This is a genomic window from Hymenobacter busanensis, from assembly GCF_008727865.1.
In the GTDB taxonomy this organism is placed as follows: Bacteria; Bacteroidota; Bacteroidia; order Cytophagales; family Hymenobacteraceae; genus Solirubrum; species Solirubrum busanense.
Map to the genome: position 1 here is coordinate 1 of NZ_VTWU01000011.1, position 55592 is coordinate 55592.

57 protein-coding genes (1 of these 57 running past the window's edge) are annotated in these 55592 nt (G+C 63.4%); 42 read left to right on the top strand and 15 right to left on the bottom strand.

All coding sequences use genetic code 11. From position 1 onward, the window contains the following. Positions 1–38: 38 nt before the first annotated feature. On the bottom strand, positions 39–1034 hold the full coding sequence (locus F0P96_RS20405) for an ArdC family protein (RefSeq protein WP_151080856.1): 996 nt from the start codon (positions 1032–1034) through the stop codon (positions 39–41). A 376-nt stretch (positions 1035–1410) separates the two neighbouring features. Between F0P96_RS20405 and F0P96_RS20410 the strand changes: the two genes are divergently transcribed. The 10 genes from F0P96_RS20410 to F0P96_RS20455 all read left to right on the top strand — a co-directional run bounded on the left by F0P96_RS20410 (position 1411) and on the right by F0P96_RS20455 (position 13908). Continuing rightward, a complete protein-coding gene (locus F0P96_RS20410) occupies positions 1411–1878 on the top strand; it encodes a LexA family protein (protein WP_151080857.1) in 468 nt (155 codons plus the stop codon). 2 nt (positions 1879–1880) lie between these two features. Further along, on the top strand, positions 1881–3179 hold the full coding sequence (locus F0P96_RS20415) for a Y-family DNA polymerase (protein WP_151080858.1): 1299 nt from the start codon (positions 1881–1883) through the stop codon (positions 3177–3179). Between the two features lie 403 nt (positions 3180–3582). Beyond that, positions 3583–3912, top strand: a complete 330-nt coding sequence (locus tag F0P96_RS20420; protein WP_151080859.1) for a DUF6660 family protein — start codon at positions 3583–3585, stop codon at positions 3910–3912. 184 nt (positions 3913–4096) lie between these two features. Next, the gene (locus F0P96_RS20425; protein WP_151080937.1) at positions 4097–8500 is read left to right on the top strand and encodes a CusA/CzcA family heavy metal efflux RND transporter; all 4404 of its coding nucleotides are present in this window, start codon (positions 4097–4099) and stop codon (positions 8498–8500) included. A 168-nt stretch (positions 8501–8668) separates the two neighbouring features. Further along, a complete protein-coding gene (locus tag F0P96_RS20430) occupies positions 8669–9700 on the top strand; it encodes an efflux RND transporter periplasmic adaptor subunit (protein ID WP_151080860.1) in 1032 nt (343 codons plus the stop codon). 19 nt (positions 9701–9719) lie between these two features. After that, complete coding sequence (locus tag F0P96_RS20435) at positions 9720–10139, top strand: Fur family transcriptional regulator (protein WP_151080861.1); 420 nt, start codon at positions 9720–9722, stop codon at positions 10137–10139. A gap of 79 nt (positions 10140–10218) precedes the next feature. After that, complete coding sequence (locus F0P96_RS20440) at positions 10219–10830, top strand: hypothetical protein (protein ID WP_151080862.1); 612 nt, start codon at positions 10219–10221, stop codon at positions 10828–10830. 52 nt (positions 10831–10882) lie between these two features. Then, the gene (locus tag F0P96_RS20445; protein ID WP_151080863.1) at positions 10883–13024 is read left to right on the top strand and encodes a heavy metal translocating P-type ATPase; all 2142 of its coding nucleotides are present in this window, start codon (positions 10883–10885) and stop codon (positions 13022–13024) included. Between the two features lie 3 nt (positions 13025–13027). Next, a complete protein-coding gene (locus F0P96_RS20450) occupies positions 13028–13393 on the top strand; it encodes a DUF3703 domain-containing protein (protein ID WP_151080864.1) in 366 nt (121 codons plus the stop codon). Between the two features lie 137 nt (positions 13394–13530). Further along, positions 13531–13908 (top strand): hypothetical protein, encoded by a 378-nt coding sequence (locus F0P96_RS20455; RefSeq protein ID WP_151080865.1) that lies wholly within the window; start codon positions 13531–13533, stop codon positions 13906–13908. Here the strand turns inward: F0P96_RS20455 and F0P96_RS20460 are convergent. Then, positions 13905–14660, bottom strand: coding sequence for a DUF3626 domain-containing protein (locus tag F0P96_RS20460; RefSeq protein ID WP_151080866.1), 756 nt, complete (start codon positions 14658–14660; stop codon positions 13905–13907). The two genes, F0P96_RS20455 and F0P96_RS20460, sit on opposite strands and share 4 nt — an antisense overlap. A 785-nt stretch (positions 14661–15445) precedes the next feature. On the opposite strand from F0P96_RS20460, the gene F0P96_RS20465 reads away from it, so the two are divergent. From F0P96_RS20465 to arsB, 5 genes are all read left to right on the top strand, one after another. Then, complete coding sequence (locus F0P96_RS20465) at positions 15446–15790, top strand: ArsR/SmtB family transcription factor (RefSeq protein WP_151080867.1); 345 nt, start codon at positions 15446–15448, stop codon at positions 15788–15790. A gap of 31 nt (positions 15791–15821) precedes the next feature. Continuing rightward, on the top strand, positions 15822–16280 hold the full coding sequence (locus F0P96_RS20470; protein ID WP_151080868.1) for a DUF6428 family protein: 459 nt from the start codon (positions 15822–15824) through the stop codon (positions 16278–16280). Positions 16281–16361: 81 nt separating this feature from the next. Then, positions 16362–17135 carry a metallophosphoesterase family protein gene (locus F0P96_RS20475; protein WP_151080869.1) on the top strand — a complete coding sequence of 258 codons (774 nt, stop codon included), beginning with the start codon at positions 16362–16364 and terminating at the stop codon, positions 17133–17135. A gap of 12 nt (positions 17136–17147) precedes the next feature. Then, positions 17148–17642, top strand: coding sequence for a GNAT family N-acetyltransferase (locus tag F0P96_RS20480; protein ID WP_151080870.1), 495 nt, complete (start codon positions 17148–17150; stop codon positions 17640–17642). Between the two features lie 15 nt (positions 17643–17657). Further along, positions 17658–18743 (top strand): ACR3 family arsenite efflux transporter, encoded by a 1086-nt coding sequence (arsB, locus tag F0P96_RS20485; protein WP_151080871.1) that lies wholly within the window; start codon positions 17658–17660, stop codon positions 18741–18743. Positions 18744–18782: 39 nt separating this feature from the next. Here arsB and F0P96_RS20490 read toward each other — a convergent pair whose 3' ends face one another. Beyond that, positions 18783–19061 (bottom strand): hypothetical protein, encoded by a 279-nt coding sequence (locus F0P96_RS20490; protein ID WP_151080872.1) that lies wholly within the window; start codon positions 19059–19061, stop codon positions 18783–18785. Positions 19062–19366: 305 nt separating this feature from the next. Between F0P96_RS20490 and F0P96_RS20495 the strand changes: the two genes are divergently transcribed. Then, positions 19367–20311, top strand: a complete 945-nt coding sequence (locus F0P96_RS20495; RefSeq protein WP_151080873.1) for a hypothetical protein — start codon at positions 19367–19369, stop codon at positions 20309–20311. A 58-nt stretch (positions 20312–20369) separates the two neighbouring features. Here F0P96_RS20495 and F0P96_RS20500 read toward each other — a convergent pair whose 3' ends face one another. Together F0P96_RS20500 and F0P96_RS20505 are read right to left on the bottom strand one after the other, a co-directional pair. Further along, positions 20370–22958 carry a toprim domain-containing protein gene (locus tag F0P96_RS20500; RefSeq protein ID WP_151080874.1) on the bottom strand — a complete coding sequence of 863 codons (2589 nt, stop codon included), beginning with the start codon at positions 22956–22958 and terminating at the stop codon, positions 20370–20372. A 77-nt stretch (positions 22959–23035) separates the two neighbouring features. Beyond that, positions 23036–23437 carry a hypothetical protein gene (locus tag F0P96_RS20505; protein WP_151080875.1) on the bottom strand — a complete coding sequence of 134 codons (402 nt, stop codon included), beginning with the start codon at positions 23435–23437 and terminating at the stop codon, positions 23036–23038. A 233-nt stretch (positions 23438–23670) separates the two neighbouring features. On the opposite strand from F0P96_RS20505, the gene F0P96_RS20510 reads away from it, so the two are divergent. Genes F0P96_RS20510 through F0P96_RS20565 form a run of 12 tightly spaced genes read left to right on the top strand, consistent with a single transcriptional unit; the run spans position 23671 to position 34546 of the window. After that, positions 23671–24345, top strand: a complete 675-nt coding sequence (locus tag F0P96_RS20510) for a hypothetical protein (RefSeq protein WP_151080876.1) — start codon at positions 23671–23673, stop codon at positions 24343–24345. Positions 24346–24402: 57 nt separating this feature from the next. After that, complete coding sequence (locus F0P96_RS20515; RefSeq protein ID WP_151080877.1) at positions 24403–24822, top strand: hypothetical protein; 420 nt, start codon at positions 24403–24405, stop codon at positions 24820–24822. A 6-nt stretch (positions 24823–24828) separates the two neighbouring features. Further along, positions 24829–25155 (top strand): hypothetical protein, encoded by a 327-nt coding sequence (locus F0P96_RS20520; RefSeq protein ID WP_126696235.1) that lies wholly within the window; start codon positions 24829–24831, stop codon positions 25153–25155. Next, the gene (locus F0P96_RS20525) at positions 25124–27739 is read left to right on the top strand and encodes a TraG/VirB4 family ATPase (protein WP_151080878.1); all 2616 of its coding nucleotides are present in this window, start codon (positions 25124–25126) and stop codon (positions 27737–27739) included. Before F0P96_RS20520 ends, F0P96_RS20525 begins: the two co-directional genes overlap by 32 nt. A 2-nt stretch (positions 27740–27741) precedes the next feature. Then, positions 27742–28872: a conjugal transfer protein TraG N-terminal domain-containing protein gene (locus F0P96_RS20530; protein ID WP_167291269.1), complete on the top strand. Its 1131-nt coding sequence runs from the start codon at positions 27742–27744 to the stop codon at positions 28870–28872. Positions 28873–28895: 23 nt separating this feature from the next. Continuing rightward, positions 28896–29540: a hypothetical protein gene (locus F0P96_RS20535; protein ID WP_151080880.1), complete on the top strand. Its 645-nt coding sequence runs from the start codon at positions 28896–28898 to the stop codon at positions 29538–29540. A 53-nt stretch (positions 29541–29593) separates the two neighbouring features. Further along, on the top strand, positions 29594–30349 hold the full coding sequence (locus tag F0P96_RS20540; RefSeq protein ID WP_151080881.1) for a conjugal transfer protein TraK: 756 nt from the start codon (positions 29594–29596) through the stop codon (positions 30347–30349). 19 nt (positions 30350–30368) lie between these two features. Further along, complete coding sequence (locus F0P96_RS20545) at positions 30369–31268, top strand: DUF4138 domain-containing protein (protein ID WP_151080882.1); 900 nt, start codon at positions 30369–30371, stop codon at positions 31266–31268. Between the two features lie 17 nt (positions 31269–31285). Then, the gene (gene traM, locus F0P96_RS20550) at positions 31286–32680 is read left to right on the top strand and encodes a conjugative transposon protein TraM (protein ID WP_151080883.1); all 1395 of its coding nucleotides are present in this window, start codon (positions 31286–31288) and stop codon (positions 32678–32680) included. A 24-nt stretch (positions 32681–32704) separates the two neighbouring features. Next, on the top strand, positions 32705–33595 hold the full coding sequence (locus tag F0P96_RS20555) for a hypothetical protein (protein ID WP_126696154.1): 891 nt from the start codon (positions 32705–32707) through the stop codon (positions 33593–33595). Positions 33596–33601: 6 nt separating this feature from the next. Then, positions 33602–34141: a hypothetical protein gene (locus tag F0P96_RS20560; protein WP_151080884.1), complete on the top strand. Its 540-nt coding sequence runs from the start codon at positions 33602–33604 to the stop codon at positions 34139–34141. A 15-nt stretch (positions 34142–34156) separates the two neighbouring features. After that, a complete protein-coding gene (locus tag F0P96_RS20565; protein ID WP_151080885.1) occupies positions 34157–34546 on the top strand; it encodes a hypothetical protein in 390 nt (129 codons plus the stop codon). A gap of 56 nt (positions 34547–34602) precedes the next feature. Here F0P96_RS20565 and qatD read toward each other — a convergent pair whose 3' ends face one another. Genes qatD through qatA form a run of 4 tightly spaced genes read right to left on the bottom strand, consistent with a single transcriptional unit; the run spans position 34603 to position 39572 of the window. Next, the gene (qatD, locus tag F0P96_RS20570) at positions 34603–35352 is read right to left on the bottom strand and encodes a Qat anti-phage system TatD family nuclease QatD (RefSeq protein ID WP_151080886.1); all 750 of its coding nucleotides are present in this window, start codon (positions 35350–35352) and stop codon (positions 34603–34605) included. A 3-nt stretch (positions 35353–35355) separates the two neighbouring features. After that, complete coding sequence (gene qatC, locus F0P96_RS20575; RefSeq protein ID WP_151080887.1) at positions 35356–36753, bottom strand: Qat anti-phage system QueC-like protein QatC; 1398 nt, start codon at positions 36751–36753, stop codon at positions 35356–35358. A gap of 8 nt (positions 36754–36761) precedes the next feature. Further along, positions 36762–37664: a Qat anti-phage system associated protein QatB gene (gene qatB / locus F0P96_RS20580; RefSeq protein ID WP_151080888.1), complete on the bottom strand. Its 903-nt coding sequence runs from the start codon at positions 37662–37664 to the stop codon at positions 36762–36764. Between the two features lie 3 nt (positions 37665–37667). After that, positions 37668–39572: a Qat anti-phage system ATPase QatA gene (qatA, locus tag F0P96_RS20585; protein ID WP_151080889.1), complete on the bottom strand. Its 1905-nt coding sequence runs from the start codon at positions 39570–39572 to the stop codon at positions 37668–37670. Between the two features lie 45 nt (positions 39573–39617). Here qatA and F0P96_RS20590 point away from each other — a divergent pair, with 45 nt between their 5' ends. Beyond that, on the top strand, positions 39618–39941 hold the full coding sequence (locus F0P96_RS20590; RefSeq protein WP_151080890.1) for a hypothetical protein: 324 nt from the start codon (positions 39618–39620) through the stop codon (positions 39939–39941). Positions 39942–40083: 142 nt separating this feature from the next. Here F0P96_RS20590 and F0P96_RS20595 read toward each other — a convergent pair whose 3' ends face one another. Next, entirely contained in the window at positions 40084–40344 is a 261-nt protein-coding gene (locus F0P96_RS20595) for a hypothetical protein (protein ID WP_151080891.1), read from the bottom strand. Between the two features lie 544 nt (positions 40345–40888). Here F0P96_RS20595 and F0P96_RS20600 point away from each other — a divergent pair. Genes F0P96_RS20600 through F0P96_RS20610 form a run of 3 tightly spaced genes read left to right on the top strand, consistent with a single transcriptional unit; the run spans position 40889 to position 42093 of the window. Further along, entirely contained in the window at positions 40889–41332 is a 444-nt protein-coding gene (locus F0P96_RS20600; protein WP_151080892.1) for a hypothetical protein, read from the top strand. Between the two features lie 10 nt (positions 41333–41342). Continuing rightward, the gene (locus tag F0P96_RS20605; RefSeq protein ID WP_151080893.1) at positions 41343–41714 is read left to right on the top strand and encodes a hypothetical protein; all 372 of its coding nucleotides are present in this window, start codon (positions 41343–41345) and stop codon (positions 41712–41714) included. Between the two features lies 1 nt (position 41715). Continuing rightward, a complete protein-coding gene (locus F0P96_RS20610) occupies positions 41716–42093 on the top strand; it encodes a hypothetical protein (RefSeq protein WP_126696160.1) in 378 nt (125 codons plus the stop codon). A gap of 205 nt (positions 42094–42298) precedes the next feature. On the opposite strand, the gene F0P96_RS20615 is transcribed toward F0P96_RS20610, so the two are convergent. Further along, positions 42299–43627, bottom strand: coding sequence for an ATP-binding protein (locus F0P96_RS20615; RefSeq protein WP_151080894.1), 1329 nt, complete (start codon positions 43625–43627; stop codon positions 42299–42301). A 338-nt stretch (positions 43628–43965) separates the two neighbouring features. On the opposite strand from F0P96_RS20615, the gene F0P96_RS20620 reads away from it, so the two are divergent. Then, positions 43966–44397 (top strand): DUF2141 domain-containing protein, encoded by a 432-nt coding sequence (locus tag F0P96_RS20620; RefSeq protein ID WP_151080895.1) that lies wholly within the window; start codon positions 43966–43968, stop codon positions 44395–44397. 85 nt (positions 44398–44482) lie between these two features. Here F0P96_RS20620 and F0P96_RS20625 read toward each other — a convergent pair whose 3' ends face one another. The 4 genes from F0P96_RS20625 to F0P96_RS20640 all read right to left on the bottom strand — a co-directional run bounded on the left by F0P96_RS20625 (position 44483) and on the right by F0P96_RS20640 (position 48839). Then, positions 44483–45106, bottom strand: a complete 624-nt coding sequence (locus F0P96_RS20625; protein ID WP_151080896.1) for an AraC family transcriptional regulator — start codon at positions 45104–45106, stop codon at positions 44483–44485. Positions 45107–45124: 18 nt separating this feature from the next. Then, positions 45125–45502 (bottom strand): cupredoxin domain-containing protein, encoded by a 378-nt coding sequence (locus F0P96_RS20630; protein WP_151080897.1) that lies wholly within the window; start codon positions 45500–45502, stop codon positions 45125–45127. A 6-nt stretch (positions 45503–45508) separates the two neighbouring features. Then, positions 45509–47782, bottom strand: a complete 2274-nt coding sequence (locus F0P96_RS20635; RefSeq protein ID WP_151080898.1) for a heavy metal translocating P-type ATPase — start codon at positions 47780–47782, stop codon at positions 45509–45511. A 142-nt stretch (positions 47783–47924) separates the two neighbouring features. Next, entirely contained in the window at positions 47925–48839 is a 915-nt protein-coding gene (locus F0P96_RS20640) for a serine protease family protein (RefSeq protein WP_151080899.1), read from the bottom strand. Between the two features lie 389 nt (positions 48840–49228). Between F0P96_RS20640 and F0P96_RS20645 the strand changes: the two genes are divergently transcribed. The 9 genes from F0P96_RS20645 to F0P96_RS20680 form a co-directional block, all read left to right on the top strand. After that, complete coding sequence (locus F0P96_RS20645; protein WP_151080900.1) at positions 49229–49711, top strand: hypothetical protein; 483 nt, start codon at positions 49229–49231, stop codon at positions 49709–49711. A gap of 131 nt (positions 49712–49842) precedes the next feature. After that, the gene (locus F0P96_RS21345; RefSeq protein WP_262714379.1) at positions 49843–49974 is read left to right on the top strand and encodes a hypothetical protein; all 132 of its coding nucleotides are present in this window, start codon (positions 49843–49845) and stop codon (positions 49972–49974) included. Positions 49975–50031: 57 nt separating this feature from the next. Further along, positions 50032–50991 carry a heavy metal-binding domain-containing protein gene (locus F0P96_RS20650; protein WP_151080901.1) on the top strand — a complete coding sequence of 320 codons (960 nt, stop codon included), beginning with the start codon at positions 50032–50034 and terminating at the stop codon, positions 50989–50991. A gap of 50 nt (positions 50992–51041) precedes the next feature. Further along, positions 51042–51764, top strand: a complete 723-nt coding sequence (locus F0P96_RS20655) for a DUF305 domain-containing protein (protein ID WP_151080902.1) — start codon at positions 51042–51044, stop codon at positions 51762–51764. 27 nt (positions 51765–51791) lie between these two features. Then, positions 51792–52322 (top strand): heavy metal-binding domain-containing protein, encoded by a 531-nt coding sequence (locus F0P96_RS20660; RefSeq protein WP_151080903.1) that lies wholly within the window; start codon positions 51792–51794, stop codon positions 52320–52322. A gap of 102 nt (positions 52323–52424) precedes the next feature. Next, the gene (locus F0P96_RS20665; protein WP_151080904.1) at positions 52425–53678 is read left to right on the top strand and encodes a TolC family protein; all 1254 of its coding nucleotides are present in this window, start codon (positions 52425–52427) and stop codon (positions 53676–53678) included. 1 nt (position 53679) lies between these two features. Then, positions 53680–54294 carry a hypothetical protein gene (locus F0P96_RS20670; protein WP_151080905.1) on the top strand — a complete coding sequence of 205 codons (615 nt, stop codon included), beginning with the start codon at positions 53680–53682 and terminating at the stop codon, positions 54292–54294. Continuing rightward, entirely contained in the window at positions 54278–55423 is a 1146-nt protein-coding gene (locus F0P96_RS20675; RefSeq protein WP_151080906.1) for an efflux RND transporter periplasmic adaptor subunit, read from the top strand. The genes F0P96_RS20670 and F0P96_RS20675 overlap by 17 nt, the downstream gene beginning before the upstream one ends. 10 nt (positions 55424–55433) lie before the next feature. Then, positions 55434–55592: the 5' end (the start) of a YybH family protein gene (locus F0P96_RS20680; RefSeq protein WP_235917545.1), read on the top strand. It continues 336 nt past the right edge of the window; only the first 159 of its 495 coding nucleotides appear in the window; it begins with the start codon at positions 55434–55436; its stop codon lies off the right edge, out of view.

The window sequence follows — 55592 nt, forward strand, 5'->3', positions numbered from 1 at the left end:
GGTGGGCAGCCGCCGGCCGCGGCTGCCCGGGCCGGGGCTTATGCGGCAGCTAGCCAGCTGAGCTCCGCCGCGCGGTACTGCTGGCTCACTTCGTCTTCTTCGGGCACCAGCTCCACCACCCGGGCCGGCGCGGGAGCGGCCACCGGCTCGCCTTCCTCGACCACGCCCAAAATCAGCTTGGCGGCGCGCTGGGCCTTGCTGGCCGCCTGCAGCACCAGCTTTTTATCGTTTTTCAGACGCTCCAGCCAGGACTGGATGTAGGCCACGGCATTGGTCTCGGTCTGGGCCGTGTCGAGCCCGGCCGCGGCGCAGAGAAAGGAAGCGCCCATCTCGGCCGTCAGCTCCTCGCGGGCGTAGCTGGCCGAGCGCTTGCCTTCGCCGGCGGTCAGGTCAGGCCGGTCGAGCCGGGAAGCGTGGCCCGTGCTGTGGGTCAGCTCGTGAAACAGGGTCGCGTAGTAGCCTTCGGCGGTAGTGAAGGTGGCCCGCTCCGGCATGTTTACCAGGTCGAGTGCCGGGGAGTAGTAGGCCCGCTGGTGCAGGTGCTCGATGGCCGGTCGCCCGTCCCAGTTGCGCACAATGGCCTCGGCCGCCTCAATGGGCGTGTGCGCGTGGCGTTCCACCGCGGGCAGCACAAAGTCAATGTTTTCGATGTCTTCTACCGAAAACACGGTGTAGTACTTCAGGAAGGGCGTTTTTTCTTCCTTGCCGGTTTGCTCGTTCTCGCGTACCGACACGTTGTAGTACACCACCGGGTGCCCCTTTGCGCCCTTGCGCACGTTGCCGCCCAAGGCCAGGGCCTGCTTGAATGTTAAAAAGAAGGGCAGCGCGCTGCTGAAGTGCAGCAGAAAGGCGTTGATGCCCGTGTAAGCTGCGCCGGTCGCGTAGTTGCGGGGCAAACCATACACCGCGTTCCAGGGCTTGCGCCACGGAATGATGCCGCCTTCCAGCGCGGCCACAATGCGGTCGGTCACAATCTGGTACACATCGGGGCGAGGAGTGGCGGTACGGGCGGCGGGCTTTCGGGTCTTTTTCATGATAAAGCGCTGTTTCCGTGGGCGTTCATTAGACTTATTAAACGAAAATTACACCCGTAAAATTTTCTTTTTGCTCTATATTTTATATCTTTTTGCTCCTTTTTAAACAACCTTCTTTCCCCAACTGCCCCTTTGTGGCTGCGTTAAAATACGGGGGTGACAACAGGTTAAAAACCACTTTTTATAAGCGGTAGCGTTGTTTAATGAGCCGCCGGTCAGTCAGCTTACCTGGTCGGTTTAAGGAGGTGCGTGAACGGGTAACACCCGCGGTATTGCCGGTAACCTTCCTCAACTTCTGGCTACAATTTTTAGCCTTGTTTCTACTAATTTTATTAGCAGCACGTATTATTGTGGCCACGCCTATGCTACACCACCCATGCGCAACGTCGAATTAATCCCGGTCCACGACTCCCAAACCCCGTTTTTGCTTCCCCTTTTCAGCTGCAGAGTGTCCGCCGGCTTTCCCTCGCCGGCGTCCGATTACACCGATGAGCTATTTGACCTGAACCGCCTGCTCCTGCGCCACCCCGACGCTACGTACCTGGTGCGGGTAAGCGGGGAGAGCATGAAAAACGCTGAGATTCACGAGGGCGACCTGCTGGCCGTGGACAAGCAGATGGAAGCCGATCACAACCACATCGTGGTGGCCGTGGTGGACGGGGAGTGCACCGTCAAGCGCTTGGTGTGCGAGCATGGCACGTGGTGGCTCAAGCCAGAGAACCCCGACTACCAACCCTGGGAGATTCACGATGCGGGCGCCGTGCGCATCTGGGGCGTGGTGACCCACGTGCTGCACGAGCTGGTTCCCGGCAAACTCGCGGCCTTGCTGCGCACCCGCGACTAGCCATGTACGCCCTGGTCGACTGCAACAACTTCTACGTTTCCTGCGAGCGGGTCTTTCAGCCCCGGCTCGACGGCCGGCCCGTCGTGGTCCTGTCGAATAACGACGGGTGCATCATTTCCCGCAGCGCCGAAGCCAAGGCCCTGGGCCTGCAGATGGGCGAGCCCTACTTTCAGGTCAAACCCCTGCTGGAGCAGCATCACGTGGCCGTGTTTTCCAGTAACTACGCCCTCTACGGGGACATGTCGCGCCGGGTGATGTGGTACCTGAGCCAGGTGGCGCCGGCGGTGGAAATCTACTCCATCGACGAGGCGTTCCTGGATTTGCACGGCCTGGAACGCTTCGTGGTCCGCAGCCTGGACACCTTTGCCCGCACCGTGCGCGCCAACGTGCTGGCCCGTACCGGCATCCCGACCTGCGTGGGCATCGCCCCTACCAAGACGCTGGCCAAGCTGGCCAACCGCCTGGCCAAGAAAAACCCGGAGATGGGCGGGGTGTGTTACCTCGACACCGCGGAGCGCCGCCGCTGGGCCCTGGAACAGGTGGCCGTCGAAGACGTCTGGGGCATCGGCCGGCAGTACGCCCAAAAGCTGTATGCCGCCGGCATCAGCACGGCGGCGGGGCTGGCGGCCTGCTCCGAGGCCTACGCCCGCAAGCACCTGGGCGGGGTGGTAGGCGCCCGGCTGGTGCGCGAGCTGCAGGGCTACCCCTGCCAGGGGTTGGCCCCGAGCGAAGACGGGACCTTGTCGCGCCGCACGCTGTGTTGCTCGCGCACGTTTGGCCGGCCGCTCACGGCCTTTCCCGACGTGGCGGGTGCCGTCAGCGCGTTTGCCTCCCGGGCCGCTGAGAAGCTGCGCCGGCAGGGCGACGCAGCCCACCTGATGACCGTCTTTCTGAGCAAGAGCCGCTACGGCCTGGAGCCGCCCCCGTATTCCTGCTCCGCCGTGCTTACGCTGCCCGTGGCCACCAACGACACCATCGAGTTGGTCCGCTTTGCGCGGGCGGCGCTCAAACGCCTCTGGCAGCCGGGCAACCGCTACACCAAGGCGGGCGTGATACTCGACGGGCTGGAGCCGGAAGGCCAAACCCAGCTCACGCTGTTTGAACCCGCGCCGGTTTCGGAGAAGCGCGCCAAGCTGATGGCCGAGTTGGACGCCCTGAACCGCCGCTTTGGCAAAGGCACGGTGAAGCTGGCGTCGCTGGTGTTGCCGCCGGGCAGGGCGCAAGCGCCCTGGGAAGGGCAGGCGCAGTGGCGCACGCCGCAGTACACCACGCGGCTGGAAGATTTGCTGCTCGTTGGGTAAGAGCCACCACCTTTCTGATTAGCCGAACACGGCAGTTGGTTCGACTTAGACAAGCTATTCATGGGACCCGGGGGCCCAGGCCAACTACTTGGAACTGGCCCCACCGTGACGGTGGGCCACGACTTGTACCGCACCCTCGGTGGCTTCGTAGAGGTGGCCGGTGCCTGGGATACCCGCGCCCTGGTCCGTCACGCTCAACGGCGGGCCCATCTGGCGGGTGAGCGACAACCTGCAGTTAGACCTGGGCATCAACCTGGCTCTCACCCGGGCAACCGAAACCAGCTATGTCCTTGAGTGCAGCTTCCGGAGCTGAGCGGGCGCCCCCGCCGGCGGGGAACCTTTGTCTGCTTCTGCCGGTACAAGCGGTAGCCGACTATTTCCGCTGGTCGTTACCTTTGCCCCGATGCGCTTTCTGGCCCTGTTTTTTGCCTTCTACTTCGCCTGCCTCTCGACGCTGACCTGCGCCGACGGCGAAGTGGTGTGCAAAGACGCCAAGCAGACCACCGTGGCCGCGACCCCGCACACCGACTGCGACGCCGGGGCCCTGGGCGACTGGTGCTCCCCGCTGTGCCAATGCCACTGCTGCGGCGGGGCCGTGGTGCCGCTGGCGCCCCTGCCGGTCCTGGCGGTGGCTCCCGCAGTGGTGTGGCCCAAGGCCCTGCGCCACGCCCCCATGCGGGTGGGCACCCCGACCCGGACCGCCGGGGCCGTGTGGCAGCCGCCCCGGGCCTAACCCTTCCTTCTACCCTGCTGACTCCCTTTGGGTAGCTCGTGTGCATGCCGTGCGCCCGGGCTGCTGGCCTATACCCGTCGTGGTATAGCGCCCAGCGAGTATAGCCGCGGCTTCTGCCCGTACCGGGCCCGGAGCCGTGGGCCAGCAGGTCGTAACCGAAGTGTTAGACCTAACCCCCAGCGGCATGTTTGACCGGCTGATTCATTTTTCCATTCACAACAAGCTCATCATCGGGCTGCTGACCCTGGTGCTGGTCGCCTGGGGCGGCTACTCGCTGAGTCGGCTGCCCGTTGACGCGGTACCCGATATCACCACCAACCAGGTCGTTGTCTACACCGTGGCCCCCTCGCTGGCCGCCGGCGACATTGAGCGACTCGTTTCCTTCCCCATCGAGCAGAGCGTGGCCACCATTCCCGGCCGCGAGGAAGTGCGCTCGTTCTCGCGCTTCGGCCTCTCGGTGGTCACCATCGTCTTCCAAGACAAAATCGACATCTACTGGGCCCGGCAGCAAGTCGCCGAGCGCCTGCGCGAAGCCGAAAGCCAGATCCCTGCCGGCATCGGCCGGCCCGAGTTGGCGCCTGTCAGCACCGGCCTGGGCGAGGTGTACCAATACCTGGTGCACGCCAAGCCCGGCTACGAGAAGCGCTACGACGCCCGCGAGCTGCGCACGATTCAGGACTGGATTGTCCGACGCCAACTGCTGGGCACGCCCGGTGTGGCCGACGTGAGCTCCTTCGGCGGGCAGCTCAAGCAGTACGAAATTGCTTTGGACCCCGCCCGGCTCCGTTCCCTGAACGTGACGGTGGACCAGGTCTACCAGGCCGTGGCGCGCAACAACCAAAACGCCGGCGGCGCCTACATCGACCAGAAACCCTCGGCGTACTTCATCCGCACGGAAGGCTTGGCGGAGAATGCCGCCGACCTGGGCAACATCGTCGTGCGCAACACCCAGGGCGGGCTGCCCGTGCTGGTGCGCGACGTGGCCGAGGTGCGGCTGGGCTCGGCGGTGCGCTACGGGGCCATGACGCGCAACGACGAGGGCGAGGTCACCGGCGGCATCGTGCTCATGCTCAAGGGGGCCAACGCCAACGAGGTCATCAAGGCGGTGAAGCAACGCATGGAAACCGTGCGCAAGTCCCTGCCGGCGGGCGTGACCGTCGACGTGTACCTGGACCGCTCCGACCTGGTGGGCCGCGCCATCCACACCGTCAGCAAAAACCTCATCGAGGGCGCGCTCATCGTCGTGTTCGTGCTGGTGCTCTTCCTGGGCAACTGGCGCGCGGGCTTAGTGGTGGCCTCGGTGATTCCGCTGGCCATGCTCTTTGCCATCAGCCTGATGCGGCTGTTCGGCGTGTCGGGCAACCTGATGAGCCTGGGCGCCATCGACTTCGGTCTGATCGTCGACGGGGCCGTCATCATCGTGGAGGCTATCGTGCACCGGCTGCACGCCGGGCACGCGCCGGGCCACGCGGCCGGCGGCCGGCTCACGCAGCAGGAGATGAACGACGAAACCTACCAGGCCGCCTCGCAGATTCGCTCCTCGGCCGCTTTCGGCGAAATCATCATCCTCATCGTGTACCTGCCCTTGCTCGCGCTGGCCGGCATCGAGGGCAAGATGTTCCGGCCCATGGCCGAGACGGTCGCCTTCGCCATTCTGGGCGCCTTTATCCTGTCGCTGACCTACGTGCCGATGATGTCGGCGCTGGCCCTGAGTCGGGAGACGCAGTACCAGCTCAACATCTCCGACCGGATGATGCGCTGGTTGGAAGCGCGCTACCGGCCCCTGGTGACGTGGGCTCTCGGACACAAAGCCGTCGTGCTGACCACAGCTGTGGCCTTGTTTGGGGGCGCGCTGCTGCTGTTTCGCACCCTGGGTGGCGAGTTCATCCCGCAGCTGACCGAGGGCGACTTCGCCGTGGAGATGCGCACGCTCACCGGCTCGTCCTTGAGCTACACCGTCGACAAGAGCCAGCAAGCCGCCGCGATCCTGAAACGGCAGTTTCCGGAGGTCAAGGAAGTCGTGTCCAAGATTGGCGCGGCCGAGATTCCCACCGACCCGATGCCGGTGGAGGCGGGCGACGTGATGGTCATCCTCAAGCCCCAGAACGAATGGACCTCGGCCCGCACCCGCGAGGAGTTGGCGGAGAAGATGGCCAAGGCGGTCAGCGTCATTCCCGGCGTCACCTTCGGCTTCCAGCAGCCCATTCAGATGCGCTTCAACGAGCTCATCAGCGGGGCCAAGCAGGACGTGGTGCTCAAAATCTACGGCGAGGACCTGCAGCAGCTGGCCCTGTACGCCCGGCAGGCCGCCGCCCTGGTACGCCAGGTGCCCGGCGCCGAGGACGTGTACGTGGAGGAGGTGACCGGCCTGCCGCAGATCGTGGTGAAGCTGGACCGCAACCGCATGGCCCGCTTCGGGCTGAACGCCGACGACGTGAACCGCACTGTGCAGACGGCTTTTGCCGGGCAGAGCGCCGGCCAGCTCTTCGAACAGGAACGCCGCTTCGACGTGGTGCTGCGCCTCAAACCCGAGCTGCGCCAGAACATCAACCACGTACGCCAGCTGCTCATCGCCGCGCCCTCCGGCGAACAGGTGCCCCTGGAGCAGGTGGCCACGGTCGACCTGCAGGAAGGACCGAACCAGATCCAGCGCGACGACGCCAAGCGCCGCGTAACCGTGGCCTTCAACGTGCGGGGCCGCGACGTGGAAACCGTGGTGCAGGAGCTGCGCAGCAAAGTGGACCGGCAGCTGAAGCTCGCCCCGGGCTACTACACCACTTATGGCGGCCAGTTCGAGAACCTGCGCCAGGCCACCGAGCGCTTGAGCGTGGCCGTGCCGGTGGCGCTGGGGCTCATCTTCCTGCTGCTGTTTTTCACCTTCCGCTCGCTCAAACAGGCGGCGCTGATTTTCACGGCCATTCCGCTCTCGGCCATCGGCGGCGTGGTGGCGCTGTGGCTGCGCGGCATGCCCTTCAGTATCTCGGCCGGGGTGGGGTTCATCGCCCTCTTCGGGGTGGCGGTGCTCAATGGCATCGTGCTCATCGGCTACTTCAACCAGCTCAAAGCCGAGGGCGTCACGGACCTGCGGGAACGGATTCTGCGCGGCACCGAAGTGCGTCTGCGCCCGGTGCTGATGACTGCAACGGTGGCCTCGCTCGGTTTCCTGCCGATGGCGCTGGCCCAATCGGCCGGGGCCGAGGTGCAACGCCCCCTGGCTACGGTGGTCATCGGCGGGCTGGTCACGGCCACGCTGCTCACGCTGCTGGTGCTGCCGGCCCTGTACGCGTTGTCGGAGCGTAACCAGCCACAGGCAGCACCGCAGCCGGCCGCTGCTTCGCCCGTGCCTGCCCCGTTGCTGGTGTTGCTGCTGCTCGGGGGCAGCTTGCTCAGCGTAGCTCCCGCTCGGGCGCAGAGCCCCCTCACGGCGACTCAAGCCGTGAACCAAGCCCTGCAAGCCAACGGCACGGTGCAAGCTGCGCAACGCTCCTTGGAAGCGCAGCAGGCCCTGCGCCGGACCGCGTACGACGTCGGGCGGACAACCATCCTGGGCACCTACGGTCAGATCAATTCGCCCGAGCGCGACAACGTGCTGAACGTCGCGCAGTCCCTGGCCCTGCCGGGCTACTACAAAGCGCAAGCGGGACTGAGCCAGGCGCAGGTAGCGGGCCGCGAGCAGCAGCTCGCCCAAGTACAGGCCGAACTGCGCCGGCAAGTCCGCCGCAGCTACGAGCAGGCGGTGTACGCCCGCCACCGCCTGCGCACCCTGCGCGGGCAGGACAGCATCTACGCCGAGTTCCTACGCTCGGCGCAGTTGCGCTTCAAGACCGGGGAAGTGGCCCGGTTGGAGCCGGCCAACGCCATCATCCAGCAGGGCGAGACGCAGAACCTGCTGGCCCAGAGCCGGGCCGACCTGGTCGTAGCGCAACGGCAGCTGCAGGCGCTGCTGCAGGCCGCGCAGCTCATCTTGGTGGCCGACAGCACCCTGCACTTGTTGCCCGTTCCGGCGGCCGACACGGCCCTGCTGGCGGCGACGCCCCAGGCCCGCGTGCTGCGGCAGCAGCTGGCGGAGCGGCAAGCCGAAACCCGCCTGGAACAAGCCCGGGGACTGCCCGATGTGACCGTGGGCTACACCAACCAGTCGCTGCGCGGCACCTACCAGGAGGGCGGCCGCGCCGTGACCTACGGCCCGGGTGACCGGTTTCACAGCGTGCAGGCCGGCGTGGCCATCCCTTTGATCCGGGGTCCGCAGCGGGCCCGCGTGCAGGCGGCCAAGCTGCAGGAACAGGTGGCCGCGGCTACCTACCAGCGCTACCAGGCCGAAGCCGCCGCCCAGCTCGACGAGCTGCGCACGCGCCTGCAGGAGCAGCAGCGCCGGGTGCAGTTCTACGAGCAGACGGCGCTGCCCCAGGCGGCCGTCATCGTGCGCCTGAGCCAGCGGGCCTACAAGGCCGGCGAAACCACCTATTCCGAGTTGCTGCTCAACCTGGAGCGCGCCCTGAGCGTGCGCACGGCTTACCTCGACGCCGTGCTGCAGCACAACCAAACCGTCATCGACCTGGACTATTTACTCGGCACCGCCGCGCAGTAGCCCGCTTCCCTTACAATTATGCATAAGCTAGCAACCCTGGCGCTGCTGCTGGGCCTGACCCTGGCCAGCTGTGGCGCCGACAAACGATAAGTCGCTGAAAACGAATCCGCTGAAACGAAGTCGAAAGGCAAGGCAGGGGGCGGCCAGGCCGAGCAAGCCACCGATCTGGTGACGCTTACCCCGGCCGAGCAACAAGCCGCGGGCCTGAAAACGGGCCGGGTGCAGGACCGGCCGATGAGCTCGGGACTCGCCGTGAACGGCACGCTCGATGCCCCGCCGGAAAGCAGCGTCTCCATCACCGCCCCGCTCGGCGGGTATGTGCAGAGCACGGAGTTGCTGCAGGGCACCCGCGTGCGCCAAGGCCAGGTGCTGGCCGTGCTGCGCAACCCCGAGTTCGTGACCCTACAAAAGGAGTACCTGGAGCTGCGCAGCCGGCTGAAGTTCGCCAAGGCCGAGCTGGCCCGGCAGCGGGAGCTGTACGAGCAGGAAGTCGCGCCGTTGAAGAACTACCAGCGCGCCCAGGCCGAGGCCGAAGCGCTGCAGGTGCAACTCAGCGCGCAGGCGGCCCAGCTGCGCATCGCCGGGCTGACGGTGGGCGGCGCCATCGTGCCCACGGCCGCGCTGCGGGCGCCCCGGTCGGGCTTCGTGCGGGCCGTGAACGTGACCGTGGGCCAGAGCGTGACGGCCACCGAACCGCTGTTTGAAATCGTCGACCCGGAGCACCTGCACGTGGAGCTGGTCGTCTTTGAGAAAGACGTGGCGCGGGTGCAGAAGGGGCAGCTGATCCGCTTCACGCTGGCCAGCGACTCCGTCAGCACGCCGCGGGAGCGAACGGCGCGCGTGTACCTGGTCGGCAAGGCCATCCGCGAAGACCGCACGGTGCTGGTGCACGGCCACCTCGACCAGGAAAACGATCCGGCGCTGCTGCCGGGCTTGTACGTGCGCGCCACCATCGAAACCGGGCGCAGCAACGCCACGACGTTGCCCGACGGCGCGCTGGTGCGCTTTGTGGGGCAGTACTACGCCTTCGCGGTGGAAGCCCCCGGCCGCTACCGCATGGTGCCCGTGACCCCGGGCCGTAGCGAAGACGGCTACACCGAGGTGCAGCTGCCGGCCGGCGTGCCGGTCAGCACCACCTTCGTGACGGACGGGGCGTACTCGCTGCTGGGCAAGCTCAAGAACGCCGAAGAGGAAGAGTAATCCCACCATTCCCGTTGCCATGGCTCACCCACTCGAAGGCCTCTTGATTGCGAAGCAAATCGCACCCACGGCCATGCGCCTGCTCGTGTTGGAGCTGCTGCAGCGCCAACCCGCCGCCGTTAGCCTGGCCGACGTGGAGCAGGAAATGGAGCACGCCGACCGCATCACGCTGCACCGCACCCTCAAGACTTTTGCCGACAAGGGCCTGGTGCACCGCATCGAAGACGGCAGCGGCGCCGTCAAGTACGCGCTCTGCGAGGAGGCATGTGCGCCCGGGCAGCACCACGACCTGCACGTGCACTTCCACTGCCAGCGCTGCCAGCAGACCATCTGCCTGCCCGACGTGGCCATTCCGTCCATCCAGGTGCCGCCTGCGTTTCAGGTGCAGGACATGGGCGTGGTGCTGAAAGGGCTCTGCGACCGATGTGCCGCCCGCTGAAACAATGCAATACCGTTGCACGGCCCGGGGCGCTAGGTTTGCCTGTGTTACCGGCCGTGCCCGCCACCGACGCCTGCTCATGCTCGAACTCCTCACCGGCACCTTCCTGCTCAGCCTCTTGCACGCTGCTATCCCCAACCATTGGGCACCGGCTTTGGCCGTCGCCCGCGCCGAGCGGTGGCCGTTGCGGCGGGCCGTGGGGGTGACGGCCGTGGCAGGGCTAGCGCACGTGCTGAGCACCGTGGGCATCGGGCTGGCCCTGGGGCTGCTCGGTTGGCGCTTGTCGGCCCGGTTCGAGCACGCGGCGGCGTGGATAGCTCCTATGCTGCTCATGGCCATCGGGCTGGCGTACGCTTTCTCCGGTCCCGGGCACACGCACCCCGACCCGCCGCCGGTCCGGACGCGTGGTTCCCGGCGGGTCGTGCTCGGGCTGGCTGCCACCATGTTTCTGGCCCCTTGCCTGGAAATCCAAACCTTTTTCCTGACCGCCGGCGCCCACGGCCCCCTTATGCTGGCGCTGCTCATGGGGCTCTACTTGCTGACGACCCTTACGGCCATGTGCACGCTGGTTTCCTTGGGCTACCGCGGCCTGCACCGGCTGCCGCTGGCCGGCCTGGCCCACCACGAGCGGCGGCTGACCGGCGCGGTCCTCGTGCTGGTGGGCGTCGCCGGCTTCTTCGTGCACTGGTAGCCTGCTGGCGACCTATGCCTTCCTTTTTCCTTGTATCTACTGCTGAGTTCCCATGCCTGATCCTTCATCCCAGAACCTCAACGAGGAGCTGAACACCGCCAAGCAGGTGCTGCCCGAAAACGTGGGCGCCCTCACCCGCGAGCAGCTCACGCCCGGCGCGGCTACCTCCCCCGAGGGCCACGACGTGCCCGGCCACGACCACCGCGGCCACCACCATCCGCCCGGCAAGCGCGTGGTGGACCTGGCCGGGAAGCCTGCCGACAGGCACGCCGGTCACTCCCACGACCCGGGCGAGCTGGACTTTGACGAGGAAGACGACCACGACCACGGGCCGGCCGGGGCCAACCCCTACCTAACGCCCGGCATCAGCCTGGCGCTGTTGCTCGGCGGCATCGTGCTGGACTATTACAAGCCGGGCTTTTTCACCGGCTACGTTCGCTTGGCTTGGTACGGGGTGGCCTACCTGTTGGTAGGCTGGAAGGTGATTCGCTCGGCCGTGCAAAGCATCCCTTCGGGCAACGTCTTCAACGAGTTTCTGCTCATGAGCATCGCCACCATCGGGGCCTTTGCCATCGGCGAGTATGCCGAGGGCGTGGCCGTGATGCTCTTCTACACCGTGGGCGAGCTGTTCCAGGACGCGGCCGTGAACCGGGCCAAGCGCAGCATCAAGGCCCTGCTGGAAATTCAGGCCACGGAAGTCGGCGTGCTGCGCGGCGGCCAGCGCCTGGTGCTCGACCCCAAGGAAGTAGTTGTCGGCGACGTCATCGAGGTGAAGCCCGGCGAGAAGGTGGCCCTCGACGGGACGCTGCTCTCGGCGCGCGGCACGTTCAACACGGCCGCCCTCACCGGCGAGTCGGTGCCCCAGACCAAGCAGCAGGGCGAAGCGGTGCTGGCCGGCATGATCAACCAGGACACGCTGAGCCAGATTACCGTCACGGCCGGCTACCAGGATACCAAGCTGAGCAAGATTCTGGCGCTGGTGCAGGACGCGGTGGGCCGCAAGGCCAAAACCCAGCAGTTCATCACCAAGTTTGCCCGGGTCTACACGCCCATCGTCGTGGGGCTGGCCGTGCTGCTCACGCTGCTGCCCTACTTCTTTGTGCAGGACTACGTGTTCCGCGACTGGCTCTACCGGGCGCTGGTGTTCTTAGTGATTTCCTGCCCCTGCGCGCTGGTTATCAGCATTCCGCTGGGCTACTTCGGCGGCATTGGGGCTGCTTCCAAAGTGGGCGTGCTCTTCAAGGGCTCGAACTTTCTTGACGTCATGCGCGAGATTGACACCGTGGTGATGGACAAAACGGGTACCCTGACCAAGGGCGTATTTGCCGTGCAGCAGGTAGTGGCCGCCCCTGGCCAGGACCCGGCCCGCTTCACGGCCCTGGCCGCCGCGCTCGAAGCTAAATCCACCCACCCCATTGCCCAGGCCGTGGTGGCCTACGCCAAGGGTAGCGGCACGGCCCTAGCCGTGGACAACGTGGAGGAAATTGCCGGCCACGGCCTGCGCGGCCGCGTCGACGGGCTGGATGTGCTGGCTGGCAACACCAAGCTGCTCAACAAATTCAGCGTGGCCTACCCCGCCGAAGTTGACCAGCTGGTGGACAGCATCGTGGTGGTGGCCGTGGACGGCCAGTACGCCGGCTACCTCACCGTGGCCGATGAGCTGAAGGAAGACGCTGCCCCAGCCGTGCAGGAGCTCAAAGCACAGGGCATTGGCACGGTCGTCATGCTCTCCGGCGACAAAGACACCATCGTGCAGCGCGTAGCCCGGCAGCTGGGTATCACCGAAGCCCACGGCGGCCTGCTGCCCGAAGACAAGGCCGCCCACGTTGAGCGCCTGAAAGCCGCCGGCAAGCGCCTGGCCTTCGTGGGCGATGGGGTAAACGACGCGCCGGTAGTGGCCCTGGCCGACGTGGGCATTGCCATGGGCGGCCTGGGCTCCGACGCCACCATCGAAACCGCCGACGTGGTGATTCAAACCGACCACCCCAGCAAGATTGCCACCGCCCGCCGCATTGCTGGTGCCACCCACCAGGTGGTGTGGCAAAACATCTGGCTGGCCTTCGCCGTGAAAGCCGTGGTGCTGGCCCTGGGCGCCGGCGGCCTGGCTACCATGTGGGAAGCCGTGTTTGCTGACGTGGGCGTGGCGCTACTGGCTATTCTCAACGCCGTGCGCATTCAACGGATGAAGTTTTAAGCCATGAACACGTTGTTTCTTCCTGCCCGCTTACGGCCACATTATCAGGCCGAGATGGATGCAGCGCGGGCGGCCTATGCACGTCAGGACCCGGCAGCCGCGTTTCACCACCTGGAACGGGCCCACATCCTTGGGCAACGCTGGGCTTGGCCGCACACGCAGGTGCACCTGCGCATGCTCCGGCACGGCATACTCATCGGCAATGGCCGCGAGATACGTGGGCAACTGCCGCGTATTTTATTCGGCTTTCTCGGCTCACTCGTGGGCCACGTTCCGACTGGCAACACCGGTGGTGCCAACGTGAAGGCCGAGCAGCCAATGCCGATTCCGGCGGACTTGCAGCAGCTGCTCAACTCAGGCAGCCAGTGACTTTCGGATCTAGTGAATAGGAGTGAAATTGTTGGAGCTAACGCATAAGGCAGTGTACTGGTAAGGCTGCTGGCGCCAATCGCCGAACTTCCGTATAACTTCGCAGAGCCAGCCTTGGCCACTTCAGAATGAAAGCAATGGGTTTCGACAACAGCATTTCCCAGCGTCTGCGCGCCGAACGAGGCATGCGTACCGGCGGCGGGAACCCACTGCTGCGGGTGGACCCGACGCATCCACGGTACCCGCTGGGCCTGGGCGAAGCAGTGGAGTGGTTCGCTGAGCCGGTGGTTATCGGCTGGTACGCCTCGCAACCGCAGCTTCCGCTTTTGGCTGTTGGGTTGAGCAATGCGATTCGGCCGGTTGCCCTGGAAGGGCTCGTGGTTCAGTTCGCCGACGAAAACAGCCCGCTGCTGCTGTGGGCCAAAATGCAGAAATTCGGCCAGCCCAGCCCGTTCATCTTGAATGAGGCCGGGCTGGCCAAACTTCAGCAACGCTACCAGCTGCGGGTCCTCTAGCGCCCGAACTCCCGAATACTCAGGCCCGCCTGCTGGCAAAGCCGTTGCAGGTCGGCTGGCACATCGGCAAGGCGCCAAGCCACGATGCATTCCACGTCCTGCAAGCGTACGCCACCGTGAAATTGAGCTTCCACATAATGAAACTCAACTTCTGCTACGTGCGTGGCGTGTATCATCCGCGACAAGTGCGTGTAGACCCACCCCGATTGGTTGGGTATCAACGAGGTGATGGGAATGCAGGTGTAGGCCGCCGGCAGCACGGCCCGGTCCAACGTATCGGCAATCGACACCGTGGTGCGGCTCAGGATTTCCGGTCGCAGCCGCAAGGCCAAGCCGCCGTAGCCCTCCACGGCCGGGGGCTCGTGGTCACCCGGCGTTAGGTATCCATACACCGGGCGCTGCACCGGGTCCAAGTCAAAGGCGTACCCAAACAGCTCCGTTTCCAGACTCGCCCGCAAAACCGGATTGAAGGCACCACCGGAATGCAACGTTTCAAACTGCGTCTGTACCCGTCCGCTCTGCAGAATCTGACGCAAGGCTTCGTGTTGGTGCAGGGGCTCCTTTCCACCAATGCGCAGCTGCGGCCGCGCCGGAGCCAGAAGGCGCTGCATGTTGGCGGCCGCCTGCGCCAGATAAGATTCCAGCACCTGCGGAGGCATCAGGGGCTTGAGTTTGCCTCGGATGGCAGCCTCCCAATATTCCCCCTGCTGTTGTACGTGCTGCTGCACGCCCGCCGGCAGGAGTTGGGTCATGCCCGGTGCCGGGCTGGCATTCGGGCAAGCTGAGCTTGCCCAGGACAGACCTAGGTCTGCAGAAGCGCAACGCGCAACAGCTTCTGAGGTGATTTCGCTCGGGTGAGCGGCGTTGAGTACGGTTTCGTCATGTACAGTTTTCAATTGAGGTTAAAAGATTTGTTTTGTGCCGCCGCGACTTTCATTTGAGTTGCATTGGCTTGTGGGAACCTTGGGGTTCCGCTTATCACCATTCCGTGGCGGTGAGGCAACGGGCTGGTTCGGGTCCGGGCGCTGGCCAAGACAGGTTTCTATGTATGTATACGTAAAAACCGGGTCTGCTCGAAAAACAGCAGGGGAGGGCGGTTAAGGTAACGGCGCCCTGAAGGACGCATTTCACCAGTACTGGCGGGCGAGGGGGCCCTCTTTCTGGTCGGCAGGTAGCCAACAGGTGCGCGCGATTTGATTTCTTGAAGCGAGTGTTCATGAAGGTTATATCAAGAAATAGGGCTGGGTTTGCCGCTGAACTCGGCGAATCACCAAAACAATTTTCAACACTTTGATTATCAGTTATATTATTTCTCAATCTCCTTATTTTCCGCTGGTTGAAAAACGGGCCCGCATTCAACTTCATGATACTGTGTAGTTGCTTTTTGCCAGCCTTGGCAGTGGGCGTCGGTGCGCAGCCTGCCCGGGCACCGGTACAGGGTAGGTAGCGACCCACAAAAAAAAGTTGAAAAAAACTTTATGTCGTAAACATGCGTCATAACATGTCGTATATTTGCGACATACTTCATAACGCCGTCATGACCTACGCCAAAACCGCCGCGTTCACCGAAGAGCAACAGCAGCTGGCCCGCGTGGCCAAAGCCCTGGCGCACCCGGCCCGCGTGGCCATCATCCAGTTCCTAGCCTCCAAGCAAACCTGCATCTCCGGCGACATTGCCGCGGAGCTACCCTTGTCCCGCACGACCGTCTCACAGCACCTGCAGGAGCTCAAAGCCCTGGATTTGATTCGCGGCGAGATTGACGGGCTGACGGTCTGCTATTGCCTCAACACGGAGCTGCTCAAGCAGGTCCACCAACAGTTTACCGGCTTCTTCCTCGAAGCAACTGCCAACCCGGCCTGCGGACCGGCCGATGCCTGCTAACTCATCTCTTCACCCCAAGCCTTTCTGACCTATGAAAATCTCCGAAATGAAGCAGACCCTCGCGGGTCTCGACGCCGTCAACTTCCGCCTGCCCTCGGGTGAATACCTGCCCTCGCATTTCCACGTGACGGAAGTGGGCCTCGTGAGCAAGCACTTCATCGACTGCGGCGGCGTCGAGCGCCGCGAGACGGTAGCCAACTTCCAGCTCTGGGAAGCCGGCGACTACGACCACCGCCTCGCCCCCCAGAAGTTCCTGCACATCCTGAAGCTGTCGGAGAAGATTCTCGGCCGCGAAGACCTCGACATCGAGGTGGAGTACCAGCAGGCCACCATCGGCAAGTTCGGCCTGGCCTTCGACGGCACCGATTTCGTGCTCACGCCCAAGCACACGGCCTGTCTGGCCCAGGAGGCCTGCGGCATTCCGGCCCAAGACCTGGCACTGCCCCAGCTGCAGGTAGCCGGCTGCGCTCCCGGAGGCAGGTGCTGCTAAGCTTGCGCAACGGCGCTGCCTTCGCGGGTAGCGCCGTTTTGCTGGGTTGCTCTTTTGCCTTTTGCTGACTTCTTCTTTCTGATGACAATTGCCTTTTTCTCCGACGTGCACGGCAACCTGCCGGCCCTGGAAGCGGTGCTGGCCGATATGGACCAGCGCCGCCCGGACATGATTTTTTGCCTAGGTGACCTGGTCGGCTACGCGCCCTGGCCCAACGAAGTGGTCAACGAGGTGCGCCGGCGGGGCATTCCGACGCTGGCCGGCAACTACGACCAGGGCATTGGCCTAGCGAGCGAGAACTGCGGCTGCGCCTACAAAACGGACACGGAGAAAGACCTGGGTGCCCAGAGCATTGCCTTTACCAACCAGGTGGTCGGGGCCGACGAGCGGCGCTACCTGCGCTACCTGCCCAAGCACATGCGCCTGGACTTTCAGGAAGAGCCCTGCACGCTGAGTTTGCTGATGGTGCACGGCTCGCCCCGCAAAATCAACGAGTACCTGTTCGAGGACCGGCCCGAAGCCAGTTTCCTGCGGGTACTGCAGGAAGCCAACGCCGACATCCTGCTGTTCGGGCACACCCACAAGCCCTACCACCGCACCTTTGCTTACGAGCACGCGGGCGAAACCCGCTACCGGCACGCGCTCAACATCGGCTCGGTGGGCAAGCCCAAAGACGGCGACCCACGCGCCGCCTACCAACTGCTGCACCTGGACGAGCACACCACCCTGACGGTCCCCGGCAGCGTGCGCTCGGAGCTGGTGCGCGTGGCATACGACGTGGAGAAGGCTGCGGGGGCCGTAGAGGCCTCGCCGCTGCCCAACGAATACGCGGACATGCTTCGCAAAGCCTACTAACCCGTTTCTGCCATGACCATTATACCGATGACGGACGCCCACTGGCCGGCGGTGAAGGCCATATACGAAGCCGGCATTGCGACCGGTAATGCCACGTTCGAAACCCAGGCGCCGGCTTGGGAAGCCTGGGACAAAGCCCACCTGAACCATAGCCGCCTGGTGGCGGTGGACGAGGGCGGCTCGGTGCGGGGCTGGGCGGCGCTCTCGCCGGTGTCGAGCCGCTGCGTGTACGGCGGCGTGGCCGAAATCAGCGTGTACATCGCGGCCGAGGCGCGGGGGCAAGGCGTGGGCCGGCAACTGCTCCAGGCCTTGATTGCGGATTCGGAATCTCACGGCATCTGGACGCTGCAGGCCGGCACGTTTGAAGAAAACAAAGCCAGCATTGGCCTGCACACGCAGGCGGGGTTCCGCATCATTGGCTACCGGGAGCGAATTGGCCAGCACCACGGCGTGTGGCGCAACACGGTGCAAATGGAGCGGCGCAGCCCGACCGTGGGCGTTGCTTAACCATATTACGCTACAATGACGACGCTGAACCAACCCGCCACGCCGCCTCCGGCCGCGCTGGCGGAAAAGAAGCTCTCCGTCCTGGACCGGGGCCTCACGCTGTGGATATTCCTGGCCATGGCGCTGGGCGTGGCCCTGGGCTACTTAGTACCCGGCATCAACGAGACTGTCAACTATTTTTCGGTGGGCACGGTGAACGTGCCGCTGGCCATCGGGCTGATTTTGATGATGTACCCGCCACTGGCCAAGGTCAAGTATGAGCAACTGCCCAATGTCTTCAAAAACACGCGCATCATCGGGCTCTCGTTGTTCCTGAACTGGATACTTGGCCCGCTGCTTATGTTCTTTCTGGCCATCTGGCTCTTGCCCGACAAGCCCGAGTACATGATGGGGTTGATTCTGATTGGCATTGCCCGCTGCATTGCCATGGTGCTGGTGTGGAACGACCTGGCCGACGGCTCCCGCGAGTACGCAGCGAGCCTGGTGGCACTCAATTCCATCTTTCAGGTACTGTTTTACTCGGTGCTGGCCTGGCTGTTCATCACGGTTCTGCCGCCTTACTTCGGGCTGAAGGGCTACGCGGTGCACATCGGCATCGGGGACATCGCGCAGAGCGTGCTCATCTATCTGGGCATCCCGTTTGCGGCGGGCTTCCTTTCGCGCACCATCCTGCGCCGCCTGAAAGGCAACGCGTGGTATGAGCAGGTCTTTCTGCCGGCCATCAGCCCGATTACCCTGGTAGCTTTGCTGCTTACCATCGTCATCATGTTCAGCCTGAAGGGCGAAACCATCATGCGCATTCCCTTGGATGTGCTGCGCATTGCTTTGCCGCTGGCCCTGTACTTCGGTGTCATGTTCGTACTCAGCTTCGCGGCGGGCAAGTACCTGGGTGCGGAGTACGCCGAGAATGCCTCCATTGCCTTCACAGCCACCGGCAACAACTTCGAGTTGGCCATTGCCGTTGCCATCGGCGTGTTCGGGCTGAACTCGGGCCAGGCCTTTGCCGGCGTCATCGGCCCGCTCATCGAAGTGCCGGCCCTGATTGCCTTGGTCAACCTAGCGTTCTGGTTCCGCCGGCGCTGGTATGGCAGCAACAGCTAAAATTCGGAGCGCTTACGGCATCAGCCGGATAACAAAGTTCTAGAGCGGGCTTTTCTTGATGATGGTCACCAACTGTCCGTAGGTGTAGAGGTACTCGTCTTCGTGCCCGGCGCGCTCGGCGCGGTAAGCCCCTGGAGTGGTAGGGCTGAAGCTGAAAAAGTTGCCGAAATACTCCGCGTAGGCCCGGCTGCGGCGGCCCGGCTCGCCGAAGAACTGGTCGGGGACCGTGTAAGTAATTGGCTGCGCTTTGGTGCCTCGCAGCACCCGCTGGTGTTGGCGCCGGGCCAGGCGCACTGGGAAGGGCAGGTACAGTGGCACACCCCACAGTACATCACGCGGCTGGAAGATTTATTGCTGGTAGGATAAGTGTGTATCTTCTTGGCTAGGCTATGGTGTTTGTATTGTTACTCAGCTTAATCTTAGGAGGTATCCCACCTACCAAGCCAGTTTACATGTGTCAGGGCTCTGCTTCCTGTGCGTATCACGTGACCCCGAAGTGCGAGGGCCTAGCCTGGTGCACCAAATCAGTAAGACCTGTTACGAAAGCAACAGCTGAGCAACTTAACCGCCGGCCGTGTGGCCGCTGTTATCGACGGTAAAGAGTAAAGCCTTCCAAAACTGACATGATAGTAGGTATCGATGAAACCGGTGATTTCGCTCCCGGCAGCGCATTGCTAAGCTTTTTTGTTGCGGTGAAGCTGACGCAACACCAAGATGGGTTGAGAACTAAAGAAAAGCAGTTCAGAGAGTGGCTGGCAGGTATACCCCGCCACAAGCTTACCCCAAACGGAGAAGTAAAGGGCAGTGACTTAACAGATGATGAATTGGTTGCTTTCGCCCAGTCGGTCATATGTGCAGAGCCTGCTGTCCGGATTTCCTATGTACAGTTCCGGCCGTCGGAAAACCCGGAGGAACTCATGAAAGATTTTAAAGCGCAGGAGGTTGCTGCGTTGGAACACGCTTCGGAGCAGGCAAGGCAGGATGGCAAAACCAAAATGGCTGAGCAGTATGCCAACATGGCCATTTGGCACAAGAACGCCAAGAAGATGCATTACCAGCATTTTATAAAGCTGATAATGCTGCGTAATCTCATTACTCTCTGCTTTCGTCAAGTTGTTGGTGTGTCCATTCTGTTGGAACGATTGGGAGAGGATACCGCCCATGCCAACCTGCTCAACATTGAGTTCAAGATTGACAGGGACTTTGTCCGCGGCCGCGAGCCGGAGCTATATTGGAAAGAATTGCTGCGGACGGCTTTTATTAACAGTTCCGATGGGGTTCCACTCTTGGATGAATGGGAGCAAACTGGCCACCCTTTCTTGACCAAATACCGGCAGGCAGAAGGTCCGGGGCTTGACTTTGCGGATGTTTTCAAAGACCACTGCTCCTTTTACGATTCGCACGATGCCTTTGAAGTGCAGATGGCAGACATCACAGCGATTATCATCAACCGGTTTCGCAACCGCGGAGCAGCAGAACGCCCCTACCGTGAGCTCTGGCGGGTGTATCCCAAATCGAATAAACCCATTCAACTAATGCTCAACCCGGCTGCTCGTCAGCTACCCTGAGCAATCTTATTTTGCTCCTCTCACGCGCTGCGGAATCTTCTACCTGGAGGGCCCTGCATTATCGGGTTATCTCCGGCGGCCGGTTCTGCAGGTCCATTTCCGCGCTCCGTGCTATTTCGTGGCGTTCCCCACGGTCACGACTATGCTCATGTAGTGCGCTGCCGGGCTGCTGCGCAATAGCATCGAGCGTATCACTGATGCGACTAAGCTCCGGCTGGTCGGTACGGTACGACACCTTCATTTCAGAGTGCCGGATGCCCTGCTCATCGGTAGTGCTTTGCACATCGCCTACTTTGGCCCCGCTGGCTACGACGGCAGCCTGCACGGCCTCGGCCTGGCCTCGCTCGCCCGTGGTCAGAGCCGGCTCGTCTACTAGGATAATTACCAGCTTCTCACTGCCCACGGGAGAGGCACTCCGCGTTTCCTGTACGGTGGTATCAGCTTCGGCGCCAGGCTTAGCGGCCACGTCCAGACTCCGGTCCCGGTTGTGGGGCTGAATGGCTGCGGCCTCGGCAGCTAGTTGACGGGCGGCGCGGTCCTCATCTCGCTCTGCCACACTTACTCCGGCGTACTGGGGGTTGCCTGCTGCGGCACGGGCATTCGTGTTGGTCACAATGGCGTGAATGATGGCAATGTCCGGCTGGTCATTGCGGTAGCTCATGTCGAACTCGGCCCGCCGGATACCCTGCTCATCGACCTTGCTACGGACCTCACTCGTTTGCATGGAGTAGCCGGAATTATCCAGCAGGGCTTTCCAGGACTCCGCCCGACCAGTCGTGTCGGGCTCCAGCTCATCAATCTTCCACGTTGCCATCTTTACTTCAGGGCCTGCAGCAACGGCTAAGCCGCCGGGGGCAGCCCTCTCGGCAAAGCGGGCCCGGTCGCGTAGCTCTTCCCGCTCGGCTTCATCCACCTTGCTCCCTGCGGGCGGGGGGTTGTCGTGAATGTATTCTTTTAGCAGCACCAAGCCGGCGTCTTTGGCGTGCACGAACTGCGCGGTGTGCTCGGCCGCTTCCTGCTCGCTACGGTAGGAGCGGGTTGGCCGCGGTTCCGCCTCAGCTACCGCTGCACTAAGCACGGCCTGGCTAATGCGCTTGTCGGCCTGTTCGCGCTCCTGCTGCGCTTTCGATGTGTTTTCCCGCTCGCGCTGGGCCTGGCGCTCCAGAGCCCGTTGTTCCCGTTCCTGGCGCTGCGCCTCGGCCAGGCGCTGCTGCCGCTCGGTTTCGCGCTGCTGCTCTTCGCGCTGGGCCGCGGCCCGGATTTGCTCAGCGCTCAGGCCCTGGTTGGTATACTCCAGCTCTTTGTTGAAGTCCTTGGCCAGCGGGTAGTCCACCCGCAGAAATCTTTCCTGCTGCCGCTCGGCCGCGGCGCGCAGCTGCTCCCGCTGCCGGTAAAGCTCCTGGGCCACGATTTCCAGCTGGGCCGTGTCGGCGCGGGCCACGGTCAGGCGCACGACGGTGGCCTGCTCGGTGCTGCGCTGTATTTCCACGGCGAGCGATGGACCGTCCTGCTGGGTCTGGTTGATGTGCTCCACCCGCTCGCGCAGCTGCTGCACCTGGGCCCCGCCCTGCTCGGCCGCCTCGTGGTGAAAGGTCACCTTCAGGCTGGTGTGGTACTTATCGCTGGTGGCGTGCCACTCAACGGGTCGGGAGGCCTCGCGGTAGGCTTCCTGCTCGGCGACAGGCACCATCGGCCTAGCCGGCTGCAGCTCGTTGAGGTAGTTGATGTTGAACTGCCGGCCGCCGGCGTCGCGGTCGTTGGCCAGCACCACTTCCCGGGGCTGCTGCTTGTCGATAACCCGCTGAATCAAGGCTACCTGCGCCTCGGTGGGCGTGCCGCTGGTAGCAATGTAGAGCGTGTTTTTAGGGTCCTGCCCGTGCTTGAGCTGGAAGTGAGACAACGAGTCGATGGCCGACTCGCTCACCACCACGCGCTCCACCGGGGTGTCCTTGCCCTCGGTGGGGTGGGATACCCAGATGCCGTTTTTGGGCAGCGGCAGCAGGCTTTTGTAGTGCTCGTTCTTCTGCTCGACGCTGGCCAGGCCGTGCTCGTTGTAGAGGGGGAAAGCCGTGTTTTTGTGCTCGTTCTGCTGCGCGGTGAAGATGCGGCCCTGAAACGCGGGGTTGTCCAGCGTTTCGTCCGTAATGCCGCGGCCGTGCAGGTAGCTGCGGTCGGTCAGCTCCTTCTTTACGCCCAGCACCTCGGAAATCAGCCGGGTGCGGCGCTCTTCCTCGGCTTGCCGGGCCTGTTCCGGGTCGTCCGCGGGCAGGCTGCTCAGGCGGGACGTGTCCGGCGGGGTGGCGTACTGAGTCGCATACTGGCGGGCCGGGGCGGGGGCGCCGTCGAGGTACTCGCGCAGCTGCTGGCGTACCTGGCCCAAGTTGAGGCCGTGGCCGTCGCCGCCGCGGGTTTTGGCAAAGTCGATGATGGAGCCCGCGTCGCGGTCGTCGCCGGTGTTCAGGTACACCTGATGGTCGCCCTTGCGGGTGACGATGACGTGCTCGTCGTCCTTGACCAGGTGGTGCCAGTCGCCGCGGCGGCTTTCCTTCTTGATGGTGTAGCCCTGGCGCTGGGCGTAGTCAACCAGGTCTATGTCGCGCTTGAAGCGGTCGAGCTCGGAGGGGTCGTTTTCCCGGGGTGCGTTCATGGGGTAGGGAGTGGAGCCGGACAGCGCCGGCTCCTCCCGCACCCGAACCGGGCGTGAGACGGAAAGCTATCCGGGGGTTAAGTGGTCGGCGGGGTGCCGCCGGCCCGCTGGGCGGCCGCGTCGAAGAAGGCCAGCTGCTCGCGGAATTGTACTAGAAGCTCCGCGCTGCCGAACACGTACTGGTTGGCGCCGCTGCCGATGTCGATGCGCACGATGTCGGTGGGCACGCCCAGGGCGCGCAGCACGCGCTGCACCAGGCGGGGCTCGTCGCGCTTGAGCTTGCCGTTTTTCAGATTCACGACGTTGGTATAGGTCAGGCCATGCTGGGCGCAAAAAGAGGTTAAATCGCCTTGGGCAAGGGCTTTGAGGCGAAACTGGACGTAGCGCAGGCACTCGCTGTAGGGCGCGGATAGGCTTAAATCAGGAAACCCCAAAGGGGCGGAAACGTGGTCGGAGGGTACCATGAGAAGGGGGCTCACTGCTGGGGGCAGTGGGGGTGAAGTATCGGAGAGATACCCCAAAGGACGCATATCGGGCTTAGAAGCCGCAACGCCTTCGTGGAAAAACTCAAATCTTCCACCCAATTGCCCGTCGGATAACCGCCCGGACTGGAACCCGCTTCGCCGGTAGCCGCATCATACGACTAAACAATTTTTAGGTTTTTACTAACTTTTTACTAACACAACAATGCGTCCTGCCGTAAGGGGGCGGTATGCGTTCGGGAATACTCTTACTGGTGGTTGTCTTGGCCTTGGCCGCGCTGGCGGCCCTGCTCTGGTGGCGGTTCAAGGGCGGCGGCATGCCGGCGGCTCCGGCCGCGACGGCCACCCGCAACCATCATTCCCTGCGCACCTTTCACTACCAGCCCGCCGGCGCTACTCCCCAAGCCGCTGTTTCCGCGGCCGCGGCTGACGCGGCCGCGGCGCTGGCCAGTCTGCTGCCCCCGGAAGACTTGGAAGTAGCAGAATCAGCGCAGCCGCCCGAAGCAGGTGTTGCGGCCGCCGGCCCAGCCGACGGAGCGGAATCTATCCCTGCCGAAGCCGCAGAAGCTACCGCTGAACCGACTACCGACGACGCACCGCGGCCGGCCTCCATTCGCCACGCGGCCGGAGCCGTTGCCGTACTGCTGGACGCGGTAGACGAAGCGCCTGCAGTGGCGCTACCGCCGGTGCCAGACCCGGATGAGGAGCCGGCCGAAGCCCTGTTTCACAACCCCATCACCGCGCCGGCGCCCACGGCCAACGACCAGGCCAACCGCGCGGCCGAAATCGCCCTGCGCCAGCAGCGGCGGGCCCGGATGAGCAAGGACGCAGCGGCCCAGCGGGCGGCCCTCACCGGGTTGTTTCCCGGCGCCGGCAGCCCCGTGCCCACCGCCAAACCCTCCTAACTGCCACACCTGCTTTTCGGGGAGATAAGCGCCCCGTTTTTACCCAACCTCCTTCCTATGCTAACCAACCTTCTTTCCCGGGCCCGTACCCACGCCTTAGCAGCCACTGAAACGATGCACACGCTGGCCGCGGCCGGCCAGACCTACCAGCCATCCAAAGCCGAGCAGCGCGTAGCGGCCCTGTTCACCACCCTGGCCCTGGCCACCAGCCCGGCCCGCGCCCAGCTGGGCGGCGGGGGTGCCGCGGCCGCCCTTGAAGGCGTGCAGGAAACGGTCGTGGGCATCGTACAGGTCATTTTCGCCATCGTGCTCATCGTGGGGCTGATTCGGGTGGTGATGAAGTTCGTGCAGGGGGCGCCGGATGCCCTGGGCTCCCTGGGCTGGCTCGTGGGCGGCGTGATTCTGTGGTTCGGCTTCCAGCTGTTCAAAGACGATTTGGTCAGCGCCGTGGGCGGTGGAGACGGGGGCGTCCGCTAACCGGCTATGCGCTCCTACAAATCAATCGAGCGGCCCGCGCAGGTGCTGGGCATGAACATTCAGGACCTGGGCATCATGGTCGGACTCTTCATCGGCTCGGTGCTGCTGCTGGGCTTTCTGGGCATGGCCGTCAAGATTCCGCGCCTGGTGTACCTGCTCGTCATCCTGGTGGAGCTGGGCCTGATTCTGGGCCTGCGCTACCTGAGCAAGCGGCAGGCGCCCGGCTTTCTGATGGGCTGGCTCTCCTTCACCTTCATCCAGCCCCGCCGCCTGGCGGTGGGGGCCTTACCCCTCCCTAACCATGACCAAAAAGCCCAAAACGGCCGCGTTTAACGCCGTGATGCCCGTGCACAGCTTCGAGGGCGACAAGGTGGTCTTCAAGGACGGCCGCGTGGCGGTGGGCTTCCGCGTGGAGCCCGCCGAGATGGAGAGCTGGACCGCGGACGACTACGAGGCCTTTCAGACGGCGCTGGTGGGCGTGCTGCGGCCCCTGCCGGTGGGCACTATTGTGCAGAAAACCGACATCTACTACGACCGGCCCTACCGCGAGGACAAAACGCAGCAGACCTACTTCGAGAACAAGATGAACAAGCACTTCTTCGAGCGGCTGGTGCTGTTCCAGAAGTCCTACCTGTTCCTCTCCTTCGCCCCGGTGGCCGTCAAGTCGCCCAAGACCAACGCGGTGAATGCCCTGGTGGCCCGCGCCGGCGAGGCCGTGCTCAAAAACCCGTTTGCCCAGCTTGTGCACACGCTCGAAGCGGCCGAAAGCGGCGCCGTGGAATTCATCCAGGGCCTCAAGAACCTGGGCGGCGTGTCCTTCGAGCGGCTGGCCAGCGCCGAGATGCACCAGCTCTACCTGCAGTACTTCAACCTCAACTTCGACGGGCAGCCCACCCGGCAGGAGCGCGAAATCGGCAACGACCTGGGCACCTTCAGCGTGGGCGAGCACAAGGTCAACGTGCTGAGCATGGTGGGCCAGGGCTCCGACGCCTACCCGGCCGTGCGCAACTCCTACGGGGTGACGGCGCCCATGCTCTACCCGCTCACCCACGTGCTGCAGTGCCCGCACGTGCTCACCCAGGCCCTGCTCATTCAGGATACCCGCGCCGAGCTCAGCTCGCTGGATACCGACCGCAAACTCAACGCCTCGCTCTCGTTTCTGGCCACCCAGGACAACCACCTGCGGGCTGCCGAAGTCGAGGAGTTCACGGCCGAAGTGCGGGCCGACAACAAGCAGATTGTGGGCCTGCACCTCTCGTGCATGCTCTGGGACACCAACGACACCAGCCGGCGCGAGAACGTAGAGCGGGCCACCGCGGCCTTTCGCTACATGTTCGGCACCGAGAGCGTGGTGGAAAGCTACCTGGCCCTGCCCGTGTTCTTCGGCCTGCTGCCCGGCAACGCCTGGCAGGTGCCGGACCGCTGGCTGACGAGCACCGCCGACCGCGGCGCCTGCTACACCCACTGGACGGCCACCTACAAAACCGACCCGGTGGGCGAGTACCTCACCGACCGGTTCCGCAACCTGGTGCAGGTAAACCTGTTCAACACGGCCCTGGACAACCAGAACGCCATTGTCATCGGCCCCTCGGGCTCGGGCAAGAGCTACACCTTCGGCAATTTGATTGTGCAGCGCTTCGAGAAGGGCGCCCGGCAGATTATCATGGACGTAGGCGGCACCTACCGCAACGTGCTGCAGTCGCTCAACGGCGAGGACTTCGACAACACCTACTTCGAGTACGACCCGCAGCGCCCCATCGAGTTCAACCCCTTCGTGGTGCCGCGCGACGCGGCGGGCAAGTGGCTCTACAACGACGAGAAAACCAACTTTCACCTGGCCCTGCTGGCCGCGCTCTGGAAGGGCGGCAAGGACACGGCGCTGGATAAGTCGGAGCGCACCATTCTCTCGCGCTTTCTGATTGAGTACTACGCCTGCCTCAACGAAAGCCCGCGCCTGAACCAGAAGGACGAGGAGTTTCCCGGCATGGAAAGCTTCTACCGCTTCGTGGAGCAGTACGACCAGGAAATGCAGAAGCCCGTGGCCCAACCCGGCGACGGGGTGGAGCCCGACCCGCTGGATGGCGCCCGCCGGCAGTACCAGAAGAACCTGAAGTACATCGACATGCACCAGTTTTTCCTGGTGCTGGGCCAGTACATCACCGGCGGCCGCTACGAGCGGGTGCTCAACGCCAAGCGCGACGTGGACCTGTCGGAGTACCGGCTTATCTGCTTTGACCTGGCCAAGGTGCAGGCCGACCCCGACCTCTACCCGGTGGTGGCCATGCTCATCACGGAGCTGAGCCTGGACCTGTTCCGCAAGTTTCCCGACGACATCAAGTACATCGCCCTCGACGAGGCCTGGACCATGCTCTCGGGCGTGCTCTCGGAGTTCATCGAGTCGATGTACCGCACCATCCGCAAAACCAACGGCTCGGTCACCATCATCACCCAGGGCATCACCGAGATTACCAGCAGTAAAATCGGGCCGGCCATCATCAACAACTCGGCCACCAAGATTATCCTGCGCCACGTCAACCCCGACTCCCTGGCCCAGTTGCAGGCTCCGCTGGGCCTCACCGGCCACGAGATGGACTTGATTCGCTCGGTGCGCTCCACCGAGGCCCTGCGGGAGTTTTTCATCAAGCAGGGTGCGAAGGGGAAAGTATTCGCGCTGGAGGCATCGCCGCAGCTCGACGCCATCCTGACGTCGAAGCCCGTGGAGCGCAACCACCTCAACAAGTTGGTCAAGTTCTACCAGCAGACCCAGCAGCGGCCCCGCACCGACAAAAACGGCCACGTGTTGCTCAACGACGAGGGCCAGATTGAGTACGAGCCGGTGCGCGTGCAGCGCCTGGACTACGCCGTCGACCAGTTCGTGGAAGATAAACAGGCCCGCAAAGGGGCCCTAGCCAAATGAGTATGCTCGCGATGGTAGCCTACGGCATCGACCCGGGCTTTCTGCGGGCCTGCGACCAGACCCTGCAGGTGGTGCTCACCGCCTGCCGCTTCATCACGCCCTCGCTGATGGGCATTGCCCTGCTCTACACCATCGGGCGCGGCTTTATCTCGGGTAGCGGCCTGGCCATGGACTGGGGGCCCATCATCAAGGCCACTTGGATATTCTTCCTGCTCTTCTTCTACCAGACGCTGGTGGACACGCTTGGCACGGGGCTGGCGGCGTTTACGGCCCTTTTCTCGACCGACAAGTCCGCGGCCGAAGCCATTCGGGACCTGACCACGCCGGCCTCGGTGGCCGCGGCGGCCCGCAACGACGCCATGGGCATTGGCGACATCGTGGCCGGCGCCAGCTCGCTGATGACCAGCATTTCCCAAACGCTGAGCTCGTTCACGCTCTCGGGCATCCTGACCCGGCTATTCACGGCCACGGCGGTGCTCATCATCCGCCACATCATGCAATTTATCCAGCAGTTCATCCTGGGCTTCCTGTACGTGTGCGGGCCGATTGCCATGACCCTGTCGGTGATTCCGGCCTTCGGGCAGCTGGCCCTAAAGTGGCTGCAGAACTTTCTGGCCGTGCAGCTCTGGGGGCTCACGTTCGTGCTGCTCGACACCATCTACGGCTTCTACGCCGAGACGGCGCAGGCCCCCAACGGCCTGTTCAGCGGCCTCACGGGCGGCCCGCAGCAGTCGGTCGATGACGAGAAGTTCATGGTCATGTCGGTGGCCTTCGTGCTACTCTACGTGATGGTGCCCTACCTCACGTCCATGTTCATCGGCTCCTCGGCCGTGCAGGGCTTCGTGGGCTCCATGGTCGGCTCGGCCGTGGGCGCCGCCACCGCCGTGGCCGGGGTGGCCTCGCCCGGGGGCGGCGGACTGTCGAGTGCCGTGGGCCGCGCCCTGGGCAACGGCGGCAGCCGCGGCGGGGGAGGAGGCCACAGCGCCGGCGGCGGAGGCAGTAGCAGCGGTGGCGGCAGCGAGGGAAACGAATCGGCTTCGTCCTCGGCTTCCTCCGGCCTGCCCACCATCACCATGTCGGAGGCCCTGAACCCGTCTTACCGCCAGCGGGCGTCGGGCATCTGGACCAAATAACCCATCCTCCTGACTTCCACTCCATGAAGAACCTTCCCCTATTCATCATTGTGGGCATTGCCCTGGGCGTAACGGCCAGCTGCCAATCAAATACTGCCCACGAAGGAGCTGCGGCAGAGGCGCCGGCCTCAACCCCGCCAGCAGCTGCCCCTCCGGCCCCGCTGTCCATCTCGGCCGTCGACCTCAAACCTGGCGTAGCCGAGCAAACTCCCCGCGAGGGCTATCTGCAGGTCGTTTCCGCCAAAGTCCTGAAAGCCGAACCGCTGCAGCTGCGGCTGCCAGCCATGTGGCAATCGGACCCGGACCGTGCCGATGGCGTGAAAGCGGCGCCGGGCTACCGCATTTCCTACGAAGCCGTGCTGCAGTGGATACCCCAGGGCTTCGGCCACCAAAAGGTGCCTGCCTCGCTGCCGCTGTACGCCCCCAACGGCCGGGATACCCTGGCGTCGTTCCGCGTGGGCGGCCTCAACCTGAACGTGCCCGGCCGCGAGCGGTACACCGTCACACCCATCGAGCCCCGCAAGCCGCTGACCGTGCACGGCACGCTCTACGCCTTCCTGGGCCAGAACGAACAGCAGCAGCCCGCTTTAGTGGTCTATCCGTACCGCGGCCGCGCCGGCGGCTTCGATGACTCCTTCAAAAAGGTGCTGCTGCCCATCCCCCGGTAAGGGCCACGGGGAAGCAATGCACCATTCACCTCAACCAGACTCTCAACCCCTCAATGGATTCCGCCAAAGACTTAAGTACCTCTTTCTCCACCATGCGCAACCTGGCGCTGGGCAGCGTGCTGGCCCTGCTGCTGGTGGCCCTGGCTTCGGGCTTTCTCGTGTACCGGGCCTACGAAAACAGCGGACGGCGCGTGTACGTCGTCTCGCAAACCGGCTCGGTTGCCGCCCTCTCGGCCGGCAATGACACGCACACGTCCTACGAGGCCCGCAACCTGGTGCGCCAGTTCATGCAAACCATGTTCGGCCACGACCAATACACCTACAAAACCAACCTGGACGCGGCCTTGCCCCTGATTGAGGGCCGGGGCGGCCGGCGCATCTACGAGGGCTTTACCCGCGGGCAGGTGCTTCAGAACTACGAGCGCTACGCCGCCCGCAACGTGGTGACCGTGGACAGCGTGCTGGTGGACATGAGCAAGCGCCCCTGGTCGGGCTCGGTCTACATCAAGCAGCGCATTTTCATCGGGGGCCAGCAGAAGGAGCCCCTGCCGCTGGCCGCCAAGTTCAACCTGGTGGAAACCAACCGCTCGGATGCCAACCCCTACGGGCTGCTCATCACCAACTTCGACTACATCCCCTACAACCCGCAGCTGACGCGGGAAGAGCAGGAGCTGCTGCAGGCCCAGGAAGCCGACCGCCAGCGCCGCCTGCAGGAAGCCGAGCGGGGCCTGGCCCCGGCCGGTGAACCGGCAGCGCCCGCTGCTCCTTCCCCCGCTACAACCCCAGGGCCCGCGGCCCCGGCTAACTAATCACCCATCCTTGTCTCCGATGCGACTCTACACCCTTCCGGCCCTACTGGGGCTGCTTTCCCTGCTCTTCGCCACGGCGCCCGCGGCCGCGCAAACCACTGCCGCCACCCCGGTTCCCGCCCTGGCCACCTCCGATAATTTGCTGGACGTGGCCGTGTCCGATTCCTCCACCACCTACCTGGTCTTTGGCGGGCCTGTGTCGCTGGTCGACGTGGGCATGGCCGGCAACTACCTGGTGAAGATTGAGGCCAACGCCGTGTTTGTGCGGGCCAAGCGCAAGCACGTGCCGCCCACGCCCATGCTCATTCGCTACGGCTCCAAGTACTGGATGGGCCGGCTCGTGTACACGGGCCGCCCGGTGCTGCAGCTCTACGACTTCCAGAAAGACGGCGCGCTGCGCATCAACGGCAAAAGTGTGTCGTCCACGGGGGCCGCGCCGGAAAACGAGCTGGCCCTGGACAAAGAGCGGGAAAAGAAAGCCGTCGTCGAGGGCAAGCTCAGCCAGCTGCGCAAAGCCCGGGAGGAGCACCAGGCCGTGGCCGTGGTCGATAATGATTTGGTGCTGTCGCTGGCTAACGTGCGCAACGACAAGGACTTTACCTACCTGCGCTTCAAGGTCATCAACAAGACCAACATCGACTACAACGTGGATTTCACCGACTTCCAGCTGGTGGAAAATGCCCAGAAGAAGTTTCTGGCCCGCAAAAAGAACGAAGCCCGGCGCCCGCTGGCGCCTTCGGGCGGCCGCCCGAACCAGGTCATCACCGGCCGCACCACGGGCTACCTGACCTACGCCATTCCCCTGTACGCGGCCACCGAGCGCGGCTATCTGGAAGTAACGCTGCGCGAGCTCAACGGCGCCCGGGTGCTGGTGCTGCCCGTTCCCTCCCGCGTGATTAACCGCGCCGCCACCATCTAACGCCGCCTGTACCTGCTATGGAACCCCTCACTCCCCCAACCGATAGCCGTTCTGCGGCTCAGCCAGCAACGGAACAGCCCGTACCGGCTGCTGCCCCTGCCAAGCGCACGCCCGCTGAAGTGCTGCGCGCCAACTGGATGGCCCTAGCCGGCCTGCTGCTCGTGCTCATCATCGGTGGCCTGCTGCTGTGGCTAAAGGCCGCGCAGCGGGCGGCCCAGCAGGAGCGCGAGCCGGTCGCGGCCGCCTCGGCCAACATCGAGCCCGAAATTCCTTCGGTGGAAGCGGCGCCCCCGGCTCCGGTCGCCTCGCCCTCAGCCCAAATCGAAGCCCAGCGCCGCGCCGAGCAGGATGCCCAAAGTGCCCCCGCCCGGGCTTCCGACCAAGACGTCGTGGACGTGTTTGCCGTCGATACCACCGGGCTGGCCCTGCGCAAGCGGCGCCGGGCGCAGGCCGCCCAAGCCGCGGCCCGTCGCGCGGAAGCCGCCCGGCTCGCCGCGGCCGATGTGGACACCATCGAAACCACCATTCAGGACCCGGCCACGGGCTCCTACCGCGCCCAAACCCTGGTGGTACCCCGCCGGCGCCTGACGGCCACCGGTAGCGCGGGCCGCCGCGCGGGCACCGGTTCCGGCCGGGCGGGCCGTGGCTTGGTACCGGCCCGCGACGTGGACGGCACCCCGTTTGAAACCGACCCGGACGTGCTGGCTATGCTGGGCTCCTCGCCGCCGGAAACCCGCGCGGCCTACGAGCGCATGACCGGCAAACGCTACCGCGACCCCAACCAGACCGCGCAGCTGCTGGCCACCCGCGGGAGCGCCCCCGGCCTGGATGGCTTCAACACCGTGAAAGTGGGCAATGCCAGCCGGGTGATGGCCCAGGGCGGCCAGCGCGAGCAGCAGCTGGTCCCGGACGTGTTTTTCAAGTGCGTCATCAACGGCGAGCAGAAGGTACGCACCGGCTCGGTGGTTATGCTGCGCCTGCTGGAGGACGCCGTGGTGTCCGGGGTGACCTTTCCCAAAAACATGGTCTTTGCCGGCGTGGCCACCGTGGGCACCAACAACGTGACGCTGGAAGTCAACCGCCTCGGCCCCACGCGGGTGCAGGCCGACATCTACGACTTCAACTACATGCCGGGCATCATGATTGACCCGGTGAAGCGCGTGGCCCGCGAAGCCGGCATGGCTGGCAACGAGCTGCAGCAGCAAACCACCCAGGAAATCAGCACGGCCATCGACCGCTCGGCCTCGGCCGCCAACTCCGTGGTGGGTGTGGGCGGCCGCGTGGCCGCCTCGGTGCTGTCGCGGCCCAAGACCCGCACCAAGCTGCGCGACGTGCTGCTGCCCGATGGCTACCCCATCCTGATTACCACCGCGGCGGCCGGCCAGCTCGGCCCGGAAGCGGCCGCGCGCTAATTCTTCCACCTAACCGATACGACGATGAAAAAGACGCTTTTGCCGGCCCTCGTTGCCCTGGCCCTGATTCTGGTTCCGAGCGCGGACGCCGCGGCGCAGGCCGTCGTGAACGACCCGCTGCACATGGGCGTGCACATCGGTGAGTTTGCCAAGCACCTGAAACAGTGGACCGAAACGGTCAAAAACTACCAGGTTATCAAGGACGCCAAGCAGATTGCCGGCGTCACTAAGGACATCACCGGGCAGGTGAAGGACATCACCGACCAGACCCTGCAGCTGCAGCGCCAGGTGCAGGCCGACCTGCGCAAGGTGCAGAGCATTCAGGATTTGCGCCTCTCCAACCCCCAGGAGCTGTTTGCCCGCGCCCTGGCCATGTCGGGCCGGGGGCAGAGCAACCAGTACATGCCCGTGTTTCAGAAGGCCGAGCGCCTGCGCCAGGCCCTGCAGCTCAACAACCCCCAGCAGGATTTGAACACGGTGTACGACGTGTTTTCGCGCTTCGGCTCCGGCGCCACGGCCGGCAACAACCGCATGAGCTCCCGCGAGTATCAGCTCAAGCGCGAGGAAGCCGCTGTCTCCACGTTTGCCTACGAGGAGATGATGCAGAAAAAGAAGATTGCCACCGCCTTCGGCTACTACAAGATTGCCGACGAGATGACCCAGCAGAGCATCGAGATGAACGCCACGCTGAAGAATCCCGGCCGCTACGCCATGACCGAGGGCGAGCGGATGGTGGCCCTGAACACCTCGAACGACAACATGATTAAGGCCATGCAGCTGCGCCAGGAAGCTGACCGGTTGCTGGCCGAAGCCGCCCAGCCCGGCCCTTCGCGGCAGGCCGCCGAAATGGTCTACTCCGACATTCTGGTGCAAAACGCCCTTATCAAAGCGGACCGGGCCCGCCCCCGCCACTAACCCCTTATGAAGAACTTCTTGCTAGTGGCCCTGCTGATGGCGGGGGCCGGCGCCGTGCCGGCCTCCGCTCAGCGCCACGTCCAACACATGGCCAGCTGGGGCGCCCACCGGGGCCGCTCCGAACAAGGCACCTACTACGAGCTGAGCTACACCAGCATGCTGACCAACCGCCTGGCCCTGCGCGCCAGCGGCCTGCGCGAGACGGGCTCCCTCAGCGGCCGCGGCGACTACGCCAGCTACGCGGGGCGGGTGCTGCTCGCCCCGCAACTGGTTCGCCTGGGCGAAGTCGTCTACGTGCACCTGCTGCTCGGGGCCGGGGCCGGCTACGAGCGCACGGGCGAGCACAGCACCGGCGAGACCGCGGCCGACGCGCCGCAACCCCAGCGCTTCACCTACGGCCCGCAGGCCGGGGCCGAGGCGGACGTGTTCCTGGGCAACCGCTTCTCGCTGGTGGCCACCGCCACCAAGGGCTACCTCTTCAACAACTCCCTCATAGACCAATGGCCCGGCTACGCCAGCGCCGGCCTGCGGTATCATTTCCGCTAACTCCCTTTCTGCGCTATGAAACGACTTGCCACCCTACTCCTTAGCTGCACCGCCCTGGCCACTGCCAGCAGCTGCGCCAAGGACGACGCGATGCCCACCGGGCCCAAAGAATACCAAGTAGAGTACCGCATTTCCTCCACCACGGCCCCGCAATCGGACTACATCAGCTACGACAACGAAAGCGGCGGCACCACCACGGTCAACAACGTGCCGCTGCCGGCGACCTACCGCTTCAAGCGCACCCTGAAGCAAGGCGACCATGTTGGCTTGCTGGCTAGCCTCGACGGCGGCACGGCCGCTTCGGAAATCACCGCCGCCATCCTGCTCGACGGGCGTGAAGTAAAAAAGGAGACCGGCCGCGGCGCCAATGCGCAGGCCGTACCGGTGTATGTGCTGGGGCAGTAGGAAATAGGGATAAGCACACCGATTTAGAATGGACCTCTGTCTTGGAGCATGGAAAACTACTGTGTTGCCCTCAGCAAGCCAGAAAAGTTTTCCCAGACCAAGCGTAAGCATTCCTGCTCTTCCATTGCCCACTGATTGCTCAACATCTTTATTGTCGTTCGCAACGAAGTAAGTCGGTCCGGTACACCAATTGAAAAAGTAAACGGCGCATCCGTTTCCGTCAGCAATTGGCTGCGCGGAATAGCTTTTAGCAGCGCAGTAGCCGACTTGCTGGTGAGCATAGCGTGATTCACTGAGAAGTAGAAGCCCAATTCTACGGCCCGCCGTAATTCCGTTAAGTTACCAGAGTACCAGTGTAGAATGACCTGATGCGGCGTGTCGGCCAGCCCGGTGGCCAGTTCCTGAATAGTCTCGACGGCAGCCCGGCGGGTATGCACCGTTAGAATTTTAGGTGAGCTGGTGCGTAGCACAGCCATCACACCGCGCAGCACGAGCAGTTGAGCATCCCGTTCCTGTTGGTTGGTGGTCATACCATCGAGCCCAATCTCACCAATGTACTTCGTCTCGGTGCAGAGTGCTTCAAACAACGGCATTTCGTGTACCCGCTGGCCGGCTAGCTCCGGGTGCAGACCCAATGCTAACCGGATGTTGCGACACGAGCGAAACAACTGCTGGTTAGGTCGCCACAGGAATGGCGCATTCGTGACCGAAATTGTCTTTATTGGAACCGCATCCTGCTCGGCTACCATCTGCTGAATGCCTGGGAATAAGTCCAGGTGACAGTGGGTGTCAACATACCAAGCCATGCATCAAGGGACTACGGTTACTCGTCGCAGAATGGCTGCTACCTCTGTCAGGCCACGCTGGTACACGTCGAGTGACTTCTGCGGGTCCGTGAGGGGCCCCGTCAGCTGGATGGCCGCTGCCAAGTACTGAGGGTCGGTCTGCGTCCGGGTTAGCATATAGCGGAGCGCCAAGACGTTCTCGCCCTTTGCCCCTTTATTGGTAGCATTGGATGTGGATGCATGCAGTACGTCGCGGTAAATATCAGTGCGGTACTGCCTGTCCGCTGGCAGCAGGGCGTTGTCGTCACGGATGCCCGCTTTATGCAGGGCCGCTCGCCGGATGATGCAGGGCACACAGCGGCCACAGTGCCGGGTACCCGCACCCTCTAAGCGGGCATTGCGCGTTGCAGGCCGACTGCACGACATCGTATTGACACTTGCGGCGAAAGCTGGGTCCGAGCAGGTAGCCAGCATCTCACCTTTCGTCAAGAATTCAAAGGGGTTGTGCACCGTCGTGTTGAGCCCCAGGTTATCCATTAGCGACTGCACCAATTGCAAATAGTAGGGATGGGTAGTACGGGTGCTGTAGGCTCCCATCCGCAGGGGCGAAAGGGGCAGGTTTAAAGTGATAAAGCCGTTTTCTGGAATCCACAGATTTTTTCGGTTCGCGCCCGGCAGGGCGGAGGCACAGGCCGCTCCTAGGGCCAGAAAGAGGAACGAGCGGCCGCGCTCGGTGCTCTCACCAATTACGGTTTCGTGAGTGCGCCGGGGCTTGTTTACGCGCACGAAAGCCTTTATCAATTCCGGGTTTAGCAACGGATAATGTGCACGAAGAGCTTCAGCAGCCTGGTTCCGAAAATCCGAAACATCACTGCTTTTCGCGTGTCCGACCAACAGGGGCTTTACTCCAGCATCCAGCAGCTTCATAGCCCCCAAAAAGCTATCCATGCCCCCTGAAAACAAGCATACGGTATCCGTTAGATACCTAACCGGTTTCATGCTGCGCCGTGCTACTACGATGGCGGCCGTACTCGGCCGAAAGGTCAACTTCCACAGGTCGCCGGTCAGAAAATTAAGTATGGTAGCCAGCAACTCAGCCTGCGCGTCCCAGACGGCTACGTCGCTTACGGGCACGAACAACTCAAACCGGCGCGTCCACCCGTCATCGGAGTTTGTGTAGCGGTCGACGGTTGTGTCTGCGGCGTAGGCCGCGCAGGCCACGGCTAACCAGTCCAGACTCAGAGGCGAGGGCTGGAGCCTTACCCGTCGCAACGCCACCAACAATTCGCTCAGGCTGATAGCTGGCTGACCGGAATCCGGACGCTGCACGTCGAAGGTATAGAAGTTGGCAAACCGGGTGGGGTCTGCGCCAGCTCCTTGGTCGGTTTCCCCAATGCGTAGTTCAATTCCACTGGTCGGCATAGGACAAGCTAGTTAGCGGCGGTAATGGCGTTGAGAGCAACGAAATAAATGCGCTGTATTTCCCGGTTTAGGTTGGCTGGGTCCCCCATCGATTGTGTCAGTTCGGGCAGGATGCTGCTGTGCACCATTCCGTTAACTATTTGATATAGCTCCTGCTGCACACGTAGCGAGTCAGTTGAATTGGCCGTGGCCACGGTTTGTGAGCGTCCAATGTCGCAGATGAGTCGCAGCACAATGCTCTGCTCTAAAAAAACGGCCAGCATCTCGCCCGCCTGTGCCTCCGTCAGGTGTTCCAAGTCCAGGTCGGGCATGTCTGCCACCACTCGCGTAATGGTGTCGGCGTAAGCCTCGCGGGTAATGGCATCGTCGAGCAGCGCGGAAGCGCCGCACACGTGGGTCATCAGGGCTGAAAGCACGGTCACCACCGGTTGCCCAACCAGTTGGCCCAGATTCAACCGGGTCAGGGTCGCGGCCAGTCCTTGCTGCCGAATATCGCCCAACACCGCTCCAAAAGTCGCAACGGCGCGGCCCGAGCGGCTGAGCCGTCGGGCTCCCGTACGGGCACCGCCAAGACCTTGAGCCACATAGTTCTTTACCGTGCGGCGCAGGCCGGAAAAGTTATTAGTCTTAACGGCCTTCTGAAAACCGCGCTGGCTGGTGTTGAAGCGGTTGGCAGGCAGCGGTACCGCAGGCTGTGCCCCTTCCTCGTCGGCCGGCTGGGTTGTATTAGTGGTTTCGTCCGTGTCTACTCCATCGCCCGTGGGGGACGGTTCTTCCACCGGCCCGAGTGGCTCCTGCTGCGGGGAAACCGGTTCGGTTGCTGGTTTCTCTTCGGGAGGAAGGGGCTCAATCCAGTCGGGAATCAGCGGGATGGACGGCTTCGGGCCGCGGCGGTTGGCAGAGGTTCCCACGAGTTAGTCAGCGGTTTGCATTTGAGAAAGAAGGGTTTTCAAGGTTCCGCTCACCTGCGGGTCTTGCTGGAGGTTAGCCAGGAAGGTACGGCGGGCAGCTTTTCCATCGGGCGTCGTGAAAAAACCGAATTTGGTACCGACCCAGACCCCCAGGTCCTTTGCTGCCACGCTGTTCATCATGGCGATAAGAGGCGCTTCAAGTGCTGACTGCTGCTGCACCAAGTACACTAAGCCATCCACTGCTTTGGGTACCGTTTGCCAATCTCCAGTCGTCACGGCCTCGCGCTGGAGTTGCTCGAATAACAGCCGGGCCTGACTTGGAGTAAGCGCCTTTGCATCCGCCTCGTGCTTCACAAATTGCATACGCACGCCAGTCAGCAGGGCCTGGTAGAGCGGCATGAGCGCCGGAGGAAGCTCCTCGCCCGGCTGAAAGCTCAAGACCCGCTCGCGGGAAATGAAAATGTACGGCCGCAAATCTACCTCTGCCAGGGCGGGCGCGAACTGCGCCCATTGCCGTAGCTCTTCCTCAACTGCAGGGGCAGTAGCAGCCGGCGTAACAGGCTTGGATTTCGCCTTCGGCTTAGCATCCGCCACTGGTTCGGGGTCGGTGGCTTCCAACTGCTGCACGGTAGCTGACCGCCCGTCCGTGGCAGCTGTCACGTCGGCGACTACGGCTTCGTATTGCTCAGCATGGAAACGCTCCAATAGCATGAGTTTGGCTAGCACGTCGAGCTGCACCTTTTGCTCTAAGCCGTAGATACGCGCCACGCGCTGGCGCATGAATAAAGTATTCAAAAACCGCTTGACGTTGCGTGGGTTACCGCGCAACTCCTTAGCCAACGTGCTGCCAAGCTGCTCCGCTACGTTAAGAATGTTGCGGAGGTCTTGGTTGGAGCCACCCAACTGCTCGGTAATAAAGGCGTAGGTCAGTTCCTTGTTGTCATAGGGCGTTTCACGGGCTTGCTCAAAGGCTGTGCAGATTTCGGCCAGCCGGGCTTTATCGTGCTGCAAGTGGTTTTGCAGCAGCAGAAACCGGATGTAATTCTGCGTCTGTAGCGCGTTGAGCGAAGGCACTCGAATCGGAATTTGAATCAGCTTTTCCAGGTAGTGCTTCGTGTACTCGGCCTGCGACACCGGTAAGTCGGGAAAGTGGCGGCGCACGGCATATTCAATCATCTGCTCGTCGGTGGCCAGGATGAAGGCTGAGCCCTCCACGAACAGAAACAGCTTTACTGCCTCCAGAATGTCAATAACCGAAGTAGGCAAGCACCGGTCAAGGTCGTCTACCAAGACGACCAGACGCTCCACGCCGGCTTCTTTAATTAGGGCCTGCAGTTCATCACGAAAAGCCTGAATCTGCGCTGGCACGGTCGCTTGTTCCGGTTTCAACCAGTCTTCTTCTTCCGCCTCCACCGTCACGTTCACAGTTGTGCCGGCGGGCTTGGCTTCCTTGTCGGCGAATAAATCCTTGGCGCTGGCCAGCAGGCCAGGCAAACCAAAAAGGGCGGCTGGCGACATTCCCGTGGCAGCTGTCATTGCCAGACTGCCGGCTACCTTGGCGGCTTTCAGCCAGTTGATACGCTTGAACAAACGCTTGCCCATCGCCACGGCCGAGGCTCCCACCGAGCGGCGGCTCAACAAGGCGTGCACCACCGCCTCCATCAGAGCCGATTTAGTGTCGTCATACCCTTGGTAGAGCCACCCGTTAAACGTCAGACACAGGGTCGTATCATCGTCCTTCAACTCTGCCTCAATAAGGGACAAAATCGAGGTTTTGCCCGCGCCCCAACTGCCGTGGATACCAACGGTGAGTGGGCGCAACTCTTCCTCCCGTAATATCTCTACGATGGTCTGCGCGATGCGCCGATGTCCTAACAGGTCAACGTTTGTTTCTTTGTCGTTCCACATTGGAAAAAGCCTGAGTATTACTGCAAAACCATCAACTATTTATCAATGCTTACACTAGCTGAATGCTTGACGTTAAATAGCCGGGGAAAAACTATTTATACTATTGCCCGGGCAGTCTCCCCCGACGAGAAGCGGCAGTTGCTGGAGCAGTTTGCCGTCCTACACGCAGGTCAAAAGATTTGGCGGGTTAAGATGCACATGCCCAAGCGGCACATGCCATTTGCTCAACACAGCAATATCCTGTTTCGTAGCAGCAAATTAGCAGTCAATGAACTGTTAATCGAATTTGATACCTCAACCATTACACGCAATAGTACAGAGCAGAATATGGTTTGGGAAGTTATGCGTGGGTTCTTTGCCACGCGATAACCTTGACTGCAGTTTACAACAGAGCCAGGTTTACTGCAATGGCATCCACCACGGCTACAACAAGCCAACCTCATCAGCGGCCTTAATACTGGAAAAGCCCGGCCATAAATTTGGCCGGGCTTTACTTATGGAGCGGGCGATGCTACTCCGTCCTGGTCAGTTCCTGCTGTAAGTGCTCTTGCAGTTGCTCGTAGGATTCCGGGCATAGCCGAATGACTGGCTCCTGGGCGGTGCAGTACAATAAGGTGGGGTCGGCCAGCGCCACTGCCCGGGCCCAGGCAGCCGCGGGCATTTCCGCGGAAAGGGGTAGCAACGGGGTGAATTCTTCTTGGATAAGCCGAATCACCAGCGCCTGCACGGTCGGGCAGAGGCTGGAAAAGCGGCGATAGGGGCTCGCAGCCATAACAGTAACGTCAACGGAAAGGAATGAAAACGCCTCGCCTACGGCCAACTTGGGGCCGGGCAGGAGATGGAGCAGCAGCCACCCGGCCACCCGGGAGGGCGCGGGGACAGCTGCGACGAGGAAGCGTTACGCGAGGGAGCCCACAAACAGGGCGGGCCGCTGCTGGATGGGCAGCGGCTGCCGGCGAGCCCAGCTCAGCCAGTCTGCGGCAAGGCCTGCTGACGAGGGGCAACTATGCAAAGCGTAGGATTTCAAAGCCAGCATACTCGGCAATCAGTTTGTCAGGCAAAGCTAGCCATTACGCCCATACTGGACGTAAGTTTGGCATTCTCGCCTGTAAAATTGTTAGTAATCGGGCCCAAAATTTGCCATGAGCATGGCCGGCGCTCGTTACGGTCGGTGCCTTACTTGGCTGAAGCCGAGCTTGAGCGCTTGCCGCACGCCTTGGTAGAACGCCGACACTCGCTCCTTATTGGAAATTATTTGCCAATTTCAGCTTCTACCTTAGGTTTTATCCTCATCAGCTACCCCTAGCGCTTCGTCCATGGAACAACCAAACAGCTGGGCCAACCTGCCGGAGCTCCTGCACCAGCTCGAAGCGGACCTCAGCGACCCGGCCGTGTATTACTTACTGGGCGGCCACTACTACGACCGCGATAACCACCCGCAGCGCCGGCACTACCCGGCCGTGTTTTCCCTGCACCAAGGTGAGGTTGCCAACCTGGAGGTCGGCCCGGACTTCGTGTCCTTCGACGCGGAGTTTGTGCGCTACCCGGAAGACGACGAGCCGCACGCGCCCGGCCCCTGGGTAGACCGCTTTCGCGCGACCATTCCCTTCGCGCAGCTCTACCAACTGCTGCGCAAAGTCGTGCCCGCCGGGGAGGCAGTAGGCGAAACGCTTGCCTTTCTGCCGACCGAGGCGGTGTACTACAACGAGCGGGTTCACCGCGAGCATTACCCGAACCCGTGGACCATTAACCAGCCCTGATTACTGCCTTATGCCCCGCGAGCCGCATGCGTTAGTCGCCGTTCTGCACCACGTGCAAGCCGGCCTTGCCAACCCGCAGCACCATTACCTGGTGTGCACGAACTACTTTCAGACCGAAAGCGGGCCCGTGATGCTCGGTACCCTGCACCTGCACCAGAGTACGGTCTGGCAGCTGGTCATCGGCGCGGAAGACTTCACCTGCGAAGTGCTGCTTGACTCCACCGACCTCCAGCACCGCTCGCCCATCCGGGTGTCCTTTGACCAGGTCTGGCAGGTCATGCAAGGCGACGGCCCTCAGTTTGACGGGGATAATCCGGAAGACCTGCTCTACGAAAACACCAGTGCCCTCTCGGCCTTTGCCCGGCAGGGCCTGCCCCAGTAAGATGGAAGAACTGCTCCAGCCCCGCCACCCGCTTGACAAGCACCACCAGGCCCAGCTGCAGGCCCTGCAGCAGCTGCCCGAAAGCCAGCGGGCCGAGATGGCCCGGCTGTTCCGCCTGGGCAACGCCACCTACCGCTATCAGCAGCTGGCCGACGGGGAGGTGACGGAAGCGGATTACCAGCACTGGCTGGAAGGGCTACCGGAGCGCTTTCGCCAGGCCATGGAGCGGGACGGCTTTGAAAGCGCCAAACGCAGCCTAGCCCTGCGCCGGCATGCGCTGGAGCGGCGCGACGTAGGCTACGCCGCGTTCATGCAGGCCATTCTCTCCCCGGAGGACTGGGCCTTTGAGCAGCAACAGCGCGCAGCTGCTGGCTTGTAGCAAGTATTCAGCAGCGCCTAGCTGTCTCACTAGCTCCGTCCTGCTGCGTACCGGCTGCAGCCCCCGAGTACCTATGGTGATGGTCCCATGAGCCCATGCTGAGCCCATTGCAATGGCGCGACTTTCCGCTAAAAATGGCGTTTACGCGCTCTGCGGGCACTTCTACAAATCCCTGCCCACGAGTGGTGAGCCCTTTGTGAGCCCTTTAGGACTCGGTGAGCGTGTACTGCGTGCCCACCCCGGTTTTGCCGGACTTCTGCAGCCAGCCGCCCTTTTCCAGCTCGCTCAGGTAACGGGTGGCGGTGGGCTTGCTGACGCCCAACTGCTGCTGCACTACGGTGTTGGTGATGCTGCCGTGCTGCCCGGCGTAGAGCAGCACCGGCGCCAAGTCGGCGCGCACGCCCTGGCCCTGCCAGTAGGCCACCGAGTAGGCGGCAAACGCTACCACGAAGCCCGAGGCCTCGAAGTAGAAGCGTGGGGCTGGCAGGTGCGCCGCGCGGCACTCATTCAACATCTTGATGGTGCCGCGGCCCCAGGATTCGATGTAACCGGCCCGGAACAGGGTGTTGGCCACGTCCGGGTTGAAGGGCTTGGACGGGTGCTTGCGCAGCAGATTCTCCACGGTCCAGCTGTCGGGCAGGTGGCCCTCGTTCCAGAACTGCAGGCGGTCCTGGTACACGCTAATCTGCACGGGCGTGCCGCCGCTGTAATCTTTGTGGGCCAGCGCGTTGAGCAGCGCCTCGCGCAGGGCCGCCGCCGGGAAAGGCGGCTCCTCGACCCGGCCGGCGCCTTCGTAGCGCACCTGGGCCCGGGCGTACTTGGTTTGCAACAAATCCAAGGTGCGCTCTACCTGCACGAGCAGCGGCCCGTGCACCTCGTCCTGGTAGCGCAAATCGTCGTCCGTGGCAAAGAAGCCAATCTTGACGTAGGCGCCGGTAATGAACCGCTCGGGCGTGGGGTGAAACAGCAGCACGGCGGCCCGCTTCAGGTACTCCCCGTCGATGAGGTTCAGGTTGTCGAGCAGGGCTTCGTTGCCGTCGTGCAGTACCTGCTCGTCCACCCGCCCGCTTTTGGCGGCGCGCTGGCGAAATAAGTCAAAGGCTTCCGCCGATAAATCCGCCGCCGTGACGCCCGGCACCGGCACGCCGTCCCAGCGCTTGCCCTGCTTCTGCAGCAAAAACGCGCTCAACGCGGGGCCGCGCAGCTCCTGCTTGGTGCTGCCGCTGCGGAAGTGGTACTGGCCGCGGTAGCTGATGGGATAGGGATACGGCTCGACGACGATTTCCAGAAACTCCAGCCCGCCTTCTTCGTGGCGGTTGACTTCCACCAGGATGCCCATCAAATCGCGCACCTGGTTGGGCAAATCGTCCAGCAGCTTGCGGATGCCCGGCAGGCCCACCACCTGCCCATCGTCGTTTTTGCCGATGAAGATGCGGCCGCCCTGGGCGTTGGCAAAGCCGCAGATCCACTTGAAGTACTCCTCCCGCCACGATTCCTTCCACTCGATGTTTTGCTGTTCGCGGGTGGTACTCATAGCTGAAGGACGGGCGACGAATAAGGGAATGGGATGGATAACGGTCGGGCAAGTTACCCAATTCCCAGGCGGCAAACAGCGAGAAGCTTTCGGTTCATATACTGAAAAGCCGTTAAGAAGAGGCAATTACCCCGCTTAACACCAAAACGCAGCTCGACGTTAAAGCGCACCCGCTTTTTTGCACTGTGGGCTACCGAGTGGCAGCGCCCAGCGCGTCATTGCCGCAGGCACCCAGGCAGCACACCCCGTCCTCTGCGGAACCCAACAATGCCCACCGGATGTATGCCCCATGCTCGAAGTAGGCCCAGGCCAACGGCACCAACTCAAACTACCTTACTATGAGCCAGCTTGCTGCTACGCTGCTCTCGGCAGCTTTCCTGTCCCTCGGTGCCACCCCCATCCCCGAGCCCACGGCCGTGAGCGTGGTAATAACCAATCTGCCTTCCAACAAGGCCACGCTGAAGCTGTACTTCTACAACGTGAAGGAAAACTTCCTAGTCCGCAACCACTACACGCTGCTCAAGCACATCAAGCCGGGCGGCAGCAACAAGGTAGTCTACCCAATTCAGCTTCCGCCTGGAAATTGGGCCATCGCCGTCACCCAAGACCTGAACGAAAACGATCTGGTTGACCGTAATATGTTGGGCATTCCGACCGAGCCGTTTGCCTTGTCCAACAACGTGAAGCCACGCTTCAAAATCCCGACCTTTGAGGAATGCATGTTCCGGGTGAGCGGCCCAACGACAACAGTCGCTATTACCATGAAGTGAGTCCGTGCCTAACCGGCCTGGCTAGAAAACGTAAACCCGGCCGCTCAGCATAAGCAGCCAGGTTTAAGGTAAGTAGGGTGCTGGGTCATATCAGCGAATCCAGGCTGCGGCGCGCGTGCGAGGCCGGCCCCAGCTTCTGGAACTCGGTAGGGGTGAGGCCCGTCACTTGCCGAAACTGCCGCGAGAGGTGGGCGGGACTGCTGTAGCCCAGCTGCTGGGTCACCTCGGCAATACTCAGTTCGCCGTAGCCAATTAGCTCTTTGGCCCGCTCCACCTTTTGGCGGATGATGAACTTCTCGATGGTAAGACCCTCGGAAGCAGAGAACAAATGGGAAAGATAGTGGTAGTCCTTGCCCAAATGCTCCACCAAGTAATCCGAGTAATTCAGCAGGCGCGGGCCCGGCGGCGGGTAGTGAATCAGCGCCACCAGCAGGGTTTTGATGCGCTCCACCAGCTGGGCCCGGGGGTCTTCCAGCAAGGCAAACCCGGCATCCAACAACGTCGCCCGGATGGCCTCCCAGTCCAGGGCCGCCCCGTCGGGCGTGGACACGTCGGCTTCGCCCAGCGCCACGCGGTGCACCTGCAGCCCCAGCGCGCTCAGGTCCTCGCGCACCACCCGGATGCACTGCGGGCAGACCATGTTCTTGATCAGCAGCCGCTGGCTGCCGGGGGCGGGCAGAATATGGGTAGGGCTCACGTCGTGGGTCATGGGAATGCCTCCTTATCCTTATTTAACGACCAGGCTCCCGCGCAGCATGCCCATCCCGCAGGTAAATTCATACCGCCCCGCTTTTTCGGGCAGCAGCTCCACCAGGGTGGTCTGAAAAGCCGGCAGGTCGCGGCGGATGCGGAAGTCGGGAATGAGTACCTCTTCCGAGCAGCTGTTTTCCTCGTCGCGGTAGAAGTTCAGCTGCACGGGCTTGCCGCGCTCCACTTCAATCACGTCCGGCGAGTAGCCGCCCTTCACGGTGATGTCCACTTCCTGCACGCCACTGGAAGAAGACACGGCGCTGGCCGTTGGGCGGGCCGAGAAGAAAAAGTACCAGATGACAAAGGCGGCCAAAGCCAGCCCCGTCACGGTTACCAGGATTTCGGTTGTATCCATGGGGAGTTACGGTTTAGCCGGGGCAAAGCCCCGCAGGCGCAGCGAGTTCGTCAGCACCGACACCGAGCTCATGGCCATGGCCGCCGCCGCCAGCATGGGCGAGAGCGTGATGCCAAAGAAAGGGTAGAGCAGGCCGGCGGCTACGGGAATGCCGAGCGTGTTGTAGATGAAGGCGAAAAACAAGTTCTGCTTGATGGTGCGGATGGTCTGCTTGCTCAGCTCGATGGCCGTCACCACGCCCTGCAGGTCGGAGCGCATTAGGGTGATACCCGCCGCTTCCATGGCCACGTCGGTACCCGCGCCGATGGCCAGGCCGATATCGGCCTGCGCCAGGGCCGGGGCGTCGTTGATGCCGTCGCCGACCATGGCCACCACCCGGCCCTCGGCCTGCAGCTGCTTCATTTTTGCGGCCTTGTCCTGGGGCAGCACCTCGGCAAAGTAGCGCTGAATGCCCACCTGCCCGGCCACGTGCGCGGCCGTCTGCGGGTTATCGCCGGTCATCATCACCACTTCTATGCCCTGCTGCTGCAGGCGCTTAATCGCCGCGGCCGAGGTTTCGCGCACGGTATCGGCCACCGCAATCAGGCCCACGGCCTGGCCGGCAATGGCCACGTACAGCACGGTTTGCGCTTGGGCGAGCAGCTGTTCGGCCTGGGCACTCAGCTCGGCGGGCAGGGCAATGCCCTCGTCGCTGAGCAGGCGCCGGTTGCCGATGAGCACGGCCTGCCCATCCACGCTGGCCGCGGCTCCTTTGCCCTCCACGGCCCGGAAGCCCGTAGCCGTCAGCATCGGGGCCGCCTGCGCGTCGGCGTAGCGCACCACGGCCTCCGCCAGCGGGTGCTCGCTCTGCCGCTCTACGGCGGCCACCACCGGCAGCAGGCGGGCGGCATCCTGCCCGGCAGCGGGCAGCAGCTCCGTCACGGCGGGCTCCCCGCGGGTGATGGTACCCGTTTTGTCGAGCAGCACGGTGTTCACCTGGTGCGCCTTCTCCAGCGCTTCGGCGTTGCGGATCAGCACGCCGTGTTCGGCGCCCTTGCCCGTGCTCACCATGATGGCTGTGGGCGTGGCCAGGCCCAGCGCGCAGGGGCAGGCGATGATGAGCACCGCCACGAAGTTGACCAGCGCCAGCGGCAAGCGGGCCTCCACCGGCGCCAGGTCAAACCAGAGCACGAACGTCAGGATGGCGATGACGACCACCGTGGGCACGAAGATGGCGCTGACCTTGTCGGCCAGGCGCTGAATGGGCGCGCGGCTGCCCTGCGCTTCCTCCACCAGCTTGACAATCTGGGCCAGCATGGTGTCGGCGCCTACTTTGGTGACGTGGAAGCGGAAGGAACCGGTTTTGTTGAGCGTGGCCCCAAACACGTTGTCGCCCGCCTTTTTCTCTACCGGCAGGCTCTCGCCGGTGAGCATGGCCTCGTCCACGGCCGAGTGGCCTTCCTCGATGATGCCATCGGTAGCTACCTTTTCCCCGGGGCGCACGACCACGAGGTCGCCCAGCTGCACCTGCTCAATGGGCACATCCACTTCCTGGCCGCCGGGGCGCACCACGCGGGCCGTTTTGGCCTGCAAACCCATCAGGGCCTTGATGGCCGCCGAGGTCTGGGTTTTGGCCCGCATTTCCAGCACCTTGCCCAGCAAGATAAGGGCAATGATGGTGGCGGTGGTGTCGTAATAGACCTCGGCCGTGAGGCCGCGGCGCATAAACCAGTTGGGCGCCACGGTGGCCGCCAGGCTGTAGAGGAAGGCGGCCCCGGTGCCCACGGCAATCAGGGTGTCCATGTTGGCCGCCCGGTGCTTGAAGCCGTTCCAGGCCGAGGTGTAGAACTCGCGCCCGCTGTAGAGCAGCACCGGCAGGGTAAGCCCCAGCAGCGCGTAGTTGAGCCATTGCATGTTCACGCGCTGCATCATCGCCGGCCAGAGCATGAGCATGCTCAGCGGCATGATGAGGAGCGCCAAACCAACGGCCACCCAGAAGCGGCGCTTGAGCTTCTGATAAGCCAGGGCTTTCTGCCGGTCAATCTCCGCCTGGCGCTCGGCGGCGCTGGTGTCCGGAGCGCGCTCGATGACGCCGTAGCCGGCGTTGACCACGGCCTCCTTGAGGGTGGCCGGCGTTGCCTGGCCGGGCAGGTACTGCACCGTTGCTTGCTCGGTGGCAAAGTTCACCACGGCGCTTTGCACGCCCGGGGTGCGGCTGAGCGACTTTTGCACAAAGGCCGCGCACGAAGCGCAGGTCATGCCTTCGATGTCGAGAGTGGTGGTTTCGGGAGTGGTAGCCATAGGTATGGGTCTGCGTTGCCGGTTTGGCCCGCTGCGGGCCGCAGATGAGCGGGTACCCGTCTGGTTTGATGGCACTACAAAGGAACGACAACGCAGGCGCGGGGTTGGTACGGAATCCCGCGCCTGAATTGCATAATTTGGCTTACCCGGCAGACGTCGTCCGCGCCGCGGCCGCCTGCCGGGCCTGCCCATCCGCTAGCCGCTGCAGGCCCCGGCTCAGGTTGACTTTCACCGTGGTGGACACGGGAATGTTCAGGCCGAAGCTCTGGCGCATGAACTCCAGCAGCACGGTGGTACGCGTCACCAGCAAGTACTTGCGCCGGCGCACGGTCAGCTCCTCCGTCACGATGCCCACCAGCTTGCGCTCCTGCGCCGGGTCACCGAGCAGGTAGTTGCCCGTGTCCCAGAGGCCACTGCCGCTGATGCCCTCCATCTTGGGCCGCCGGTGGGGCGCCGGGTTGGTGACGGAAAGCACGTCGCCGGTGAAGTCGAGCACCAGGTGCGCGGCCGGGTGCAGCCGGAACCCGGCGTAGTCGAAGTCCTTGGTCCGCTGCACCTGCAGCGGGTAGGGCGCCGTTTTCACGTGCCCGTTGAACGAGCGGGTTGTCGCGGCCGGGAAGCCCACGGACAAGTACACGTCCGTCAGGTGCCGGGGGCTGGTCGAGAGCTCGGCCAGGGTCAGGAATTGGTAGGCTTCCCGCAGCTGGCCGATTTGGCCTGCGTCGGTCAGCTCCAGCACCGCCAAGTCAATCTTATCGTCCTGGCGCCGGCCCGGGGGCGGCGGGGAGGTCGTCAGCAGCGTGCCGGCCAGCGTCACTTCGTGGGGCGGCAGGATAACGAAGGTAGTGTAGGCCTGGCCCGCCAGTACGTGCGCGGCCGTGGCAACGAAATAGCGGTTGTCCACCGTCAGCAACACCCCACTGCCGCACGCCGCGATGCGGCCTTTGCGGGTGTAGAAGAACTGAATGGTGGAACGAAGTATCGCCGCCGTGGCGATACTCAGGGGTTGAGCTTTTACTTCTTGTAAAAGCGATGCAGAAGTAGGCGTTGTAGCCATACGGTAAGGGTGAAAAAAAGAAAGTTATTCGTCCGGGCTGCCGACTACGGGTTGACAGCCGTTCCTAACATGGAATACGAAATCGGCGCCCCCTTCCCACAAAACGCCCTTACCTTTGCCGCGCAGGGCTGCCCTTTTATCAGGCAGTTACGCCCGGGAAGCTTATACAATTAGGCTCAGAGCTTGCATAATTTTGCGCTTTTAGCGATTTGGCCACGACCTGGAAGTAAGCCTCAAAAAGCCGCTACGGTCGTTTCCAGCCTGTTCTTTCGCAAACCAGGGTAGGGCTGCTCCGGCGGAGAGCGGAACCAAGCCGCCCGTTTTGCGGTAGAGAACGAGTCTTGCACTTTCCGAGCAGCTTCTACTTTTGCAGTTGCTTTTTATCCGTCATGTTCCGTAGCCTGTTCCCTTTTCGACGCTTGCTGGCGACGAGCTTTCTGCTCGTCTTCGTCAACGTGTTCGTAGGCCAGTGCTGGTGCGCGACGGTCAACGCCAAGGCCCTGGGCCAGCCGGTGCAGGCCCAGGCTACCGCCCCGGAAAAGCCCAGCCACCCTGGCTGCCACGGCCACGGCAAACCCGCGGCCAAGCACGACGCCCGCGCCAAGCACCAGCACGGCGCCCCCAGGAAATCCTCGGGCACGCACGACTGCTGCAAGGACAAGTCGGCCTCGTTGCTCTCGTCGCTGACCGCGCCCGTTGAAAAGCAGCTGTTTTCTCCTGCTCCGGCCCTGCTGCCGGCAGCCACTGATTTCTCCTTCCGGCCTGCCGCCGGCAAGTGGGATCAAACCCGCGCGGTCATCCTGGTGCCCCGTGAGCACCTGCCGCCCAAGATTCCCGACATCCGGATTTTCATTCAGTCCCTGACGGTCTGATTGGTTTGACGCGCCCAAGGCTCGCCCTGGCATAGCTGTGCTATGTCCGGGGCGGGCCTTGGCGTTTGCGCGTACGCCCCGCTCCGGAGCGGCCCACCCCACCCTTCTTTCCTGCTTTTACCCGCCCAACCATGAAGAGTTGTTGCGAGCAGGGCAATGCGCCAGCCCCCCGCGGGCCGGGACGTCGCCTGCTTTCCTACCTGCTCTACGCCGCGCTGGCTGCCGCCCTGGGCTTGGTGCTCTGGCAGCAGCTCCAGGCCTGAAGCGCCCGGGACCACCTCCCTGCCGCCTCCTAACATTCTCACCCTCCAATTTCCTTTATGTACCGCTTTTCTGTTTCCCTGCTGGCCGTGGCCGGTCTGCTTGCTACCGCCAGCTGTTCGTCCGACTCCGCGTCAAGCAGCGCTACCAACACCGTTACCACCCCCACGGACGGTCCCAAAGAAGGTACCGCCGCGCACACCGGCGGGCACATCTACTCCTGCCCCATGCACCCGGAAGTGACCAGCAACAAAGCCGGGGAGAAGTGCCCCAAGTGCGGCATGAACCTGGAACATACGGACCAGGTAGCCAACGGCAAAACCTACGAGATGAAGTTCGTGCCGACTCCCGGGGAGTTGATCGCCGGGCAGCTCTCCACCCTCGCCTTCAAGCCCCAGCAGGCCGACAATGACCAAGTCCCGGTGCCGCTGGACGTCGTGCACGAGAAGAAAATTCACCTGATCATCGTCTCCAAAGACCTGGGGCAGTTTTACCACGAGCACCCTGAGTACACGCCCCAGGGCGACTACCGGGTGAAGTACACTTTCCCCAAAGGCGGCGACTACGTACTGTTCCAGGACTACACGCCCACCGGCGCCGGTCACCAGCTGGGCCGCCAGCCCATCACGGTCAAGGGCCCGGCCTACGCGCCGGTCAAGTTCAAGAACGACGACATGCAGTGGGAAAAGAACGGCTACAAGGCTTCCCTTTCCTTTGACAAGCCGCTGACCGCGGGCCAACTGCTGGGCATGAACATCAACATCACCAAGGACGGGCAGCCCGTGACCGACCTGGATAACTACCTCGGCGCGCTGGGCCACGTGGTCGTGATCAGCGAAGACACGGAGCAGTACCTGCACGTGCACCCCAACGACCAGGCCGACAAAGGCCCCAACATCGGCTTCAACACCAACTTCGAGAAGCCCGGCCTCTACCGCGTGTTCCTGCAGTTCAACCACGGTGGGCAGATCCACACCGGCGACTTCACCATCAACATGAAGGGTACGGCGGCCAGCTAAGCCGCCCCGCTCTTCGATTCCTTTTCCAACCCTCAACCAATTCATCACCGATGAAAACCTCCGCATTATTCCTCGCCGCCCTCTGTTCGGGCACCTTGCTGCTGGGCAGCTGCGACAACAAGCCCGCCGACACGACCGCCACGGAAACCACCACGTCCGAAACGGCATCCACCACCGCGGATACGGCCGGCGACCATTCACACATGGCGGGCATGGAGCACGGCAGCACGAGCGGCGGCTCGCCGATGATGGGCGCCATGAACGACATGATGGCCAAAATGCACGCCATGCAACCCAAGGGCAACACCGACCATGATTTCGCCCACCACATGATCGAGCACCACCGCGGTGCCGTGGCCATGGCTGACATCGAGCTGCGCGACGGTAAGGATGCCACGCTGCGCGAGATGGCCGAGAAAATCAAGGCGGATCAGCAAAAGGAAATCGCCGAGATGGAGCCCATTGCCGAGCGCCTCGACGCGGCGCCCACGAACTACAAGCCCCAAGACCCCAACGACCCCTTCACCAGCAAGATGAAGGCCTCTATGGACGGCATGATGCAGAACATGCCCAAGGAAACGGGCAACGTGGATCAGGACTTCGTCGGCATGATGATTCCGCACCACCAGAGCGCCGTGGACATGGCTAAGGCCGAAGTGGCCCACGGCCGGGACACCAAGCTCAAGGAAATGGCGCAGAAGATGATTGACGCGCAGCAGAAAGAGATCCAGCAGTTCAAGGACTGGCAGGCCAAAAACGGCACCCAGAAATAACCCTTTCTTTTCTCCAACCCCCTTTTTATGAAGTTTTCTGATTTCCTGCTGGCCAGTGCCCTCCTGCTGGCTCCTCTCTCCCTTTCGGCCCAGCACGGCCACGGCCAAGGCCACAACGCCGCCGGCGAAACCCACGCCCACAAAGCCCCGCACGGTGGGATTGTGCGCACGGCCGGCAAGTACCACGTGGAGCTCGTGCTGGCCGGCTCGCAGATGACCGTGTACCTGCTTGACGGCAAGGAGCAGACGCTGGCCAACAAAGGCCTGACCGGCACGGCCATGGTGCTGCAGGGCGGCAAGACAACCTCGGTGGCCCTGGCCGCCTTCGGCGACAACCAGTTGCAGGGCGCGCTGCCCGCCGGTGCCACCCCGACCACGGCCATCATTACCCTGCGCCGGGGCAGCGAAACCATCAGCGCCCGTTTTGACAAGCTGGCCAGCACCAGCGCCAAGGCCAAAGTCACCAGCTACGCCTGCCCGATGAGCTGCAAGGACAGCGCCAGCCAGAAGCCCGGCAGCTGCCCCAAGTGCGGCATGGCCCTGGTCAAAAAAGCCTAGCTGCCCCGCCGTTTGTGGGTCACCCCGTACGGCGGCTCACCGCCCTAGCCCACTCGCTGCAGCCGCAGCGGGTGGGCACTGGGTGAACCTGATTTTGCTTGTATGAACTACCTAGGATTTCTGATTCTTCCCGGCTGGCCCGCGCGGCTGCTTCTGCTGCTAGGGCTGCTGGGCAGCTTCTTCCCAGCACGGGCGCAAACCACCGTCATCAGCCTCGACAGCGCCGAAGCCCAGGCCTTGCGCCGGCACCCGCGCCTGCGCCAGTCCGATGAAGAAATTGCCGAGCAGCGCGCCCTCAAGCGCGGCTCGTTTGCCCCAGCCAACCCGGACTTTCTCTGGTCGGCCCCCACGGGCGAGATGTGGGCGCCGGGCGTGGTGCAGACCATTGACCTGCCCAACGTGTACCGGCGGCAGCGGCAGGTCGCCCAGGCCGGCGTGGTGCTGGCCGAGCGCAACCGCGACGTGAGCCGCGCTACGGTGCTGCGCGATACCCGTCTGGCTTACCTCGGCCTGCAGTTTGCCGAAGCCCAGGTGCGGCAGTACACCTACCAGGACAGCCTTTACCGGGCTTTGCGCCTGGCCACGGAGCGGCTGTTTGCGGCCGGCGAAGTCAACTCCCTGCAGCGCATCAGCACCGAGGCCGAAGCGCGGCAGGCCACCGTGCAGCTGCAGCAGGCCACCGAAGACCTGCGGGCGGCCCAGCGCCGCCTGGCTTTGCTGCTAGGCCGGCCCGCGGCCGAGCTGACCACCAGCACCGACCTGCGCCGCAGCGGCCCGGAGCTGGCCCAGGCGGGCGCAGCCCTGCTCGGCACCTTGCCGGCGGCCGATAGCAGCGCGTTGGTGCGCAGCCCCACGCTGGCGGCGGCTACCCAGAACGTGGCGCTGAGCCAGTCGGGCATCAGCCTGGTACGGGCCCGGCGCACGCCGGCCCTGACGCTGGGCTACCAGAACCAGGCCTTTGAGAACTCCCAAATCAAATACCGCTTCCAATTCGGGGTGTCGGTGCCCATCTGGTTCTGGACCTACCGCTCGCAGCTGCAGGCGGCAACGGCCCGCTCCCGGGCCGCCAGCTACCAGCTGCAAACCCAGCGCCTGGAGCTGGGTACGCAATACCAGCAGGCCCTGGCGGATACCCGCAAATTCTCGGCCTCGCTCACCTACTACGAACAAACCGGCATGCCCCAGTCCCGGGCCATCATCAACCAATCCCAACGGCTGTTCCGGGCCGGCGAGGTCAGCTACCTGCAGCTCATCATGAGCCTGAACCAGGCCTTTGCCATTCAGAATACCTACCTGACCACCATCCGCGACTACCGTCAGGCCCTGGTGGAACTCTCTTACCTACGGGGTGAATAACATGAAACAACTCCTGATTTTGCTGCTGGGCCTGCTGCTGCTGAGCGGCAATGCCCAGGCCCACGGGGGCGAAGACCACGGCGCGAGCGGCAAAGCTGCCGCCCCGGCCGGGGCCACGTCCTTCTCGGTGGCAGCCCTCTCGGAGCAGTTCGAGGTGCTGCTGCGCTACGAGCCGCTGGAAGGCGGCGAGCCGGCCGACCTGCGCCTGTTCCTTTCCGACTACGCCACCAACGCCCCCATCAAGGGCGCTAAGCTCACGCTCACCAACCCCGAAGACGCCAATCTGAAGTGGGCGGTGACGGAGAAAGGGCCGGGCGAGTACCTGGTCGAGGGCGAGTTTCCGGCCAACAAGGCCTACAGCTTCGCCCTGAACGTGGTGGCCGGCGACAAAGCAGACCTGCTGCTGCTTGACGGCATCAAAGTCGGCGAAAAGCTGCCCGTGGCCGCGACCCCGGCCGCCGCACCCTCCCTTTTCTCTTCCTGGAAAACCATACTGGCCCTGATTGGCGCCTTTGTGCTCGGCATCGGCCTGACGGCCCTGCTGCTGCGCCGCCGCCCGCGCGCCGGGGTGCCTTCCTCCACTGCTACGCCCGTTGTCTATGAAAACCAAGCATAAATTCCTGCTCGGAACGGCCGCCGCCGGCCTGGTGCTGACGGTGCTGCTGCCCCCGCCCGCGGCCGTCTTCGGTCACGGCGGCGAAGACCACGGCGGCGAGGCCAAGGCCAGCACCGGTGTGGCGCTGACCGACGAAGTGCTGCTGCCCAAGGAAAGTCAGTTTCTGTTTCAAGTGCGCACCAGCCTGGCCACTTACTCGGCTACCTACAGCCGGGCTACGCTCTACGGCACCGTGTCGGCGGCCGCCGGTGGCGAAGGCCGCATCGTGGTGCCCCAGACCGGGCGCATCGTGAGCCTCACTTCCCAGGTAGGGCAGCAGGTGCGGGCCGGCCAGCCGCTGGCCGTCCTCGAGCAGACGCTCGACGCCACCCAACAAATCGGGCTGAGCACCGAACGGGCCAACGCCCAGGCCGAGCTGCGCGCCGCCCAGCAGGACTACGCCCGCCTGCAGAGCATTGCCGACATCGCCGCCCGCAAGGACGTGGTAGCCGCCGAGCTGCGCCTGCGCCAAGCCCGGCAGAACGCCGCCATACTCAATGGTCAGGCCCGCCAGCGCCGCACCACCATCACCTCGCCCATCAACGGCACCGTGGACGTGTTCAACCTGGCCGTGGGCCAGCAGGTCAACCAAGGCGACGAGCTCTTCCGCGTGCTCAACCCCGGCAAGCTGCGGGTGGAAGCCCAGGTGTTTGCCCAGGACCTGGCGAAAGTCACGCCCGGCGCGCAGTTCCGGGTGGAAGGCCTGCAGGGCCAGGCCGGCGTGCCCGCGAAGCTGGTGGTATTCAGCAACGTGGTGAATCCGGTCAATCAGGCCCGCCAGCTTATTCTGGAGCTGGACGAGGCAGCTGCCAGTGCCTATCGAGCCGGGCAGGCCGTGAACGTGCAGGTGCTGGGCCAGAGCGAAGGCGGCAAGCCCCAGCTGGTGGTGCCCACCTCGGCCGTCACGGATTTGAACGGCAAGCCGGTGGTGTTCGTGCACACCGAGCCCGAGCACTTCAAGATCCGCTACGTGCAACCCGGCGCCGTCAACGGCGAGCAAACGGTGCTGCTGCAGGGCGAGGTGAACGAAAACGACCGGGTCGTTACCGCCGGCACCTACCAGCTTAAGTCTATCTACCTCAACCAATAACCCCTTGTTCGTGAAACACCTTTCTGTTTTCGCTGCGCTGGCTACCGCCCTGGGCCTGTCGGCCTTCACCGCTCAAGCCCAGGCCCCACATGCCAGCGGCGACGAAGCCGCCGTCAAGGCCGTGCTGCGCCAGTACCAGCAAGCCGTTCAGAAGCTGGACACCACCGGC

What these genes read in the sequence shown, in the direction of transcription:
- F0P96_RS20510 (WP_151080876.1), top strand. Translation starts at nt 23,671, where the DNA reads ATGCGTTCGGGAATACTCTTACTGGTGGTTGTCTTGGCCTTGGCCGCG.
- F0P96_RS20645 (WP_151080900.1), top strand. Translation starts at nt 49,229, where the DNA reads ATGTTCCGTAGCCTGTTCCCTTTTCGACGCTTGCTGGCGACGAGCTTT.
- qatD (WP_151080886.1), bottom strand. Translation starts at nt 35,352, where the DNA reads ATGGCTTGGTATGTTGACACCCACTGTCACCTGGACTTATTCCCAGGC.
- F0P96_RS20435 (WP_151080861.1), top strand. Translation starts at nt 9,720, where the DNA reads ATGGCTCACCCACTCGAAGGCCTCTTGATTGCGAAGCAAATCGCACCC.
- F0P96_RS20670 (WP_151080905.1), top strand. Translation starts at nt 53,680, where the DNA reads ATGAAACAACTCCTGATTTTGCTGCTGGGCCTGCTGCTGCTGAGCGGC.
- qatC (WP_151080887.1), bottom strand. Translation starts at nt 36,753, where the DNA reads ATGCCGACCAGTGGAATTGAACTACGCATTGGGGAAACCGACCAAGGA.
- F0P96_RS20555 (WP_126696154.1), top strand. Translation starts at nt 32,705, where the DNA reads ATGAAAAAGACGCTTTTGCCGGCCCTCGTTGCCCTGGCCCTGATTCTG.
- F0P96_RS20535 (WP_151080880.1), top strand. Translation starts at nt 28,896, where the DNA reads ATGAAGAACCTTCCCCTATTCATCATTGTGGGCATTGCCCTGGGCGTA.
- F0P96_RS20560 (WP_151080884.1), top strand. Translation starts at nt 33,602, where the DNA reads ATGAAGAACTTCTTGCTAGTGGCCCTGCTGATGGCGGGGGCCGGCGCC.
- F0P96_RS20665 (WP_151080904.1), top strand. Translation starts at nt 52,425, where the DNA reads ATGAACTACCTAGGATTTCTGATTCTTCCCGGCTGGCCCGCGCGGCTG.
- F0P96_RS20635 (WP_151080898.1), bottom strand. Translation starts at nt 47,782, where the DNA reads ATGGCTACCACTCCCGAAACCACCACTCTCGACATCGAAGGCATGACC.
- F0P96_RS20605 (WP_151080893.1), top strand. Translation starts at nt 41,343, where the DNA reads ATGCCCCGCGAGCCGCATGCGTTAGTCGCCGTTCTGCACCACGTGCAA.
- F0P96_RS20630 (WP_151080897.1), bottom strand. Translation starts at nt 45,502, where the DNA reads ATGGATACAACCGAAATCCTGGTAACCGTGACGGGGCTGGCTTTGGCC.
- F0P96_RS20455 (WP_151080865.1), top strand. Translation starts at nt 13,531, where the DNA reads ATGGGTTTCGACAACAGCATTTCCCAGCGTCTGCGCGCCGAACGAGGC.
- F0P96_RS20620 (WP_151080895.1), top strand. Translation starts at nt 43,966, where the DNA reads ATGAGCCAGCTTGCTGCTACGCTGCTCTCGGCAGCTTTCCTGTCCCTC.
- F0P96_RS21345 (WP_262714379.1), top strand. Translation starts at nt 49,843, where the DNA reads ATGAAGAGTTGTTGCGAGCAGGGCAATGCGCCAGCCCCCCGCGGGCCG.
- F0P96_RS20660 (WP_151080903.1), top strand. Translation starts at nt 51,792, where the DNA reads ATGAAGTTTTCTGATTTCCTGCTGGCCAGTGCCCTCCTGCTGGCTCCT.
- F0P96_RS20470 (WP_151080868.1), top strand. Translation starts at nt 15,822, where the DNA reads ATGAAAATCTCCGAAATGAAGCAGACCCTCGCGGGTCTCGACGCCGTC.
- F0P96_RS20520 (WP_126696235.1), top strand. Translation starts at nt 24,829, where the DNA reads ATGCGCTCCTACAAATCAATCGAGCGGCCCGCGCAGGTGCTGGGCATG.
- F0P96_RS20495 (WP_151080873.1), top strand. Translation starts at nt 19,367, where the DNA reads ATGATAGTAGGTATCGATGAAACCGGTGATTTCGCTCCCGGCAGCGCA.
- F0P96_RS20540 (WP_151080881.1), top strand. Translation starts at nt 29,594, where the DNA reads ATGGATTCCGCCAAAGACTTAAGTACCTCTTTCTCCACCATGCGCAAC.
- F0P96_RS20415 (WP_151080858.1), top strand. Translation starts at nt 1,881, where the DNA reads ATGTACGCCCTGGTCGACTGCAACAACTTCTACGTTTCCTGCGAGCGG.
- F0P96_RS20420 (WP_151080859.1), top strand. Translation starts at nt 3,583, where the DNA reads ATGCGCTTTCTGGCCCTGTTTTTTGCCTTCTACTTCGCCTGCCTCTCG.
- F0P96_RS20545 (WP_151080882.1), top strand. Translation starts at nt 30,369, where the DNA reads ATGCGACTCTACACCCTTCCGGCCCTACTGGGGCTGCTTTCCCTGCTC.
- F0P96_RS20595 (WP_151080891.1), bottom strand. Translation starts at nt 40,344, where the DNA reads ATGGCTGCGAGCCCCTATCGCCGCTTTTCCAGCCTCTGCCCGACCGTG.
- F0P96_RS20450 (WP_151080864.1), top strand. Translation starts at nt 13,028, where the DNA reads ATGAACACGTTGTTTCTTCCTGCCCGCTTACGGCCACATTATCAGGCC.
- F0P96_RS20500 (WP_151080874.1), bottom strand. Translation starts at nt 22,958, where the DNA reads ATGAACGCACCCCGGGAAAACGACCCCTCCGAGCTCGACCGCTTCAAG.
- F0P96_RS20615 (WP_151080894.1), bottom strand. Translation starts at nt 43,627, where the DNA reads ATGAGTACCACCCGCGAACAGCAAAACATCGAGTGGAAGGAATCGTGG.
- arsB (WP_151080871.1), top strand. Translation starts at nt 17,658, where the DNA reads ATGACGACGCTGAACCAACCCGCCACGCCGCCTCCGGCCGCGCTGGCG.
- F0P96_RS20590 (WP_151080890.1), top strand. Translation starts at nt 39,618, where the DNA reads ATGCTTACACTAGCTGAATGCTTGACGTTAAATAGCCGGGGAAAAACT.
- F0P96_RS20445 (WP_151080863.1), top strand. Translation starts at nt 10,883, where the DNA reads ATGCCTGATCCTTCATCCCAGAACCTCAACGAGGAGCTGAACACCGCC.
- qatA (WP_151080889.1), bottom strand. Translation starts at nt 39,572, where the DNA reads ATGTGGAACGACAAAGAAACAAACGTTGACCTGTTAGGACATCGGCGC.
- F0P96_RS20675 (WP_151080906.1), top strand. Translation starts at nt 54,278, where the DNA reads ATGAAAACCAAGCATAAATTCCTGCTCGGAACGGCCGCCGCCGGCCTG.
- F0P96_RS20625 (WP_151080896.1), bottom strand. Translation starts at nt 45,106, where the DNA reads ATGACCCACGACGTGAGCCCTACCCATATTCTGCCCGCCCCCGGCAGC.
- F0P96_RS20410 (WP_151080857.1), top strand. Translation starts at nt 1,411, where the DNA reads ATGCGCAACGTCGAATTAATCCCGGTCCACGACTCCCAAACCCCGTTT.
- F0P96_RS20565 (WP_151080885.1), top strand. Translation starts at nt 34,157, where the DNA reads ATGAAACGACTTGCCACCCTACTCCTTAGCTGCACCGCCCTGGCCACT.
- traM (WP_151080883.1), top strand. Translation starts at nt 31,286, where the DNA reads ATGGAACCCCTCACTCCCCCAACCGATAGCCGTTCTGCGGCTCAGCCA.
- F0P96_RS20515 (WP_151080877.1), top strand. Translation starts at nt 24,403, where the DNA reads ATGCTAACCAACCTTCTTTCCCGGGCCCGTACCCACGCCTTAGCAGCC.
- F0P96_RS20475 (WP_151080869.1), top strand. Translation starts at nt 16,362, where the DNA reads ATGACAATTGCCTTTTTCTCCGACGTGCACGGCAACCTGCCGGCCCTG.
- F0P96_RS20610 (WP_126696160.1), top strand. Translation starts at nt 41,716, where the DNA reads ATGGAAGAACTGCTCCAGCCCCGCCACCCGCTTGACAAGCACCACCAG.
- F0P96_RS20600 (WP_151080892.1), top strand. Translation starts at nt 40,889, where the DNA reads ATGGAACAACCAAACAGCTGGGCCAACCTGCCGGAGCTCCTGCACCAG.
- F0P96_RS20655 (WP_151080902.1), top strand. Translation starts at nt 51,042, where the DNA reads ATGAAAACCTCCGCATTATTCCTCGCCGCCCTCTGTTCGGGCACCTTG.
- F0P96_RS20425 (WP_151080937.1), top strand. Translation starts at nt 4,097, where the DNA reads ATGTTTGACCGGCTGATTCATTTTTCCATTCACAACAAGCTCATCATC.
- F0P96_RS20530 (WP_167291269.1), top strand. Translation starts at nt 27,742, where the DNA reads ATGCTCGCGATGGTAGCCTACGGCATCGACCCGGGCTTTCTGCGGGCC.
- F0P96_RS20460 (WP_151080866.1), bottom strand. Translation starts at nt 14,660, where the DNA reads ATGACCCAACTCCTGCCGGCGGGCGTGCAGCAGCACGTACAACAGCAG.
- F0P96_RS20525 (WP_151080878.1), top strand. Translation starts at nt 25,124, where the DNA reads ATGACCAAAAAGCCCAAAACGGCCGCGTTTAACGCCGTGATGCCCGTG.
- F0P96_RS20650 (WP_151080901.1), top strand. Translation starts at nt 50,032, where the DNA reads ATGTACCGCTTTTCTGTTTCCCTGCTGGCCGTGGCCGGTCTGCTTGCT.
- F0P96_RS20640 (WP_151080899.1), bottom strand. Translation starts at nt 48,839, where the DNA reads ATGGCTACAACGCCTACTTCTGCATCGCTTTTACAAGAAGTAAAAGCT.
- F0P96_RS20440 (WP_151080862.1), top strand. Translation starts at nt 10,219, where the DNA reads ATGCTCGAACTCCTCACCGGCACCTTCCTGCTCAGCCTCTTGCACGCT.
- F0P96_RS20405 (WP_151080856.1), bottom strand. Translation starts at nt 1,034, where the DNA reads ATGAAAAAGACCCGAAAGCCCGCCGCCCGTACCGCCACTCCTCGCCCC.
- F0P96_RS20480 (WP_151080870.1), top strand. Translation starts at nt 17,148, where the DNA reads ATGACCATTATACCGATGACGGACGCCCACTGGCCGGCGGTGAAGGCC.
- F0P96_RS20465 (WP_151080867.1), top strand. Translation starts at nt 15,446, where the DNA reads ATGACCTACGCCAAAACCGCCGCGTTCACCGAAGAGCAACAGCAGCTG.